The sequence below is a fragment of the Streptomyces sp. FXJ1.172 genome (assembly GCF_001636945.3).
Lineage (GTDB): Bacteria > Actinomycetota > Actinomycetes > Streptomycetales > Streptomycetaceae > Streptomyces.
Genome location: NZ_CP119134.1, coordinates 287,661 through 345,331, shown reverse-complemented (window position 1 = coordinate 345,331; position 57,671 = coordinate 287,661). Strand labels below are relative to the sequence as shown.

At 68.5% G+C, this 57,671-nt stretch carries 43 protein-coding genes and 1 pseudogene (2 of these 44 cut by a window edge); 25 read left to right on the top strand and 19 right to left on the bottom strand.

Going from position 1 to position 57,671, the window contains the following annotated elements:
* The 3 genes from A6P39_RS43305 to A6P39_RS43295 form a co-directional block, all read left to right on the top strand.
* Positions 1-378, top strand: the end of a protein-coding gene (locus tag A6P39_RS43305; protein WP_275884040.1) for a cytochrome P450 family protein. The gene continues 882 nt to the left of window position 1, outside the view; 378 of the gene's 1,260 nt are visible here — the last part of the coding sequence; its start codon lies beyond the left edge, outside the window; the stop codon is at positions 376-378.
* 206 nt (positions 379-584) lie between these two features.
* Complete coding sequence (locus A6P39_RS43300; protein WP_275884039.1) at positions 585-1,175, top strand: TetR/AcrR family transcriptional regulator; 591 nt, start codon at positions 585-587, stop codon at positions 1,173-1,175.
* A gap of 207 nt (positions 1,176-1,382) precedes the next feature.
* Positions 1,383-1,511 (top strand): hypothetical protein, encoded by a 129-nt coding sequence (locus A6P39_RS43295; protein ID WP_275884038.1) that lies wholly within the window; start codon positions 1,383-1,385, stop codon positions 1,509-1,511.
* Between the two features lie 31 nt (positions 1,512-1,542).
* On the opposite strand, the gene A6P39_RS43290 is transcribed toward A6P39_RS43295, so the two are convergent.
* From A6P39_RS43290 to A6P39_RS43280, 3 genes and pseudogenes are all read right to left on the bottom strand, one after another.
* The gene (locus tag A6P39_RS43290) at positions 1,543-2,154 is read right to left on the bottom strand and encodes a Bax inhibitor-1/YccA family membrane protein (RefSeq protein ID WP_275884408.1); all 612 of its coding nucleotides are present in this window, start codon (positions 2,152-2,154) and stop codon (positions 1,543-1,545) included.
* 288 nt (positions 2,155-2,442) lie between these two features.
* Positions 2,443-2,758 (bottom strand): annotated as a pseudogene (locus A6P39_RS43285) (peptide deformylase); the annotation flags it as partial.
* A gap of 15 nt (positions 2,759-2,773) precedes the next feature.
* Complete coding sequence (locus tag A6P39_RS43280; protein ID WP_275884037.1) at positions 2,774-3,574, bottom strand: GNAT family N-acetyltransferase; 801 nt, start codon at positions 3,572-3,574, stop codon at positions 2,774-2,776.
* A gap of 384 nt (positions 3,575-3,958) precedes the next feature.
* On the opposite strand from A6P39_RS43280, the gene A6P39_RS43275 reads away from it, so the two are divergent.
* Positions 3,959-4,162, top strand: a complete 204-nt coding sequence (locus A6P39_RS43275; RefSeq protein ID WP_275884036.1) for an EF-hand domain-containing protein — start codon at positions 3,959-3,961, stop codon at positions 4,160-4,162.
* A 109-nt stretch (positions 4,163-4,271) separates the two neighbouring features.
* Here the strand turns inward: A6P39_RS43275 and A6P39_RS43270 are convergent, their stop codons facing one another.
* Complete coding sequence (locus A6P39_RS43270) at positions 4,272-5,675, bottom strand: FAD-binding oxidoreductase (protein ID WP_331454216.1); 1,404 nt, start codon at positions 5,673-5,675, stop codon at positions 4,272-4,274.
* Between the two features lie 311 nt (positions 5,676-5,986).
* Here A6P39_RS43270 and A6P39_RS43265 point away from each other — a divergent pair, with 311 nt between their 5' ends.
* Entirely contained in the window at positions 5,987-7,495 is a 1,509-nt protein-coding gene (locus tag A6P39_RS43265; RefSeq protein ID WP_275884035.1) for a GMC family oxidoreductase, read from the top strand.
* Between the two features lie 319 nt (positions 7,496-7,814).
* Complete coding sequence (locus tag A6P39_RS43260; protein ID WP_275884034.1) at positions 7,815-10,607, top strand: ATP-binding protein; 2,793 nt, start codon at positions 7,815-7,817, stop codon at positions 10,605-10,607.
* Between the two features lie 498 nt (positions 10,608-11,105).
* On the opposite strand, the gene A6P39_RS43255 is transcribed toward A6P39_RS43260, so the two are convergent.
* The 4 genes from A6P39_RS43255 to A6P39_RS43240 all read right to left on the bottom strand — a co-directional run bounded on the left by A6P39_RS43255 (position 11,106) and on the right by A6P39_RS43240 (position 13,999).
* The gene (locus tag A6P39_RS43255; protein WP_275884033.1) at positions 11,106-11,579 is read right to left on the bottom strand and encodes a nuclear transport factor 2 family protein; all 474 of its coding nucleotides are present in this window, start codon (positions 11,577-11,579) and stop codon (positions 11,106-11,108) included.
* A gap of 235 nt (positions 11,580-11,814) precedes the next feature.
* Positions 11,815-12,948, bottom strand: coding sequence for a glycosyltransferase (locus A6P39_RS43250; RefSeq protein WP_275884032.1), 1,134 nt, complete (start codon positions 12,946-12,948; stop codon positions 11,815-11,817).
* A 33-nt stretch (positions 12,949-12,981) separates the two neighbouring features.
* Positions 12,982-13,611 (bottom strand): TetR/AcrR family transcriptional regulator, encoded by a 630-nt coding sequence (locus A6P39_RS43245; RefSeq protein ID WP_275884031.1) that lies wholly within the window; start codon positions 13,609-13,611, stop codon positions 12,982-12,984.
* Between the two features lie 118 nt (positions 13,612-13,729).
* The gene (locus A6P39_RS43240; protein WP_275884030.1) at positions 13,730-13,999 is read right to left on the bottom strand and encodes a hypothetical protein; all 270 of its coding nucleotides are present in this window, start codon (positions 13,997-13,999) and stop codon (positions 13,730-13,732) included.
* Positions 14,000-14,640: 641 nt separating this feature from the next.
* On the opposite strand from A6P39_RS43240, the gene A6P39_RS43235 reads away from it, so the two are divergent.
* Positions 14,641-15,012: a peptidase inhibitor family I36 protein gene (locus A6P39_RS43235; protein ID WP_275884029.1), complete on the top strand. Its 372-nt coding sequence runs from the start codon at positions 14,641-14,643 to the stop codon at positions 15,010-15,012.
* Positions 15,013-15,526: 514 nt separating this feature from the next.
* On the opposite strand, the gene A6P39_RS43230 is transcribed toward A6P39_RS43235, so the two are convergent.
* A complete protein-coding gene (locus A6P39_RS43230) occupies positions 15,527-16,120 on the bottom strand; it encodes a YdeI/OmpD-associated family protein (RefSeq protein ID WP_275884028.1) in 594 nt (197 codons plus the stop codon).
* 71 nt (positions 16,121-16,191) lie between these two features.
* Here A6P39_RS43230 and A6P39_RS43225 point away from each other — a divergent pair, with 71 nt between their 5' ends.
* Positions 16,192-16,425, top strand: coding sequence for a transposase (locus tag A6P39_RS43225; RefSeq protein WP_331454237.1), 234 nt, complete (start codon positions 16,192-16,194; stop codon positions 16,423-16,425).
* Between the two features lie 9 nt (positions 16,426-16,434).
* A complete protein-coding gene (locus tag A6P39_RS43220; RefSeq protein WP_275884027.1) occupies positions 16,435-16,695 on the top strand; it encodes a hypothetical protein in 261 nt (86 codons plus the stop codon).
* A 134-nt stretch (positions 16,696-16,829) separates the two neighbouring features.
* Here A6P39_RS43220 and A6P39_RS43215 read toward each other — a convergent pair whose 3' ends face one another.
* The 3 genes from A6P39_RS43215 to A6P39_RS43205 form a co-directional block, all read right to left on the bottom strand.
* Positions 16,830-18,665, bottom strand: coding sequence for an acyl-CoA dehydrogenase (locus tag A6P39_RS43215; protein WP_275884026.1), 1,836 nt, complete (start codon positions 18,663-18,665; stop codon positions 16,830-16,832).
* Between the two features lie 67 nt (positions 18,666-18,732).
* Positions 18,733-19,887 (bottom strand): beta-ketoacyl-[acyl-carrier-protein] synthase family protein, encoded by a 1,155-nt coding sequence (locus tag A6P39_RS43210; RefSeq protein WP_275884025.1) that lies wholly within the window; start codon positions 19,885-19,887, stop codon positions 18,733-18,735.
* 50 nt (positions 19,888-19,937) lie between these two features.
* Positions 19,938-20,177, bottom strand: coding sequence for an acyl carrier protein (locus tag A6P39_RS43205; protein ID WP_275884024.1), 240 nt, complete (start codon positions 20,175-20,177; stop codon positions 19,938-19,940).
* Between the two features lie 42 nt (positions 20,178-20,219).
* On the opposite strand from A6P39_RS43205, the gene A6P39_RS43200 reads away from it, so the two are divergent.
* Both A6P39_RS43200 and A6P39_RS43195 read left to right on the top strand, forming a co-directional pair.
* The gene (locus tag A6P39_RS43200; protein ID WP_275884023.1) at positions 20,220-20,612 is read left to right on the top strand and encodes a hypothetical protein; all 393 of its coding nucleotides are present in this window, start codon (positions 20,220-20,222) and stop codon (positions 20,610-20,612) included.
* Positions 20,609-20,809, top strand: a complete 201-nt coding sequence (locus A6P39_RS43195) for a hypothetical protein (protein WP_275884022.1) — start codon at positions 20,609-20,611, stop codon at positions 20,807-20,809. The genes A6P39_RS43200 and A6P39_RS43195 overlap by 4 nt, the downstream gene beginning before the upstream one ends.
* Before the next feature lie 435 nt (positions 20,810-21,244).
* Here A6P39_RS43195 and A6P39_RS43190 read toward each other — a convergent pair whose 3' ends face one another.
* From A6P39_RS43190 to A6P39_RS43175, 4 genes are all read right to left on the bottom strand, one after another.
* The gene (locus A6P39_RS43190; protein WP_275884021.1) at positions 21,245-22,198 is read right to left on the bottom strand and encodes a sigma-70 family RNA polymerase sigma factor; all 954 of its coding nucleotides are present in this window, start codon (positions 22,196-22,198) and stop codon (positions 21,245-21,247) included.
* A gap of 29 nt (positions 22,199-22,227) precedes the next feature.
* Positions 22,228-23,427 (bottom strand): NAD(P)/FAD-dependent oxidoreductase, encoded by a 1,200-nt coding sequence (locus A6P39_RS43185; RefSeq protein WP_275884020.1) that lies wholly within the window; start codon positions 23,425-23,427, stop codon positions 22,228-22,230.
* Positions 23,428-23,989: 562 nt separating this feature from the next.
* Complete coding sequence (locus A6P39_RS43180; RefSeq protein ID WP_275884019.1) at positions 23,990-24,349, bottom strand: nuclear transport factor 2 family protein; 360 nt, start codon at positions 24,347-24,349, stop codon at positions 23,990-23,992.
* A gap of 118 nt (positions 24,350-24,467) precedes the next feature.
* Complete coding sequence (locus A6P39_RS43175; protein WP_275884018.1) at positions 24,468-25,304, bottom strand: alpha/beta fold hydrolase; 837 nt, start codon at positions 25,302-25,304, stop codon at positions 24,468-24,470.
* A gap of 497 nt (positions 25,305-25,801) precedes the next feature.
* On the opposite strand from A6P39_RS43175, the gene A6P39_RS43170 reads away from it, so the two are divergent.
* From A6P39_RS43170 to A6P39_RS43150, 5 genes are all read left to right on the top strand, one after another.
* A complete protein-coding gene (locus A6P39_RS43170) occupies positions 25,802-26,704 on the top strand; it encodes a TIGR03619 family F420-dependent LLM class oxidoreductase (protein WP_275884017.1) in 903 nt (300 codons plus the stop codon).
* Positions 26,705-27,163: 459 nt separating this feature from the next.
* Entirely contained in the window at positions 27,164-27,376 is a 213-nt protein-coding gene (locus A6P39_RS43165; protein WP_275884405.1) for an MbtH family protein, read from the top strand.
* A gap of 314 nt (positions 27,377-27,690) precedes the next feature.
* A complete protein-coding gene (locus tag A6P39_RS43160) occupies positions 27,691-41,334 on the top strand; it encodes a non-ribosomal peptide synthetase (protein ID WP_275884016.1) in 13,644 nt (4,547 codons plus the stop codon).
* Positions 41,335-41,674: 340 nt separating this feature from the next.
* Positions 41,675-42,577 (top strand): menaquinone biosynthesis prenyltransferase MqnP, encoded by a 903-nt coding sequence (gene mqnP, locus A6P39_RS43155; protein WP_275884015.1) that lies wholly within the window; start codon positions 41,675-41,677, stop codon positions 42,575-42,577.
* A gap of 842 nt (positions 42,578-43,419) precedes the next feature.
* On the top strand, positions 43,420-43,674 hold the full coding sequence (locus tag A6P39_RS43150; RefSeq protein WP_275884014.1) for a hypothetical protein: 255 nt from the start codon (positions 43,420-43,422) through the stop codon (positions 43,672-43,674).
* A gap of 260 nt (positions 43,675-43,934) precedes the next feature.
* Here A6P39_RS43150 and A6P39_RS43145 read toward each other — a convergent pair whose 3' ends face one another.
* A complete protein-coding gene (locus tag A6P39_RS43145) occupies positions 43,935-46,937 on the bottom strand; it encodes a lantibiotic dehydratase (RefSeq protein ID WP_275884013.1) in 3,003 nt (1,000 codons plus the stop codon).
* A gap of 817 nt (positions 46,938-47,754) precedes the next feature.
* Here A6P39_RS43145 and A6P39_RS43140 point away from each other — a divergent pair.
* From A6P39_RS43140 to A6P39_RS43110, 7 genes are all read left to right on the top strand, one after another.
* Positions 47,755-49,005 (top strand): MFS transporter, encoded by a 1,251-nt coding sequence (locus A6P39_RS43140; RefSeq protein WP_275884012.1) that lies wholly within the window; start codon positions 47,755-47,757, stop codon positions 49,003-49,005.
* Positions 49,006-49,146: 141 nt separating this feature from the next.
* Entirely contained in the window at positions 49,147-49,923 is a 777-nt protein-coding gene (locus A6P39_RS43135) for a GNAT family N-acetyltransferase (protein ID WP_275884011.1), read from the top strand.
* An 800-nt stretch (positions 49,924-50,723) separates the two neighbouring features.
* The gene (locus A6P39_RS43130; RefSeq protein WP_443053094.1) at positions 50,724-52,268 is read left to right on the top strand and encodes an anthranilate synthase component I family protein; all 1,545 of its coding nucleotides are present in this window, start codon (positions 50,724-50,726) and stop codon (positions 52,266-52,268) included.
* Positions 52,265-52,876 carry an anthranilate synthase component II gene (locus A6P39_RS43125; RefSeq protein ID WP_275884009.1) on the top strand — a complete coding sequence of 204 codons (612 nt, stop codon included), beginning with the start codon at positions 52,265-52,267 and terminating at the stop codon, positions 52,874-52,876. Before A6P39_RS43130 ends, A6P39_RS43125 begins: the two co-directional genes overlap by 4 nt.
* Before the next feature lie 51 nt (positions 52,877-52,927).
* The gene (locus A6P39_RS43120) at positions 52,928-53,599 is read left to right on the top strand and encodes a flavodoxin family protein (protein WP_275884008.1); all 672 of its coding nucleotides are present in this window, start codon (positions 52,928-52,930) and stop codon (positions 53,597-53,599) included.
* A 76-nt stretch (positions 53,600-53,675) separates the two neighbouring features.
* On the top strand, positions 53,676-54,044 hold the full coding sequence (locus tag A6P39_RS43115) for a cupin domain-containing protein (protein WP_275884007.1): 369 nt from the start codon (positions 53,676-53,678) through the stop codon (positions 54,042-54,044).
* Entirely contained in the window at positions 54,041-54,382 is a 342-nt protein-coding gene (locus tag A6P39_RS43110) for a chorismate mutase (RefSeq protein ID WP_275884006.1), read from the top strand. The genes A6P39_RS43115 and A6P39_RS43110 overlap by 4 nt, the downstream gene beginning before the upstream one ends.
* Positions 54,383-54,467: 85 nt before the next feature.
* Here A6P39_RS43110 and A6P39_RS43105 read toward each other — a convergent pair whose 3' ends face one another.
* A complete protein-coding gene (locus tag A6P39_RS43105) occupies positions 54,468-54,854 on the bottom strand; it encodes an ankyrin repeat domain-containing protein (protein WP_275884005.1) in 387 nt (128 codons plus the stop codon).
* A 24-nt stretch (positions 54,855-54,878) separates the two neighbouring features.
* The gene (locus A6P39_RS43100) at positions 54,879-56,342 is read right to left on the bottom strand and encodes a catalase (RefSeq protein WP_275884004.1); all 1,464 of its coding nucleotides are present in this window, start codon (positions 56,340-56,342) and stop codon (positions 54,879-54,881) included.
* A gap of 523 nt (positions 56,343-56,865) precedes the next feature.
* Between A6P39_RS43100 and A6P39_RS43095 the strand changes: the two genes are divergently transcribed.
* A complete protein-coding gene (locus tag A6P39_RS43095) occupies positions 56,866-57,324 on the top strand; it encodes a MarR family winged helix-turn-helix transcriptional regulator (protein WP_275884003.1) in 459 nt (152 codons plus the stop codon).
* Positions 57,325-57,368: 44 nt separating this feature from the next.
* On the top strand, positions 57,369-57,671 hold the 5' portion of the coding sequence (locus tag A6P39_RS43090; RefSeq protein WP_275884002.1) for an isochorismatase family cysteine hydrolase. The gene runs 258 nt beyond the window's last position; the window shows 303 of its 561 coding nt (coding positions 1-303); the start codon lies at positions 57,369-57,371; the stop codon falls past the right edge of the window.

The following is a 57,671-nucleotide window of genomic DNA, read 5'->3' as shown; positions in this document are numbered from 1 at the left end:
GCTCCGCTGCGCAGCGTCTACATGCGCTACGCCCTGCGCGACACTGTGCTCCACGGGGTGACCGTGCGGCGCGGCGAACCCATCCTCGTCGCTCTGGCGGCGGCCAACCGGGAACGGCCGGGCGAGCCGGCCCCGGAGCGTTTCGACATCCTTGCCGGCCGCGGGCGCCAGCTCGCTTTCGGAGCGGGCCCGCACTACTGTCTCGGCGCGGCGCTGGCCCGTCTGGAGAACACCGTCGCACTGGAGGAGTTGTTCACCCGGTTCCCGGACCTGGACCTCGCCGTGCCCGAGTCGGAACTCGTGCCCCTGGTCTCACCCGCGATCAACGGGCTCGGCGCCCTGCCGGTCGTACTGAACGGTGGCGCTGGCGCCGTCTGAGTTCTTCGTCCTCCTCGGACACCCCACGTAGGTTTCATTCAGAATATGTGTCTCACTGGCGCCTACCGCACGGGCTTGCCGGACATCCGGGAAGTCCGTTCCCAGGTGTCGGTGGAGGCACAGAAACGTGTTCGGTACGTCAGCCCCTGCCCGGAACGGCGGGGCGGCGGCCCAGTGGAATCACCACCGGAGAGACCGGAGCATCGATGAGATCGGACGCGCGCTCCAACCGGCTGCGCATCCTCGAAGCAGCGGCGGAAGTGCTCGCTCTTCCCGGCGACACCTCGCTGAAGTCGATAGCCCGCAGGGCGGGCGTGGGCCAGGGGACGCTCTATCGACACTTCCCCACCCGGGAGTCCCTGGTGCTTGAGGTGTACGGGGAGGAGGTCGAGGGCCTGGTGAACGCCGTTCCCGTCCTGCTGGGCGCCCTGCGCCCGCCGCTCGCCCTGCGCGCATGGCTGGGACGCCTCCTGCGCATCGGCTGGTGCACACCGCAGTTCGCGGACGCGATGCCCGGGGCCACGGGCACGCCGCCGGAGCTCTGCCGGCAGGCCTACCAGCCACTGCTCGACGCCCTCTCGGCGCTGGTGGAGGCCAACAGGGCGACCGGGACCATCGAGCCCGGGACGACCGCCGACGACGTGCTCCTGCTGATCGGCCCGCTGTGGCGGGTCAGCACGGACGAGGAAGAACAGGACCGGGCGGCACGGCTCTTCGACATGCTCCTGCGGGGGCTGTGCCCTTCGGATGCCGCGCGCGACACCCCCGCTGTCGAGGGCGCGAGGTCCGCGGGCTGAACCTCGCCATCCTCTCCTGCGGCAGGTGCCCGACACCGCGCCGCGGGCCGTGCCGGGGCGTCTCGCGCACGGCAGGCTGCATCTCCTCTTCCCCACCGACCGGGCTCGACGACCGGGTACACCGTGGTGATCGCCGTGAACGCACCGTTCATCGGTGCGGGCATCACGCCCGACCTGACTTAGGAGAAGGCGGAGTTCGCCCCGTTCGTGACCGGTGCGACGGCCGTGCTCGCCCTGATCCTGCTGAAGCTGTCGCCAAGGCAGCCGATGTTCCGCTACTACACCGTCGCGTGCACCGCCCGGCTCGTGGCCACGGTCCTGGTTGAAGCCGTGTGACCGCGTCCTCGCTCCGGCCGGCCACCGGCCGTCAGTAGACGACCTCTTCGCCCGGCACGAGAGTGAGCAGCCGCACGGTCTCCACGTACAACCATGCCAGGATGAGGGTAACCCCGAACGCGGCCAGCCAGGCCTGGTCACGGGAGGCCCCGAAGGTGATGCCGTCCTCGACCTTCCTGAAGTGCAGGGACGAAAAAACTGCCGCAAGGACGACACCCACGAGACCCATGAGGACACCGAGGCCCACGGGACGCAGGCCCAGGCCGTCCGCGCCCAAGACGGGGAACAGGACCCAGTCCGCGAGGGCGAGGCAGCACAGGCCGAGCAGCGCGGCGCCGACGAACGGCAGGAAGCGGCGGTTCGTGCGTATCCAGTGCAGCTTGTAGGCGACGAGAGAGCCTGCGAAGGCGCCCATCGTCCCCAGCACGGTCTGGACGAGCAGCCCCGGGGAGACATGGCGCGAGACGGTGCTGGAGAGCACGCTCAGGAACATGCCCTGGAAGGCGGCGAACGTGAGGGTCAACCTCGGTGAGGGCTGGTTCCCACGGCACTGGACCACCACCAGCGCGGCGGCGTCCAGTCCGGCGCCGACGGCGATGCCGTAGGCCGCGGCCGTTGCGAGGGGGAGGACAGCGACGTCCACGACAGTGTCGCCGCCATCACCGTCACCGCGAGGCCCGCCGTCGCGCGGGAGAGGAGGTCGTCCATCGTCATCAGGTCGGCGTCCTGGTCGGAGCCGGAGCGGCCGCGGAGGACGACGACGCCCGCCCGTGGGTCCCTGACCGCCGTCTTCTGTCCGCCCTGCCGCCTGAACTACCGGGTTGCTGCTCGTCAGCGAACGCTGCTGCTCGACCGGTGCCACGTCAGATCCTCTTCTCCGTGTCGGACGTGTCGCCGCCTGGGACCCTGCCGGGCGGCACAGCGGCGCCTTGTCGGTCTCGTGCCGCACGATGCGCGCAGGCCAGTCGGTGAACATCGCGTCGACGGCACGGCCGTGTTCGTCCTGGACCCGCAGCCGTACCCGGGCGTGCCAGGCCACCACCACCTGCCGGCCCGGCACACTCAGGCAGCCCTCGAGGCAGTGGGACGCGCCCCTTCGCCACCAGCGCCTCCCGGGGCCCGCGGGCCCGGTCCTCCACCTCGGCGATCCGCAGGGCCACGCCGACCCGCGGCGCGGCCAGTCCGACGCCCGGGGCCGCGAGCATCGCCGATGCTGCCATGCGCCGGGTCCGGCACACGACCGCGGGCGGTTCTCCGGCTGCTCAGCCCTTGAGAGCGTAGAAATGGATCGGGGAGTTCGGCTCGAAACCGATGCGCGGGTACACGGGCGCCCCGGCAGCCGTGGCGTGCAGGGTGGCGCGGGTCAGTCCGGTGGCGCGGGCGCCCTCGTACAGCGCCTTGCGCGTCACCGCCTCGCCGTATCCCCGGCGCTGGTGGTCGGGGTCGGTGGCGACGAGCACGACGAAGAGCCGGCCCTGCGCCTCGACCGTGGCGGCGCAGGCGACCGGGACGCCGTCCCGCAGCGCCAGGTAGGCGTACGCCTCCCGTTTCCACAGCGTGGAGCCGGCGAGGCCGTCGCGGCCCTCCTCCAGGGGAAAGCCGTAGGCACGCGAGTTGATGTCCGCGTAGGCGCGCAGTTGTTCGTCGGTGGTCACCCGCTCGAAGATCAGCTCCGGGTGGCCGGGTTCGGGGATGGGCAGCAGGTCGCCGGCCATGCCTGTGCCGGGAAAGGCGTAAGCCAGGCCCGCCCGGTCCACGGTTTCCGCCAGTGCCGCGCGCGCGTCGTCGTCGAGGAGGTCCTCGAACAGCCACAGGAAGCCCGGCCGGCTCTTGGACCGCATGATGTCCGCCGCCTGCCCCAGGCGCTCAGCCAGGAGTTCCGCGCCGACGCCGGTCTCGGTCAGGGTGATCGCGTTCCAGAAGGCGAAGTCGCAGTCGGCCCAGCGGACGGCGACGCCCTCCAGGTCCCGTACGTCCGCCTTCTCGTCCCGGTCGAGCACCATGGCGCGCCAGACCGTGGACAGCTGTGTCACGGATTCGACCGCGGCCGCGAGATCCGTCATGGCAACCATCACCTCATCGTGTGTGCGATATGCCGTACGCCCGGTACAACGACGTTCGCCACGCCGGGAGTTCACATGTCATTCTTCCGGGATCCGACGCGTTCCCGCCGGTTCTCGAAGGCGCCCCTGCCGCGCCGGCGGCGCCTTTCGCCTTGCGTATGGCCAACCCCACTGATGTGACCGGGGAAATGACGGTCGAGCAGCGTGTTTTCGGCGCGTCCGACCGGACAATGCCTCACATACGCCGCCGCGCGCCGAGGAATCTGCCGGATGCGTGAACCCGGCCGTGACGTGCCTCCGTTCAGCCGATGAGTGAGCGTGCGGCGCGGCCTCGCGGATCGCGCCCTCCTCGCCGGCAACACACCCCACGTACCGGAGGACGTCATGAGCGACATCGAATCGAAGCGGCGGGATTTCGACGAGATCGACGCCGACCATGACGGCTTCTTCACCGCGGCGGAACTCGCCGCTTCGCTCCAGGTCAATCCCAGGGTGAGCGACGAGGACGTCGCCGCGGTCGTCAGGATCGCCGACGACGACGGTGACCGTCGGATCGACTTCGAGGAGTACGCGAAGCTCGTCCGGTAGTCGTTGCCGCCAGTGTTCCCGCACCCCTTCGGGTGGCCGCTCCGTCACCGGCCGCCGGTTCTCACCGGACGGTTCGGGGACGGGGCGGCAGCGTCTGCCGGGTGCGGGATCAGGCGGGCGTGACGTTGTGGTTGAACCGGAAGACGTTGGCCGGGTCGTAGCGCTTCTTCACCGCGGTGAGCCGGTCGTAGCGCTCCGCCCCGAACACGGCGCGCATCCCTTCGGCGTCGGTCGCCTCGTCGGGCGAGAGGAAGTTCACCACGTTCCGGTCGGCCGCCCAGGGAGTCAGCCCGTCCACGACCCGTTCCAGCTCGGCCCTGAGCTGCTCGGCGTCTTCCGGGGCGCCCGGCGCGAGCGCGAAGACGACATACGGAAGCCCCCGGCTGGCGACGGAGTTGGGGAACTCCGGTTCGCGGTCGAAGGCGCCGCCGAGCGCCCGGATCTCGACGTTCGCCAGGGTGCAGCCCGAGTCCGCGCCGGCCAGCTCCACCACCGCCTGCGCGGTCTTCTCGGAGAACTCCCCCAGGCAGAGGCTGCGGTCGAAGTAGGGCATCGGGTCCACCGGGTCCATGTGGATCTCCCCGATCGCGGTGAAGGGCTTCTCCCCCACCAGGTCGATCAGCACCGGCGCGGCCGCACGCAGCGGGGCGACGAGTTCGGCGCCGTCGGCCGCCGAACCGAGGTAGCCGATGCGCAGGTGGACGACGAAGGCACCGCGCAGCGGCTCGGGCAGCACCGGCAGATCAGGCAGACGCTGGATGCTTATGGAGGAAGTCATCTCCTCCCCCACCGTCGGCAGCCAGGCACGCCAGGCCTCCAGCACCTGCGCCAGGTGCTCACCGGGGAAGTAGATGCCGCCGCCGTAGAAGCGCGTGACCGGGAACACCTCGAACTCGATCTCGGTCACCACACCGAAGTTGCCCTTGCAGCCCAGCAGCGCCCAGAACAGGTCCGGTTCGCTCAGCGGCGTCACCCGCCGCAGCTCTCCGTCCGCCGTGACCACGTCCAGCCACCGCACATGGTCGGCGGCATAGCCCAGCGTCCGACCGAGCAGCGGGCTCTGCCCGCCGCCCAGCGTGTACCCGACGACGCCGACGTCCGGGGCCGACCCGACGAGCGGGGCCAGGCCGAACTCGGCCGCGCGCGGCAGCACATCACGCCAGCGCACACCCGCCTCCACCCGCACGATACGGTTGTGGACGTCGACGGATAGGCCCTTCATCCGCTGCGTCGTGATCAGCAGGCCGCCCTCGGCCGAGGAGACCACCTGATGGGCCGCGGACTTCACCGCCACCGGTAGCCCGTGGGCCGCGGCGAACCGGACCGCCTCCCGGACGTCCGCCGCGCCGGCCGCGCCGACCACGAGCACCGGCCGCAGGCCACAGGCCAGGTTGAACGTGGCGCACTCCGCGTCGTACCCCTCCGCGCCCGGCTCCAGAACCGGTCCCCGCACGGATCGCCGCAGGGCCATCACATCTTCCGGCCGCAGGTTCGGACCCTTCACGTTGGACACGTCCGCACTCATTCCGATCACAACCTCACTCGCACATACGGCACGCCCGCCGGCCGTACGGGACGTTCCGGGCGGCCGGCGGGCACCGAACTCTGACGCCACTGACACGAGACGGGAACCCTCCACCGTTCACATCGACATGCCAAAAGTCACATGTTGTCGGAACCGACCGTTCCACCGTTACGGAAGATAGGTGTCACAAAATACGTGTGCTCCCAGGGATACCTGATCGGAGAAACATTTGCGTGAATCGCTGGTACGGTTGCCAGTGAACCGATGATTCACGCGGAAACATGCAGAACGGATCAACCATGTCTTCTCTGGAACCTGACGTCATCATCGTCGGCGGCGGCACAGCCGGCTGCGTACTCGCCGCGCGTCTGACCGAGGACGCCGGCACCCGCGTACTGCTGCTGGAGGCCGGATCCGCCACACTGCCGGACGCCGTGGCCTACCCGCCGGCCTGGCCCTCGCTCGCAGCCTCGGAAGCCGGCTGGGGCGACACCACCGTGGTCCAGCAGGCCTCGGGCGCCCCGGTGGCGCTCCCCCGCGGCAAGGGTCTGGGCGGTTCGTCCGCCATCAACGCCATGGTCTTCGCCCGCGGCCACCGCACCAGCTACGACAGCTGGAGCGCCCACGGCGCCAAGGGCTGGACCTACGACGACCTGCTCCCCTACTTCCAGCGCACCGAGACCGCCACGAGCGGCGCGCCCGGCCGCGGCACCACGGGACCGCTCACCGTCGGACCCGCCAAGCAGCCCAACGAGATCCTGCTCGCCTGCCTCGAGGGCGCGGTCGAGACCGGACACCGCCGTGCCTTCGACATCAGCGGCGGCCTGGAGGAGGGCTTCGCCCCCGTCGACCTCAACATCGTCGCCGGCCGCCGTCAGAGCGCGGCCGACGCCTACCTCGCCCCGGCCCTGGACCGCCCCAACCTCGACGTGGTCACCGGGGCGACCGCACACCGGCTTCTCTTCGAGGGCACGCGCTGCGTCGGGGTGGAGTACGGCGTGGACGGCCGGACCCACACCGCGAGGGCAGCCGGCGAGGTGGTGCTGACGGCGGGGGCCATCGGGTCCGCGCTGCTCCTCCAACGCTCCGGTGTCGGCTCCGAGGACGATCTACGGCAGGCCGGGGTCGACGTCTTCCACCAACTGCCCGGCGTGGGCCGCAATCTGCACGACCACCCGCGCGCCAACCTCGTCTACCAGGCCCAGCGACCTGTGCCCACACCGCGCAACAACCACGGCGAGATCCTGGGCCTCCTGCGCAGCACCCCGGACGCCGACGGCCCGGACGTACAGATCATCTTCATCGACATCCCGCTGCCCAACGCGGTCGCCCCGGTGCAGAACGGCTTCACCATCGGTATCTCGCCGATGCGGCCGGCCAGCCGCGGCTCGCTCAGGATCAGCTCGGCCGACCCCTACGCGCCGCCGGTCATCGACCCCCGTTACTTCACCGCCGAGGAGGACGTCAGGGCCGTGGTGTCCGGCATCACCGCGGCCCGCCGGATCGCCTGGTCGGGCGCGCTGGCCGGGTGGGGTATCGAAGAAGTCAGCCCGGGGCTCGCCGCGGTGGACGAGGAATCGCTCGCCCACCACGCCCGCAGGTACTTCGGCTCCTACTGCCACCCCGTCGGCACCTGCGTCATGGGCGAGGACGAGATGTCCGTCGTCGACTCCGAGCTGCGGGTGCGCGGGCTCGACGGCTTGCGGATCGCCGACGGCTCCGTCATTCCTTCCATCCCCTCCAACAACACCAACGCCACCGTGTACGCGATCGCCGAACGGGCCGTCGACCTGCTGCGCCGTTCCTGATCCGCTCGCCGTGGCGCCGCCGGGGCCGCACGGGACGGCCCGCACCCGTCCCGGTTCGCGGAACGCCACGTATATGGCCAGAATTATCCCCTACCCGACAAAACATTCGAATACTGCCTGGCAAGAGGTACGGAACTCCGGGGCCGGCCCCTTCGGCGCGGGCTTCGCCGAGGGTCGAACAGGGAGCGCAACAAGGGCGAAATCCGGACGTCCTTTAGACTCCAGTCATTGCAGGGGGCCGCAAGGAGCCTGGTGCCGGCACGGCCAGGTCGGAGCACAGTGCCGGGCCTCCATGAAGTCGCCCCTTGGAGGCAGCCCGATGAGTGACCTGGACCGGACCGTCTGCCCGGCTTCCACACGGCTGGTCGGCCGGGACGGGGACCTTGCGTTCATCCAGTCCTTCTTCGGTAATTCGGAGGTTCAGGGGGCGGCTCTGCTGCTGTCGGGTGAGGCGGGGGTGGGGAAGTCCGCGGTGCTCGACGCGGTGGCCAGGGGTGCCGTGCGCGGCGGTGTGCGGGTGCTGCGGGCGGCGGGTGTGCAGTTCGAGGCGGACATCAGTTACGCCGGTCTCAACCAGCTGCTCGTGCCGCTCTTCGAGGATTTCGACATCCTGGACGAGGTGCACCGTGACGCGCTGCGGGTCGCGGTCGGCATCGGCGGCGGGCCGCCGCCGGACCGCCTGCTGACCTCCACCGCGGTCCTGCTGCTGCTGCGGCTGACATCCGTGCGCACCCCGCTGCTGATCGTCATCGACGACCTGCCCTGGCTGGACCGGGCGACCAACGCCGTCCTGGGCTTCGTGGCCCGCCGCCTGGTCGGCAGCCGGATCGGTTTCCTGGCCGCCTCCCGCACCGGCTCCGACAGCTTCTTCGAGACCAGCGGCCTGACCGAGCGCCGGCTGGAACCGCTGGACGACACTTCGTCGGCCGAGCTGCTCGCCCTGGCGCACCCCGATGTCTCCCCCGCCGTGCGGCGCCGCATCGTGGCCGAGGCCCGCGGCAACCCGCTCGCGCTGGTGGAACTGCCGGCGGCGCTGTCCACCGAGCAGCGCGCGACTTTGGCGGCGGTGCCCGCGGTGCTGCCCCTGAGCGAGCGGCTGCAGGCCCTGTTCGCCTCGCGGGTGGCCGACCTACCCGAACCCAGCCGGGAGCTGCTGCTGATCGCCGCCCTGGACGGCACCGGTGCCCTGGCCTCGATCGAGGCCGCCGCGGCCGGCCGGGCCTGCGTGGACGACCTCGCCCCCGCCGAGCACAAGCGGCTGGTGTCGGTCTCCGCGGACAACCGGCGCCTGTCCTTCCGGCATCCGCTGATCGGCTCGGCGGTGGTGGAACTGGCGACCGCCTCGGATCGCAGAAGAGCCCACCAGGCCCTCGCCGACGTCCTCACCGACCAGCCCGAACGCCGCGCCTGGCACCTGGGCGAGGCCGCCGTGGGCCCCGACGAGACCGTCGCCGCCCTGCTGGAGGAGGCCGCACGCCGCCGGCTGCGGCGCGGCGACGCGCTCGGCGCGGTGACGGCAATGACCCGTGCCGCCGGGCTCAGCCCCGCACCCGCCGACGAGAGCCGCCGCCTGGCCGAAGCGGCCTACGTCGGAGCGGACTCCGGCGGCGAACTCGAGGACGCCTCACGGCTGCTCGCCGGGGCCCGCCTGGTACATCCCACCACCGGACGCGAATCACTGCACGCGGCAGCCGCCTCCGCGTTCCTGCTGATCAACAAGGACGGCGACATCGCCACCGCCTACCAGCTGCTGGTCGGCGCGATCGAGGCCGGACAGCACGGCTACGACGCCTGCGACCCCGCCCTCATCGAGGCCCTGCACCTGCTGGTACTGCTGTGCTGGTACGGCGGCGATGCGAAGATGTGGCAGCCACTGACCACGTTCGTCAACCGCCTCACACCCCAGCCGCCCGAGCTGCTCTGGGTAATCACCCAGACCTTCGGCGACCCCGCACGCACCGGCCCCAAAGCCCTGCCCCGCCTGGCCGAACTGATCGCCACCGTCGGCGATGACCCCACCCGGGTCGTCCGCATCGGCACCGCCTCGGTCTTCCCCGACCGGCTCGCGGACTTCCGCTGGGCCACCCACCGCCTGGTCGAACAGGGCCGCACCGGCACCGCACCCGTGCGCCGGCACCTCGGCGCGCTGATGCACCTGGGCCTGGACTACTTCCACCTCGGCCGCTGGAACGACGCCGCACAACTGGCCGCCGAGGGACTGACCCTGTGCAGGGACCACGACTACCGCTTCTACGCCTGGTACTTCCAGTACATACAAGCAGCCGTGGCCGGCGTCCAGGGCGACAGCCACACCAGCGCCGCGCTCAGCGAGGAGATCATCCGCTGGGCCCTGCCCCGCGGCGCCCACGGCGCCCGCTACTTCGCCTGCCACGCCCGCGCACTGGCCGCCCTGGGCAGCAACGACTACGAGACCGCCTACCAGCACGCCAGCACCCTCAGCGAGCCGGGAACCATCGCCCCCTACGTGCCCATCGCCATGTGGGGCACCATGGACCTCGTCGAAGCAGCCATCCGCACCGGCCGGGACGAACAAGCCACCGCCCACACCGCAGCCATGCGCGCCACCAACATGGCCGAACTCTCACCCCGCCTGGAACTGCTCGTCACCGCCAGCGAAGCACTCACCACACCCGGCCAGGCAGCCGTCCCCCTCTTCGAACACGCACTGTCCCTGCCCGGAGCGGAACACCGGCCCTTCGACACCGCCCGCGTACGCCTCTACTACGGCGAACGCCTGCGACGCTCCCGCGCCACCACCGAAGCCCGCGAACAACTCACCCAGGCCCTCGAAATCTTCCAGCGCCTGGGAGCCAAACCCTGGACAACACGCACCGCAGCCGAACTACGGGCCAGCGGCCACACCACCCCCGCCGCCGCCCGCCCCGGACCCATAGCACTCACCGCCCAGGAACTCCAGATCGCCACCCTGGCAGCCACCGGACTCACCAACAAACAAATCGGCGAACGCCTCTTCCTCTCCCACCGCACCATCGGCACACACCTCTACCAGATCTACCCCAAACTAGGCATCGCCTCGCGGGCCGCGCTACGGGACGCGCTCTCCCGGCTCGAGGCCGGCGACGGCGGCTGACGGACTTCGCCGTCGAGTCCGCCCGTCACGGCTTTCTCCCTGCTCACCGGTGTGACACGGTGGCCGGAATGAGTACCGGGAGCACCGAGGTACCCGCCGGGGCACTCACCGGGACCATCGAGGTGTGGTTCCACGGGCACCGGTGCGAGACCTACCTGGGAGAACACGTGCCGTACAGCCGGCTCGGCTGGTCGGGCGTCGGCGCCGGTGTGCAGCAGAGGATGCTTACCTTGGCCCGGCCCGGTGGGCCGCGGCGATCACCGAGTGCTGGGGCGCAGGTCGGCGGAGCCACGGCCCATCAGAGCGGGGCCTCGGGTGCCGCCGTGGAGGCGGTTCCGCCCCGACACCGACGGAGCGGGCGGCACCGCGCATCACCCCGGCGGGCGCGGTCGGTCCTGGGGGCCGGATGCACGGTCAGTCCTTCAGACGGTGCGGATGCGCCGCGTACACACCCAGGATGCGTACTTCGGAGGAGAAGAAACGCAGCAAGCCCTCGTCCTACTGCTGCGCGGCGGCCTGGCGCAGATGCCGACTCACATCGCCGACCAGGTTGATGCGAACCCGTCGCTCCACGAAGTGCCACTGGCCGTCCCGGCGCTCGAAGCGGTCGTGGTACCGGCCGCCGGCGATGGGCTGGAGCGGCAGTTCGGGCAGCGCCTGGAGCACGGTGACGTAGGAACGCGCCACCGCCGTGCCCGCCTGTTCGTCGACCTCCACGGCGACATTGGTGGTGACGTGCTGGGTCCGCGGCGTGCCGTCGGCGTAGACGATCACGGTGTCGTGGAACATCTTCTCGATCGCGTCGCCTCCGCTCACCGGCTCGCCGCTGCCCGTGAAGGTAGCGTCGGCAAGGAGGACACCGAGTCCGGCGAAGTCCCCGTCGTCCACGAGTTCGGCGTAGCGGGCGATCAGGTTCTCAACGACGCGGTGGCTCGGCACCGGATCACCGGGCGTGCGGGGGAACGTGGACATGATCTCCTCCAAACGGGACGGGCCCGGTGTCGGCGCGCTGCCTCCAAGACCGCAGGCTGCGCGTCGGCCGGTTGTGACACCTAGCTTGCCATGCCGGAGACACCTGGCGGAGTGATGGACGACACCCCGGGCCGGTGCGACACCGGCCCGGGGCGGAGGAAGAGACATGCTCCCGGCAGGCCGGGCGCGCACACATGTGTGTATGCCGGGCGGGGTACGCCGTCGGCAGCGGGTGTCAGGCCAGAGCGGCCGCCAGCCGGTCCGCGACCTCGCGCGCGGAGGGCATCGCGGTGATCTGCTCGGCGGCGCGGCGGGCGTTCTCCCGGTACTCGGCGTTGCCGAGCACATCGGTCACGGCCTGCGCCACGGCCTCCGGCCCGGCGGGCGGCAGCACGGCGGCCCCGAGACGTGCCCCCGACACGGCTCCGGCCTGGATGAACTGGTCGGCACCCTGCGGGACGACGACCATGGGCAGGCCGTGGGAGAGCGTGCCCAGCGTCGTGCCCGCACCGCCGTGGGTGACGACGAGGTCGACACCGTCGAGCAGTTCGGCGAGCGGGATGAACCCGACGAACTCGACATGGTCGAACCCGTCGCTGTAGTCGGCGGCGGTGGCGGTCAGACCGAGGCCCACCACGAGGTCGGCCAGCGGCGCGAGGGCCTCGATGATCGGGCGCAGCAGCGCCGGCGTCCCGAAGTGCGTACCGAAGGAGAGCAGCACCTTGGGCCTGGTGCGGACGGCGAGGGTGGCCGGCGTGGCCGGCCCGTCCGTCGCGGCGGGACCACGATGGGCCTCGGCCCGCAGCGGGAGGTGGCCCTGCGGCGGCTGCCAGCCGGACCCTTGGAGGACCTCGGGGCACGGGTCCACGTACCAGGCGGGGGTGGGCATGGCCATACCGCGGTCCTTGTAGGCGCGCTCGGCGACCGCGTCGAAGACATCGGTGAACTCGGCGGGGATCAGGGGCCCGAGCGCGTGCTTGGCGTACGGGACTTCCAGGGCGGCGGCGACGAACGGGCCCACGTAGTCGGTGGCCTCGGCGACGATCACATCGGGCCGGAACTCGCGCGCCGCGGCGATCGCCGCGTCCGCGCTGAGATCGATCCGCGCCCCGGCGAACACCTCAGCGGCGACGGCGGGGCTGGGCGCGGTCGGATCGTCCACGCCGGCCCGGCGCGCGCCCTCCGCGAGCAGGTCGGGCATCTCGGGGCCGATGGCCAGCAGCGGGAGGCGCTCCGCGTCGAGCATCGGCCCGAAGGCGGCTGAGGCGAGTACGGCCACGTCGTCCCCGCGGTCGCGGAACGCGCGGGCGAGCGGGAGCAGCGGCATCAGATGGCCGTGCGCCGGGGTGCTGGAGAAGATGATACGCATACCGGTAGTCTAGGACTTCACTGAAGTAACACTTCATCGAATTCTGTCACACTTGCTCAACAGGGCGGAACACACGGCGTCCGTGAGAAAGACACATGCGTCGTCCCAGTCCCAGCCGATCTCCAGCATCCTGAACCAGGACGGCGGCGTCACGAAGTACTCCAGAACCCGGACGGCGTCGCTCGCGGTGACACCCGGGCGGAGTGAGCCGAGTTGTTCCAGCCGACCGGTCACCAGCGCGAAGCGCTCCCGCTCCAGTTGCCGGATCCGGTCGAGCAGGGCGGCCACCCCCTGGTCCACCGTCGCCGCGTCGAAGAGCGCGGTCATGGTGTGCCGGTGGTGGCGCACCAGGTCGTGGATGCTCCGCACCAGCAGCCGCACCACCTCGTCGCCGGTGGTGGCGTTCTCGACGGCCACCAGGACCTCGCCGATGCCGACGTCACCGGCGGCGCGCTCGGTCAACGCTGTGACCAGGGCCGACTTGCTGCCGAAGGCCGCGTAGACCGTGCCCTGGGCGACCTCGGCCTCCTCGGCGATGCGCTTGATGGTGACACGGGCGTACCCGTGCTCCGCGAACAGCGCCTCGGCCGTGTCCAGAATGGCCGTTCGTGTCGCCGCGGCTGCGCGTTCACGCACGGTCGAACGGTAAGTGCGGGACGTCATGAGCCCAGTGTAGGAAAACGCTCCGCACCGGTGATCGCCCCTGAGCGGGATGTGAGGTGTCCGCCGAGTCCCCGGCACGACTGGTGAGGCACGTCCGTTGCCGCGAAGCGTGCGACGACTACGAGCCGGCCTCACCCGGAACCGTCAGCAGAGATCGATGGACGCTGTCCGGTCGTCGGCCCTCGGGCAGCGCGACCACCTGGCCGACCGAGAGCGTCCCGGCCTGTTGTTGGCTCGTGTCACACTGCCGGCGCTTCAGCGCGTCGAGGAGGGACGACGTCAGGACGGTCCCGGGAGCCTGGGCCATGCCGGTGGACGACTGTGTGGTGCTCTGCTCGGTACCGATGCCGTCCCCGAGAACCTTCAGGTTGTCCGCAAGGACGCTCACGTCGGCGCCGGTAGATGCCCCTGTGCCGAACGTGGTTCGCGCGCGGTTGGCGGTCTCTTCGACCACAGCCGGTCTTCACGTCCCTGGTCGGAGCCGGGACGAGACCCGCACCCCCAAGATCGTCCAGGTCTGCAGCCCCCGCCTGCCCCTCCCCCATGCCCGGCAGGCGCTGCGCATCCGCCGCTGGCTGCGCGACCGAAAGACCGGAAAGACGGGCATCGAAGTCGTCTACGCCGTCACCAGCCTGGATATCCACCAGGCCACAGCCGCCGACCTGGCCGGATGGGGACGCCGACACTGGGCCATCGAAAACCGAGCCCACTACGTGCACGACACCGCCTTCGCCGAAAACGCCTCGAAAGGTCTGCACCGACAGCGCCCCACGTACCATGGCCTCGCTGCGGAACCTGGCGATCGGCATGCTGCGGCTGTCGGGGTTCGACAACATTGCCGCCGCGCCGCGACACCACGCCAAAGGCCTCTCGGACGGCCGAGCCGGAGGCCTGCGGCGTCTATGCAGCCGTGCTGTGAACCCGGCAGTCGGGACGCTTCGTTGTTGTACTTGGAAGGCCTGCGCTGCTGTGACGGACGGCGGAAAGCCTTTACAACCGCGACGGTACGGAAAGCTCGGAAAGGTATTCATGCGGATATCGAAGAAGCATCTCGGTGCGTTCGGAGCAGTGATGGGGACGGCCCTGGCTGCAACTGTGCTGCTCTCTACTCCCGCGAGCGCCAGGGCCAGCGACAACTCTCACGTCGCCCTTTGCATGGACTACAATCTCGGCCGATGCGAGACGTTTCCCGACTCTTACTGGAACATGGGGGGCACCACGCCGGGTATCCCCACCAACATGAACGACAAGGTTTCGTCCGTTAACAATGTGACAGACCACTGGGAATGCTTCTACAAGGACTATGGCTTCAGCAACGGCCCCTGGGCGGTTCCGCCGCACACGTGGACGAACGTGCCGAGCGGCTGGAACGACGTCATCAGCTCACTCAATCCATGCTGAGCGCGGTTCGTTGATGGAGCGAGCGGCGAAAAGCCAGGTGTAGAAGTGCCCGTCAGCTTGCTGACGGGCACTTCTGATCAGGGCTGTCTCAACTGTCCTCGCATCGGCGTCGCGGGAGTTGAGGGGCGCGAACTACCACTGGCTTCACTCACGCGCGCACTTCAGAACGAGGACACCGCATAATCCGGGGGCGCTCGGCCCGTGCCGCGCGCTCGCCGTGTCAGCTATGAAAGTCGCTTTACCGGTTGCCGGAGCATAGAGACAGGCATCCGGAGTGCAAAGCACGCTGGAATTCCCCGACTTGCTGCGACTGATCGACGAAACTGCCGTCGATTCCCACACCACTGAGGGCCGCTCCTGGCGCAACTTGCACTCCGACGACGGCGCACGGCCGCCCGTCTGCCCGCACCCGGCACAATGCCGGGTCTTCGATCTTGAGCGGTGCGCCCGCTCAGGGCCTCTGACGTTTCGTTACGCTCAGTGAGGGAACGGTGGCTGCGGTCCCTCTCCGGGACTACGGGTACAGCTTCTCGCCCTTCGCCAGCATCGCTACGTACTTCTCGATCCGGCGCGCCCGGGTCTCGGCCTTCTTGGCGTCCTGGATCCGGTACAGGATCGCGTAGCGGTTCTGCCGGTCCAGCGTCTCGAAGAACGCCGCCGCGGCCGGGTCGGCGGTCAGGGCCGCCGCGAGATCGTCCGGCACCGTGGCGGTCCTCGCGCCGTCGTAGGCCGCCTCCCAGCGGCCGTCCGCCTTGGCGCGGTCGACCTCGGCCTGCCCCTGGGGATGCATCCGGCCCTCCTCGATCAGGGCGGCCATCTTGTCCCGGTTGACCTTGGACCACTTGCTGCGCGGCTTGCGCGGGGTGAACCGCTGGAGCCACCACTGGTCGTCGAACTTGGCCTTCTGGCCGTCGATCCAGCCGTAGCAGAGTGCCACGTCGAGCGCCTGGGCGTAGTCCAGCGCGACGATTCCGGGGCCCTTCTTGCGAAGCTTGAGCCAGATGCCGGACGAGACGGCGTGGTTCTCGCCGAGCCATGCCTGGAATGCCTCGGCGGATTCAAATGCGACGATCTCCAAGTCCTGAGTCACCCCAGCAGCGAACCACACCCGGCCGATTGTCGTGACGCATTCGGGCCCGGTCCCGGATGCAGGATGCCCGTGGACCTGCGTGATCATCCCTGTTCATCCCTGAAGTCCGCCAGCTCGCCACCATCGTCGACCGCTGGTGGCCCGAGGTCGCCGCGTTCATCGACACCGGGCACAGCAACGCCGAGAGCGAAGGGATCAACCGCGTGATCAAGCTCGTCGCCCGCAACGCGTTCGGCTTCCGCAACAACGACCACCAGCAGCTACGGACACGCTGCGTCACCACCCGCCGAGCCCGCGGACACCTCCGCATTGCTCAACTTTGAAGACCCACAATGCCCGCCACCGCCGCCGACGAGGACCCGGACGTGGCCGACGCCACCGCCCGAGGCACGGCCAATGCGCTGGTCCTCGCCTTCTACGGCCGTATTCCATCTCCGGCCAGGCCCCTGCATGCCTCGGGCCGGGCCAGCTCACTGCTCCAGGGCAGTGTGGTGGCACCCAGGTTGCAGGCCGAGGTCGACGCCCTGACCGTGCTCGCCGAGCCGTGGGCCGGTCCACCTCCGCCTGTGCCGGCCCGGCCGCATGCTCTCTGAAACCGCATGGACCGGCGATCGTCTCAGAGAATGAAGCGCTCAGGCAGCGGAGGCAGATGAAACCGCGGGCGAGTTCGAGCAGGCGCTGGTGGAGGTTGGTGCGTCATCACGCACCAACTCGTGAAGAGCCTCGGTCAGGCGGATGAGTGGTTTGAGGTGGCTTCCTTCCATACTCGTGCCACGTCTTCGGACCGTTCAGCCCACGCGGCGGGGCGGTCGGGGGCGGTGAGAGGTGCGGCGAGGATGTCCTCGTCAATGGCAAAGGCATCGACGAGGAGAGAGAGGTGCGGGGAAAGTCGCTCGCATGTCTCGGCCTGCTCCTCGTCCAAACGGGCGTACATACTTTCCGTGAGCCGGCCCTCGCTGAGGAACAGAGCCGCGTGCGTGGAGATGTATTCGAGAGCGAAGAGCCGGGCGATCAGGCGTAGCGCTTCCCGAGGATCGCCCGCCGGTGCCGCGTTCACAGCGGCGAGCAACGACTCGTATGCCAGGCGATGCGCGTACGCGTCGGTCAGCCGCATAGCGAAAGGCACGCACCGGTTCCAGCGGTCGAAGGTCGTCCCGGAGCCGAGTGGGCTTCGCATGACGGCCGAAGCACGCTCGTAGTAGTCCGCTTCTCTGGCTTCGAAGAACGCCAGATAGGCATCACCATCGTCACCTGGCTCCGTTTCGGGCACAGCGGGACGAGAGGGGAAGTAGTCCTTGCTGCCGAGCAATTGACGGCCTGCGGACAGCTGCATGACCTGAATGTCGCCCTCGGCTGTGAGGCTGCCCTCGCACAACCCCAGGTAGTCCGCGATGCGGTTGGCGGAGAACATGGCGTGTGCCCCACAGCGCGCACGCGCCTCGCGCAGCACTCGATGCGCTGCGGGAACCAGGTAGCTCTTGGCAACAATTCCTGCGAGCTGCGTCTCCGGGGCGCTGAGGTCCGCCTTGTGGACGAGGGTGCTCTTGAATGTGTTGGTGAAGAAACTGCATGCGTAGGTAGTGGCCAACGCCCCGAAAAGGGAACGCTGCAGGTTCCGGAACTCCAGCATCGGTCTGCGATGGCCGTGAAACGCCTGAATTTCCCGGGACTGCGCATAGCGAGCGAACAGGAGGACGGCCGCGCGTGCACTGGCAACAGCGGCGGAGGACAGGGCAACCCGGCCGAACGTGAACTGTGAAGCCGTCTTGCGAAAAGCATCTCGTGGACCGTGTCCATGGAGGTAACGGAACACGCCCGCTTCGTCAATTTCCGCTATACCAGCCGCAAGCCACCCGGAGAATGGAACGGAGACTCCGCAGAAATCAGTGACCGCATTGTCCATGGGGAAGAAAGGCTTGTCCGGCATGGGCATGATGGTCACGCCTTCGGCGGGTTTCCCGTCACGATCACGCAGGCGCGTGACAAAGGGAAATACGCCGTGCTGCACACCGTCTACCATGAGGCGCGCCGCGACAACCGTCACACGCGGGATGGGAGCACCGACATTCGGCATGAACTTCCGGGCTTCAGGGCGCGGGGTGTCGAGCCGGAAGGAACGAGTCGTGTGCTCATAGGTGGCTGTGGTCTCCAAGAAAGCCACATTTGAGCCGCACCCGAATTCGTTGATCAGCAGTACCCCAACGGCCTGGGCTGTGTCCAAGTCCTCCAACAGCGAGTGGAGTTCCGGAGATCGCTGGCCGAGATCCAGCAGCAAGCCCGTGGTGAGGTTGTAGTGACCGCTGATGAGCGGAAGCAGGTCGGGGGCGTGGGTGCTGGCCCACTCATAGAAAGCTAGCAGGAGGCCAGGATCACGGACCACGTCACTGGACTTACCCAGCCGGAACGCGGCATGCTTCAGCATCCCGTAGGCATTTATCGCTCTCGCGGGCAAAGACAGGCCATCCGCCATCTTGAACTCCGGATCGGCGAAAATCAGCTGAACCGGCATGTAATGGCGTTCAAAGCGACCATCGTAGATGATGTCGGTCAAATCGTTGACCATCGGATTACATCCTCCTTCTGTGTGGGCCGGCCTCGCATGCGCCCATGAGCGCACGAATTTTTGCCTGTCACCGGCCCATCAGCAGAACCGCGTTGTGCCCGCCAAAACCGAAGGAGTTACTCATGGCAAGGTCGATGGCTGCCGGTCTGGTTTCGGCCGCGATGTCGATCTCAATGGCGGGGTCCTGCGGATCCAAGTTCGCCGTGGCGGGAATGAGTTGGTGACGTAGGCTCATAGCGGTATAGGCCGCCTCGATGGCGCCGGCTGCCCCAAGCGGGTGCCCTATGAGGCTCTTGGTGGAGGTCGTAATCGCCTTTGGGAAATAATCCGCGATATATCGGGACTCCACCGCATCGCTGAGCTTCGTGCCACTACCGTGCGCATTGACATGCTGCACCTCGCTCGGCGATATGCCCGCCTGGGTGCACGCCTGTTCGGCCGCCGCGCGGGCACCAAGAGCTTCTGGATGCGGGGAGGTGACGTGGTAGCCGTCAGCCGAATTGCCGTACCCGAGGACACGGGCCCAGACGGGCGCCCGCCGGGCTTCGGCATCCTCGACACGCTCCAGCACCAAGATGCCTGCACCCTCCGCCATGACGAAACCGTCCCGTTCAGCGCTGAAAGGACGCGAGGCGCCGGTGGGGTCATCGTTGCGTCGGGACAGTGTTCCCATACGCGCGAATCCCGAGACGTACAGCGGGGTGATGGCCGCTTCGGCACCCCCGGCAATCACAATGTCACACTGGTCGCGAAGTAGTAGCTCGCAAGCCACCCCGATCGCCGTGCTCCCCGACGCACACGCGGTCGAGACCAACAAATTCGGGCCGGTGGCGTTGCAATGGATGGAGAGAACGCCTGCGACCATGTTCACCAGGCTCATCGGGAGGAACATCGCAGAAACCGCATCGGGGCCGCTGTCATGGAACTTGTCGTTCTGTACAGCGGACGTCTGCGCTCCCCCGACGCAACTCCCGATCACGACCCCGACGCGCGGCGCGTCCCAGCCTTCCACGTCGTGGCCCGCATCGGCAATCGCCTCACGGGCCGCGATGAGAGCGAACTGTGAGACAGGATCCAGCTGCCAGGACAAGCGGCTTCCGAGGAGCTTGTCCGCGTCGAAGTCCGGGACACGGCAGGAGAACTGCACAGGGACATCGTGCAACCGCGGGTCAGGGGCCGCTGTTGAAACGCCCTTGATGAGCCGGGCCCAGTTGGTCTCCACTCCAACACCAGCAGGAGTGACCAGGCCGATACCCGTGACCGCTACCGGTCTCACTCCGCCCGCCCCATCTGCCGGTCGAGACCCTGAGCAATCTCGCTCAGAGTGCCCTCACGAAAGCTGCTGTCATCGCCGGCGAACCCACAAACTTCCTTGAGTACATCAGCGACTTCGAGTGCCGCGAGCGAATCGAGTTGCAGATCCTTCAGAGTGACGTCGGGGGACACATCCGCCTCGTCGACGCCGAACTTCTCAATCAGGACCTTGGCGATTACGTCGTACGTGGTTTCCACAGTCAATCCCGTCCCTATCGGAGTCCGCAAGGCAGCTCAGTTGTGAGTGCCTCCCCCGCCCCGACAACGAGGGGAGACACCAACGGAGTTCACGAACGGCTCGTACCCGGCTGCCGTGCCGCAGTCCTGGCGCTGCAATCCAGCCACCCGCGCGCCTACGTCTGGCCGCACTTCAGGTGCGGGGCGTCGATCGACCCCGATCTGACCGGCTACCGGGACGGCGCGTACCACGTCATGGACGACGACACGCTGAATCTCGGGTGCAACGGGCGCCTCAAGAAAGTGGCCACCGGCTGGGGTCAGTTCAACGTCGTCTTCTCCCCCGGCACCCTGGGCGGCGCAGCACCCCCCGACCTGCCGGCCCGCGACAAGCAGGGCGTCCTGTGGCTGTACAAGGGCACGGGCGATCTGCGGGCACCCTTCGGTCCCGCGTGAGGGTGAGTCCGGGCTGGAACCAGTTGAACAAGCTGGTTGCCACGGGTGACGGCGACAGCGACGGCCACAGCGACCTGCTCGCCCGCGACCCCAAGGGCAACCTCTGGCTGCACAAGGGGACGGGCAAAGCGGCCGCGCCCTTCAAGCCCCGAGTCAAGATCGGCACCGGCTTCAATCAGTACCGCGACCTCTTCTAACACCCCCTACAGGGTCCTGACACAGGCCCCTGCATGGGCGCAGCACACCAGCCTTGTCCCGGCGCCCTCGACGGCCACCCGGCACGGAAGGCCACGCTGGAAGCGGTCGATGAGCACGGGAACCCAACTGGCTTCCGCGTCGGGGCCCTCCCGGCACTCGACCGGGCCGGTTGGTGCAGCAATTGCATGACGGTGGCCGGTGAAGGTGGTGTGGGCCCCTCTTCTTGCCGGTGGTGGTGACGAGCTTGGCGGCGATGTCGCGCAAGCTCAGTCCCTGGTCCCGGTAGTGCGGAGCCATCGGCCGCATGTCGGCGACGCTGGCGCCGCCGATGGTCTTGCCGCGTTTGCGGGCGGATTCGTGGCCTTCGAGGATTCGGTGGCGGAGGTACTTGCGTTCCGTGCGGGACAGCGCGGCGAGCACGGTGAACACGACGGTCACCACTGGGTGATGAGCGGCGTGTCCGGTTCGTGCTGCCGCCAGGCTTCGGTGAGGCGGACAAGGCGGGTGGGGGCGGCGATGCCGCGCACGGTTGCGATCCTACCGTTGGTGACGTCGAACGTCACGGCGCCGATGACCTGGTCTCCGACCAAGAAGAGGATGGCAGGGGCGCCGTTGACGAGCGCGTAGTGGACGGCGGGCGTGCCGCCGGCAAGTCGCCGTTTCGCGGGTGCGGGTTTGAAGCCGGCTCGTGCGACGGCGGCGATGCGCTGCGCAGTGTCGAACTGCAGCAGCCTCTTGGTCAGGCCGGCGCCGTCGGAGATCGCGGTCGCGTCGTCGGTGAGCAGCGCCACCAGCCGTTCGGTGCGGCCCGAGGAGGCAGCGGCGAGGAATTCCTCGACGATCCTGCGGGCGAATACCCGGTCGACTTCGCCGCCGCGGCGGCGCGCGGCGGTGATGCGTCCCCTGGCCCGGTGGAGGTGCTGCTGGCTTGCGGATTCGGTGATGTCGAGGATCTCGGCGATCTCGGCGTGGCCGTGGGAGAACGCTTCGCGCAGGACGTACACGGCCCGCTCGATGGGTGACAGGCGCTCCATGAGGGTCAGCACGGCCAGGGAGACCGATTCACGCTGCACGAACGTGTCGGCCGGGCCGAGCATCGGGTCGCCGTCGAGGAGCGGTTCGGGCAGCCAGGCGCCGACGGTGCGTTCGCGGCGGGCCTGTGCCGAGCGGAGACGGTCGAGGCACAGGTTGGTGACGACCTTGGTCAGCCACGCTTCCGGCACCTTGATCCGCTGCCGGTCGGCGGCCTGCCAGTGCAGGAACGCGTCCTGCACGGCGTCCTCGGCGTCGGTGGCGGAGCCCAGCAGCCGGTACGCCAGCGAGGCGAGCCGGTTCCGGCTGGCCTCGAACCGACTGGTGTCGAAGCGATCAATGGCGGTGCTGTCCACGCGGGTCACCCTAGGTAGACTCCGGTTGGCTACGCGAACGCCTTCTCGGCGGACGCATCCGACGGGACGGCCAGGCGGCGCTTGCGCTTGGGCAGGCCGAAGGTCGGGTGCGAGGTGGTCCACAGCGACATCTTGAGGATGCCCGACTTGATCCGCGCGGCCTTCCGGCCGCCCACATGCTTCGGCTTCGCCTGCCCTTCGTCGTCGACCATCTGCAGGATCCCGTCCCGCCGCCCGAGGCTGATGTGGTTGCCCAGGTACTCCAGTTTGGTGTTCGGGATTTTACGGCCGGTTAGGTGTCCCACCATCGCGGCCGTGGCCTGCATGCCGGTGTAGCCGGCCGAAGCGCAGGACATCGGCAGCGGCCCGCCGTTGTCGCCGATGGCGTAGGCGCTGTCGCCGACGGCGTAGACGTTCGGGTGCGAGACCGACCGCATGGTGCGATCGACGACGATCCGACCGTTCTCGGTGACCTTCAGCCCGCCGGCGGTGGCGATGGGGCTGACCGCGAACCCGGCCGTCCACACGGTCGCGTCGGACGCCAGGGCGATTCCGTCGGTGCACAGTACTCGCGCCGCTTCGACGGCTTCGACCTCGGTGTGCTCCAGGACTGTGATGCCCAGCCGGTCGCAGGCCTGGCGCAGGTGGCTGCGGGCACCGGCGGAGAGCCGGGCGCCCAGCTTGCCGCGGGCGATCAGCGCCACCGACAGGCGGGGCCGGGATTCGGCGATCTCGGTGGCGGTCTCGATGCCGGTCAACCCGTCGCCGACGACCAGCACACTCCCGCCTTCGCCCCGCTTGCCCAGGCCGTCCAGACGCTCGCGCAGGCGCAGCGCCGAGGGCCTGGCGGCGACGTCGAAGGCGTGCTCAGCCGCGCCGGTGACGGCGCCGCAGTCGCCGTGGCTGCCGAGCGCGTAGAGAAGCGTGTCGTATCCGAGTTCGCCGCCGCCGTCGGCGTCGGCCACGTGGACGACCTGGCGCTCGGGGTCGACAGCGGTAACAAGGCCCAGGCGCAGCCGTATCCCCGTGCCCCCGAAGACGCCGGCGAGCTGTGGAGCCTCGATGTCCTGGCCGGCCGCGAGCTGGTGCAGCCGCAGCCGCTGGACGAAGTCCGGCTCGGCGTTGACCACGATGATCTCGGTATCCGCCGGGGACAGCCGGCGGGCCAGCATCCCGGCCACGTAAGCCCCGGCATAGCCGGCGCCGAGGACGACGATGCGATGCCTCATGTGATGCTCCTGTCGGTTCGTTTGCTCCTGGTGACTTGAGCGGAACAGCGCCCCGACTCCTGACAGCAACCGCATGTGGCATGGGTCACAGAGGGGCAGGAGCGTCGCCCAACGATGCTCGCGACGCCGAGGCGGCACAGAAGCAGACCGAGCTGAACGAGGTTGATCTGATGCCGATCACCGTCGAGCCGCGGTGGCTACTTTGCACGGTGGGGCATGGACAGGAGTCCGGGGCACAGACGCCCACGAGTTCGTGGAAACTGAAGGTTCTTCAGCGCGAACCCGAGGGTGCGGTGCCCGGATTCCGGGGGATGGCCCCGTCGGTTCGGGGTCAACTCGCGGGGTGATGGAGACCTTTGAATCTCCTCACCCTGTGCTGAGGATGGCCCCGGAGTTGCTCGCCTTGATTCCTCAGGCGTGCAAGTGCTGATCTGCGGGTGGATGCCGAACTTGAGGGTTGGCTCTTGGTCAGGTGGCTGGATGGGTACGAGGGCTGGGACGGGGCGGTCTGGAGTGGGTGGGGCCTCTCCCCTGGCCGGGAATAGGTGGTGTGGGAGCGGGCTCAGGGTTCGATGGCGAGGTGTTCGATGAGGTCGTCGCGCAGCGTGAACCGATAGCGGAGATCGATGGTGCCGCCGGGGAAGTTGCCTTCGAGGTGGTGTGTGGCGATGTAGTGGGCCGTGTCGGTCTGCTGGGCGTTCGTGAGGTGGATGGTGTAGGTGAATTCGGTGGCGGATCGGTCCAGCCACTGCTCGATCGCGGCGCTGCCCTGGTAGGTGTTGCCGTCGTCGATCACTGTGGCGTCGTCGGTGAACGTCGTGACCGCGGTGGCGGTGTCGTGGGCGCGGTGCGCTGTGAGGTAGCGGGTGATCACCTCGGGCAGGTCGTCCGGGGTGATGGTCCGGGGCTGGTTGTCGTGCATGAGTCGAGGGGCGGCCCGGGCAAGCGAACACGGGCTGGCAATCAGCCCACCACACTCACCCAAACCACCCCTGAACAGGTAAAACGTCAAAGTCCTGCTGGAGTGAGCAGGCCGGCCGTCACTTGGCCAGGAACTCGAGCAGTGCCTTGTTCACGTCGTGCGCATGGGTCCACAGCAGCCCGTGCGGCGCACCGTCGATCTCCACGTAGTCGGCCGAAGGAAGAGCCTTGTGGAAGAGTCGTGCCGTGGCTTCGACCGGCAGGATCCGGTCGCCCGTGCCGTGCAGGATGAGCGCCGGCACGTCGATCTTGGGAATGTCCTGGCGGAAGTCGGTGCCCCAGGTGAGCGGTGCGGCCGCGGCAGCGTGGGCGCCACCGCCGGCCGCGACGTTCCAGCTGTTGCGGACCGCCTCCTCGCTGATACGTGTGCCCAGGTTTTCGTCCAGGTTGTAGAAGTCCTGGTAGAAGGAGGTGTAGTAGGCGTACCGGTCGGCCTTCACCGCTTCGGAGACACCCTGGAAGAACTCCGCCGGCGCCGCCCCCTGCGGGTTGTCCTCACTCTTGATCAGGCAGGGCTCCAGGGAACCGAGGAAGGCGACCTTGGCGATGCGCGAGGAGCCGTACGTGCCCAGGTAACGCGCGGCCTCGCCGGTCCCCATGGAGAAGCCGACGAGGACGGCGTCGCGCAGGTCCAGCGTCTCCAGCACGGTGTTGAGGTCGGCGGCGAAAGTGTCGTAGTCGTACCCGGTGGTGGGCTGGCTCGACTGGCCGAAGCCGCGGCGGTCGTAGGTGATCACCCGGTAACCAGCCCCCAGCAATGCGGCCGACTGCTTCTCCCACGAGTGCCCGTCGAGCGGGAAGCCATGGATGAGGACCACCGGCTGCCCGGTCCCGTGGTCCTCGTAGTACAGCTCGATGTCGGCGGTGTTCTCCTGGCCCACGGTGATGAACGGCATGCTGACCTCATTTCGGACGTGGCGAACTGAACTTGAGTTACGCAAGCCCGTACCGCCATCGGTGTCGCGCCGTCGGCCCGGGGCAAGTCGGGGAAACAGCTTCGTCGCCGTGACGCTCGGCCTTACGCGTACAGACTGACAAGAAGACGCTGACCCCCGCATCTGTACAATGACTCAACTTCGGCGCTTCCCATACGATCTGCTACATCGCCGTCTCTCCGACCAAATGTGCTTCCCCTTGGGAAACGTTGGTTCGCGTGGCGGCCTTCCGGTGATGCTTGCGGTCAAATGACTGAGCAGCTGACATCAGGACTGGACTCCGGTTGCCGGGAATGCGAGCCTGGCTCAACGACCCGATGCTTCGGACCGCATGAGACTCCGTCTGTGAGTTACCGAGGCGAGTGGTTGCTGACCATGGTCTTCGCACCACCAGCTGCCAGATACGTGTGAAACACTCAGGCGAGGTTCTCACGTTTTGGCTCCGTAGGAAGGACACCATGCAGATAGGTTTCGCGCTTCCACAGTTCCACCGTCAGGCCTTCGACATCGCCCGGACAGCGGAGTTCGCCACCGCCGTCGAGGAAGCCGGAGCCGCCAGCCTGTGGGTGGGCGACCGCAACCTCGCGGCGGTGAACCCCCTCGTCGGCTACGGCGGCCAGGGCACCACCATCCCGGAGGAACTCAATCCCGCCGCGGACCCGTTCGTGCTGCTGGGCGTCGCAGCGGCCGCGACCCGGCGCGTGCTGCTCGGCAGCCATGTCCTCATCGCCCCGCTCTATCCGCCGGTGCAGCTGGCGCGATCGCTGACGACCATCGATCTGATCAGCGGCGGCCGACTGCTGCCCGGTTTCGGCATCGGCTGGTCCCCCGAGGAATACCAGGCGGCCGGGCTTGACTTCAGCCGCCGCGGCGCCCGCATGGACGAGCTGCTCGACGCTCTCGAAGTGCTGTGGACCAGGGACCCTGCACAGTACGAGGGAAACCAACTGTCCGTCCCGCTGCACCACTCACCGCTGAAGCCGGCCAGGAGACCACGGCCTCCGTTCTACCTGGGCGCGCTGTCCGAGCGTGCGCTCGGCCGGGTGGCCCGGCGCGGTGACGGCTGGCTTCCGCTGTGCGTCGTGCCCAGCTATGCCGACATCGAAGGCCTTCTCGCCCAGCGTTCCCTGATCGACCGGATGGCCCGGGAAGCCGGCCGCGATCCGGAGGCGATCGACACGGTACTCCGCGTGAACATCGACGCGGGCACCGCGACCGCCCAGGTCGCCGACACCATCAAGCGGGTGCACGAGCGCACGGGCATCGACCACTTCATGGTCGACTCGATGTACGACGTGGAGACCGTCGACGGATCGATCACCCATGCCCGCGACGTACTCGGCCTCGTGGCCAAGGGGTGAGCACCTCCCGCACTGCGTCCGTACTCCGTCGACGACGCGCACTCCACGCGTGCAGCCCCTGAGCAGACGGTAAATGTCATCGGCGTCCGAGGGCGCGGCGTCATGGATGGAGGGCCGTCCGCGTCGGCTGCGCACCGGCGGGACGGCCTGGCTGTCGTCCGCGTCGAGGCGGCACGGCTCCCTGTCGTTCGCCGCGACCCGCATCGAGGCCGCTGCTCCAAGCCCAGGCGCATCCACATCGACACCCGCGTACGACTCGGCCGCCGACGGTGAACCGTCGGCATCGCCGCGGCTGTTCACATGTTGGACTGCGACCTGTAAGAACAGCGGCCTCGTGCCGGGCACTGCGGACATATACCGTGACAGTGACACATGTATGCTGAATTGAAGAAGCACGATTACGTATCTCAGCAATACGTAGCATGACCAGAACAGCACCAGAGCGAGCAGGGGCGCATGATGACGAATCCGTTCGAGGACCGGGACGCCGAGTACGTCGTACTGGTCAATGCGGAGCAGCAGTACTCGCTGTGGCCGGTCTTTGTCGATGTTCCAGCTGGGTGGGAGATCGCTTTCGGGAAGGCCTCCCGTCACGAGTGTCTGGAATACGTCGAACGCACGTGGACCGATATGCGGCCCAGGAGCCTGGCTGAAGCCATGGACACCATCTGATTGGTGGCCTGAGCCTCCCCTGACATCGGCGGACGGAGACGAGGCGCGGTATCCGCGGGTGGCATTCGTGCCACCCGAATGGTCGCGTACCGCCGACGACGTGGTCGGCGCCGCCGGACACGTGTGGGCGCTGCGGACGACTTTCGCGACTCACGCCCTTGCCCACGGGTGGCCGTCCGTCAACTCGGATACCGCCATTGCGTGCTCCACGATCCGCAGCTTTCGTCCGCGGCGGCCTCGGGATCCATCACGTGCCCTCGGTCGGTTCGCACGCGATATCGGCCTCCCCCAGCGAAAAGACCCAGGTGAAGTCAATGGCCGAGTACGCAGGCGATGAATGGCAGCTGATGGCCGGTCAGCTCGGGGTGTGGAACGCCCAACGCCTCGATCCGCGCAGCGCCGCATACAACATCGCGGAGTATGTGGAGCTCCGGGGCAGGCTGGACGTCGGCCTGTTCGTGTCCGCGCTGTGCAGGCTGATCGATGAGGCCGATCTGGCGCGCGTACGGTTCGAGATCGCCGAGGACGGTTCGGTCCGTCAGCGGTTCACCCGGAATCCGGGGTGGCGTCCTGACGTCGTGGACGTGAGCGGGGAGGCTGATCCGCGTGCGGCCGCGGAGGCGTGGATGCGCAAGGACCTGGGCCGTCCTGTCGATCTTCTGGAAGGACCGCTCTTCACGCAGGCGCTCTTCAAGGCAGCCGAGAACCGGTACTTCTGGTATCAGCGTGTGCACCATGTGATCGGGGACGGTTACAGCGGGTCGCTGATGGTGGCGCGTTGTGCGCAGATATACACGGCTCTGGTGCGAGGGGCTTCTGTCGAGGAAGGTGCCTTCCAGTCATCGGTGCTGCTGATGAAAAGCGACGCGGCGTACCGCGCATCGCGGGAGTTCGAAGCGGACCGGGAGTTCTGGCGTGGTGTGTTCGCGGATCTTCCCGAGATCCCGGCCCGTGCCGCTGACGCGGGGCCCGGCTCGACACGTGGTTCGGTCCGGGTGTCGGATGTGATCGAGCCCGCGGTCGCGGGGGCTCTCAGGACTTCGGCGCGGCGTATGCGGACCGGCTTCTCCGCTGTGCTCGTCGCTGCCGCGGCGGTGAGCGTCGCCAGCCTCACGGGCACGGAGGAGGTGGTTCTGGGCATTCCGGTTCTCGGCCGCAGAGGGAGTCTGGAGCTGGGCATTCCGGGCATGATGTCCAACATCCTGCCCGTCCGGATCCGTGTACGGCCAGGACAGTCGGTGACGGAATTCGTTCGCCATGTCGCGCAGACACTGCGCGCTGCTCTCCGGCATGACCGTTACCGCTACGAGGACATCCTCCGAGATCTCCGTCTCGTCGGGCAAGGGCTGTTCTCCGCTGTGGTCAACGTGATGCTCTTCGACTACGACGTCCGTTTCGACGACGTCACGGTCGAGATGCACGGCCTGTCGGCAGGTGGCTTCCACGATCTGTCGATAACCGTTCAGCAGAGCCGGCCGGACCATCCGGTCACCGTCGCGGTGGACACCCGTGCCACCGCGTCCGGTGAGGACAGGGGAGGGCGTCTGGCCGGACACTTCCGGCACGCGCTGGCGTGGCTGGCCGAGGCGGAACCCGATGACATCGTCGGGAAGTGGGAGGTGGTCGGTGCGGCCGAGCGGCAGCGGCTGCTGGTGCAGGGGGAAGGCACTGCCGTCGACCTGGCCGACGCCACCCTGCCGGAGCTGTTCGAGCGTCGCGCCGCGAAGCAGCCCGACGCCTGTGCGTTGATCTTCGACGGGGAACAGCTGACGTATGCCCAGTTGAACGGGCGGGCGAATCGGCTGGCTCAGCTTCTGGCTGCCCAGGGTGCGGGTCCGGAGGACCGTGTCGCCATAGTGATGGAACGGTCGGTGGAGCTGGTCGTCGCTCTGCTCGCCGTTCTGAAGACCGGTGCGGCCTACGTGCCCATCGACCCGGGGTACCCGGCTGACCGCGTGGGACAGCTCGTGGAGGATGCGGCGCCCGCTCTGGCGGTGGCGTCGAGCGGGACAGCCGGGGTCGTGCCGGACGACCTCGCCTGTGTGGTGGTCGATGATCCGGTCACCGTGGCAGGCGCGGAGTGTTTCGGCGACGGTGATCTGACGGATGATGACCGCAGTGCGCGCTTGATGCCGGCGCATCCGGCCTACGTGATGTACACGTCGGGATCGACGGGCAGGCCGAAGGGTGTGGCGATAGCGCATGCCGGTGTGGTGAACCGTCTCGCGTGGATGCAGCACGAGTACGGGCTTGGTGCGAGTGACCGGGTTCTGCAGAAGACGCCGTTCGGTTTCGACGTGTCGGTGTGGGAGTTCTTCTGGCCACTGGTCGAAGGGGCCGCTTTGGTGGTGGCGGCGCCCGGCGGACACCGTGATCCGGACTACCTCGCTGATCTGATGGGGCGTGAGCGGGTCACCGTCGCGCACTTCGTGCCGTCGATGCTGAGCGCTTTCATCACCGCGGCTGAGACCTCGGGGTGTTCCGTGCCGTCGTTGCGGGCCGTCGTCAGCAGCGGTGAGGCGCTGTCGGCGGAGCTTCGGGACCGTTTCCTGTCTCGCTTCGGTGTCCCTCTGCACAATCTGTACGGTCCGACGGAGGCGTCCATCGATGTGACGGCCTGGACCTGTCAGCCGGACGACGCCGGTGCCGTGGGTGTGGTTCCGATCGGTCGTCCGGTGTGGAACACGTGGGTCTATGTACTGGACCGACGGCTGCAGCCGGTACCCGAGGGAGCGGCCGGGGAGCTGTACCTGGCGGGTGTTCAGCTGGCACGTGGTTATCACGGGAGGCCGGGGCTGACCGCGGAGCGGTTCGTGGCCGACCCGTACGGCGCTCCGGGTGAGCGGATGTACCGCACCGGAGACGTGGTGCGGTGGAACAGCGACGGCCAGCTGGAGTATCTGGGACGCACGGACGACCAGGTGAAGATCCGCGGCTTCCGGATCGAACCCGGCGAGATCGAGGCGGCACTGCTCACGCACCCGGACGTGGCCCAGGCGGCAGCCGTCGTCCGCGAGGACGGGCCCGGCGGCAAGCGCCTCGTCGCCTACTTCGTGCCGACGCGTGAGGCCGGCACCCCGGATGCCGGCAGGGTCCGTGCTGACCTGACCGCGATGCTGCCCGCGTACATGGTTCCGTCCGCGGTCGTGGTACTCGACGCCATGCCGGTGACGGTCAACGGCAAGCTCGACCGCAAGGCCCTGCCCGCGCCGCAACTCCCCCTCACCGGCTCAGGTCGTGAACCGGCCGACGAACGGGAGGCGCGCCTGTGCGCCCTGTTCGCCGAAGTCCTCGAAGTCCCCGCGGTCGCCCCCGACGACAACTTCTTCGAACTCGGCGGACACTCCCTCCTCGCGGTGGCACTGGTCGAGCGTGCACGTGAACACGGGATCGCCATCGATGTGCGGACCCTTTTCACCGCTGCGACGGTGGCAGATGTGGCCACCTCCGCGCTGGAGAGAGACGGGCTGCGCGAGGTGCCCGCGGGGCCGGGTGTTCCCACGGGGACGACGCGGATCACGCCCGAGATGGTGCCCCTGGCCGGTCTGACCCGCGAGGAGATCGAGCGGGTCTGTGCCGCGGTACCGGGTGGTGCCGCGAACATCGCTGACATCTACCCTCTGGCCCCCTTGCAACAGGGCGTCTTCTTCCATTCCGTACTCAAGGGCGCGGAGGGGCCTGACCCGTATGTCCTGCCCGCGCTGCTGATCGCGGACGACCGGGCTCGGCTCGATGCGTTTCTGGCCGCGGTGCAGCGGATCATCGACCGTCATGACGTCCTGCGGACCGCCTTTGTCCGGGAGGGGATCCAAGAGCCGGTCCAGGTCGTGACGCGGGCCGCCGTGCTGCCGGTCGAGGAGGTGATCGTGCCGGACACGGTGGTGCGGGAAGCGGCCGTGGTGGAGTGGCTGCAGCAGGCGTGTCCAGCACGCATGGATCTGTCCGAGGCTCCGCTGGTGCGTGCTCACGTGGCGCGGCAGCCGGGGCAGGAGCGCTGGTGGCTGCTGCTGCAGGTCCACCACCTGATCCAGGATCACACCGCGCTGGAAGTTCTCCTCGGTGAGATCGCCGCTGTCCTGGAGGGGCGCGAGGAGGTGTTGCCCCAGCCGCTGCCGTTCCGCGACTTCGTGGCGCGGGCGCGACTGGGAGTGCCGCTCACGGAGCATGAGCGCTTCTTCGCCGCGTTGGTGGGTGACGTGTCGGAGCCGACGGCGCCGTTCGGTGTGCTGGATGTGCACGGTGACGGGCGGCGTGTGTCGGAGGCCCGTATGCCGCTGGACGATGGAGTGGCGCGACGGGTGCGGGAGCAGGCCAGGCGCCTTGGGACGAGCCCCGCGGTGTTGTTCCATGTGGCGTGGGCCCGTGTGGTCGCGGCGACGTCGGGGCGGGACGACGTGGTGTTCGGTACGGTCCTGTTCGGCCGTATGGACGCCGGTGCCGGAGCCGATCGAGTACCAGGGCTGTTCATCAACACGCTTCCGGCGCGCGCCGACATCGCCGGGGTGAGTGTGCTGGAAGCGGTGGAGGGCATGCGGCGGCAGCTGGCGGACCTGCTGCCGCACGAGCATGCCCCGCTGGCCCTCGCACAGCAGGCCAGTGGTGTTCCGGCGCAGACGCCCCTGTTCACTTCGCTGCTCAACTACCGGCACACCAGCGGCGAAGGCACGGCGGTCTCCCTGCGCGGGGTCGAGTTCCGCCATGCGCAGGAGCGCACGAACTATCCGGTGAGTGTCAACGTGGACGACACCGGGAGCGGCTTCACGCTGGTGAGCCAGACCACCGTGCCGGTCGGCCCCAGGGCTGTGGCCGCGCTGCTGGCCAATGCGGTGGACGGCCTGACCGCGGCGCTTCAGACCGCGCCGGCCACCCCGCTCCGCGATGTCAGCACACTCGACGCGGCTCAGCGTGAGCACATCCTGCACACACTCAACGACAACCGGCAGGACGTCCCCGCGGCGACCCTTGCCGAGTTGATCGAGGCTCAGGCGGCCAGAACGCCGACCGCACCCGCTGTGGTGTCCGGGGACCTCCGCCTGACGTACGCGGAGCTGAACGCGCGGGCCAATCGGCTGGCCCGGCTTCTGGTCGGTGCGGGTGTGGGCCCGCAAGACCGCGTCGCCGTGCTGCTGGACCGGTCGGTGGAGCTGGTCGTCGCCCTGCTCGCCGTCTTGAAGACCGGTGCCGCCTACGTTCCCGTCGATCCGGCATACCCCGCCGACCGTCTGAGCTACGTCCTCGAGGATTGCGCACCCGCTCTGGTGCTCGCCTCCACCGGTACGGCCGCGGCCCTGCCCGGTGACGCCGCCCGGGTCCTGGTCGACGACCAGGCGATCGCCGCTCCTCTGGCGTCCTGCGGCGATGGTGACCTGACCACCCGTGACCGGGGTGGCCGGCTGCTGCCCGCCCATCCGGCGTATGTGATCTACACATCGGGGTCGACCGGACGTCCCAAGGGCGTGGTGGTCAGTCATGGGGCTGTGACCCGTTACCTCGCTTGGGCGCAGCACGCCTATCCGGGTCTGACGGGTTCGACGGTGCTGCATTCCTCGCCGGCGTTCGATCTGACCGTGACCGCCTTGTTCGGGACGCTGACCAGTGGAGGCTCGCTGCACGTCGGGGACGTCCAGGAGGAACCTCCTGCCGGACGGACACTGAGCTTCCTGAAGGCGACACCAAGTCATCTGGCCTCGATGTCCGGTGGCAGCGACGCCTGCCTTCCGGTGGGTGAACTGGTGCTCGGCGGTGAAGGGCTGACGGGCGGGCATCTGCAGTGGTTGCGTGCGACGCGTCCGGATGTGACGGTCGTCAACGAGTACGGTCCGACCGAAGCCGCTGTCGGCTGCGTGGCCTACAGGGTCCGTGCGGGCGATGTGGACGGTGCGGGAGCGGTGCCGATCGGTCGACCCGTCTGGGACATGCGGGTGTACGTGCTGGATCACGGCCTGTCACCGGTACCGCTGGGGGCGGCGGGCGAGCTGTATCTCGCCGGCGCGCAACTGGCGCAGGGCTACCTGAACCGGCCGGGGCTGACCGCGGAGCGGTTCGTGGCCTGCCCGTACGGCGCTCCGGGCGAGCGGATGTACTGCACCGGAGACGTGGTGCGGTGGAACAGCGACGGCCAGCTGGAGTATCTGGGACGCACGGACGACCAGGTGAAGATCCGCGGCTTCCGGATCGAGCCCGGCGAGGTCGAGGCGGCACTGCTCACGCACCCGGACGTGGCCCAGGCGGCAGCCGTCGTCCGCGAGGACCACAGCGGTGAACGACGGATCATCGGCTACGTCACAGCGGCGGACGGCTCGGACGGTCTCCGTCATGCCGACGTGCGGGCCCATGTCGCCCGGAGACTGCCCGGGTACATGGTGCCCGCCGCCGTGGTGGTCCTGGACGCGATGCCCATGACGGCCAACGGAAAGCTCGACCGACGGGCCTTGCCCGAGCCCGACTTCGACGCACTGACATCACAGGACGAGCCCCGCAGCGCACAGGAGGAGTTCCTGTGCGCGGCCTTCGCCGACCTGTTGGGCCTGGCCCGGGTCGGCATCCACGATTCCTTCTTCGACCTGGGAGGCCACTCCCTGCTGGCGACCCGCCTTGCCAGCCGTATCCGGGCCGTGACAGGGACGGAGCTGCCCCTGGCTGACATCTTCGCGCACCCCACCGCGGCGGCCCTGGCCGGCCGTCTGACCGGCCTTCTCACCCGGCAGCGCGCCCCGCTGTCGCGCCGCCCGCGCCCCGTACGTGCGCCCCTGTCACCAGCCCAGCGCAGGCTCTGGTTCCTCGGGCAGCTGGAAGGGCCCAGCGCCACGTACAACGTTTCGGCGGCGATACGGCTCGAGGGGCCCCTGGACGTACCGGCTCTCCGGGCCGCACTCCACGACGTGGTGGAACGTCACGAGATCTTGCGGACCGTCATCGAGGCGACCGGTGGTGAACCCCGGCAGCGTCTGCTGCCGGCAGGCGCCGGCGGCTCCGTACTGACGGTGGAGGCCGGGCCCTTCGGCGACGCGGAAGTGACCGCACGGATCGAGAAGGCGACGCACCACCGGTTCGACCTGTCGGCCGAGGGCCCGTTGCGCGTCACCCTCCTCGGCGTGCGGGACGACGTCTGGGTCCTCGTCCTGAACGTGCACCACATGGCCAGTGACGGCTGGTCGATGGCGGTCCTGGCGCAGGATGTCTCGGTGGCCTACACCGCCCGCGTTCATGGCGGGGAGCCGGCCTGGGAGGATCTGCCGGTGCAGTACACGGACTACGCCTTGTGGCAGCCCGAACTGCTCGGTGAGCCCGACGATCCTGCCAGCCTGCGGTCGCGGCAACTGGTCTATTGGCGCGAGGTGCTGAAGAACAGTCCACGAGAGACGACGCTGCCGTCGCGGCGTTCACGCCGCGCCACCGCCAGCCACCGGGGCGGCAACGTCGACATTCGCGTTCCCGCCGCGGTGCACCGGCGCGTGGCACAGCTCGCCCGGTCCCGGGACGTCACCCCCTTCATGATCCTCCAAGCGGCACTGGCCGTTCTGCTGTCACGCCTGGGCGCCGGCAGCGACGTCCCCATCGGCACCGCGGTGGCCGGACGCATGGACGAACAGCTCGACTCCCTCATCGGCCCCTTCATCAACACCCTGGTGCTCAGGCACGATCTGAGTGGGCAGCCCTCGTTCCTCGATCTGCTCGAACGCACGCGAGGCGTGGTGCTGGGCGCTCTCGCCAACCAGGACCTGCCGTTCGAGGACCTTGTGGAGGACCTGGCCCCCGAGCGCTCCACCGCCGTACATCCCCTGTTCCAGGTGATGCTTCTGCTACAGAACCACGGCGAAGCCGTCGTCGACCTTCCCGCGGTCACGGCTCGCCTCCTGCCGACCGGACACACCCCGGCCAAGCTCGATCTGACATTCGAGCTGCGTGAAGCGGCCGCCGGCAACGGGGATCCCGGAGACCTCGTCGGTACCCTGACCTATGCCACGGACCTCTTCACGGAAGCCTCCGCGCGGACCGTCGTCAGACGATTCGTACGCGTCCTCGATCAGCTGACCGCCGAGCCCCGCTCGCCTATCGGCGAGACCGACCTGCTGGAGGCGGCGGAGCGGCCACGGATTCCAAGCCCACGTCCCGACGACGCACCCGAGCCCGGCACCACGCTGGCCGGGCTGATCGAGCGGCAGGCGGCCAGGACCCCCGACGCGGTCGCCGTGGTGCACGACGGACAGGAACTGACCTACGGTGAACTCAACGACCGGGCCAATCGCCTGGCGCGGCTGGTGATCGACCAGGGTGCCGGTCCCGGAGATCTCGTAGGCATCGCTCTCGAGCGGTCCGAGCATCTGGTCACCGCGGCCCTCGCGGTGATGAAGGCCGGCGCGGCCTACCTTCCCCTGGACCCCGGCTATCCGGCCGACCGCATCGCGTACACGCTGAACGACGCGCACGCCACCCTCGTGATCACCCACTCCGCCACGGCCGTCTCGCTGCCCCGTTCCGGCGGCCTGCGCCGCATCGACCTGGACGACGCGACGACGACGGAGTTCTGCGGCAAGGCCGAGGCGAGCGACGTCACCGACGCCGAGCGTACGGCCGCACTCACTCCCGGACACCCCGCCTACGCGATCTACACGTCCGGCTCCACGGGCAGGCCGAAGGGAGTGCTTGTCACCCACACGAACGTGACCGGCCTGCTGCGCTCCACACGGACCCTCTTCCGGTTCACCAGCGACGACGTGTGGGCCTGGTTCCACTCCTTCGCTTTCGACTTCTCGGTGTGGGAGATCTGGGGGGCCCTGGTCCATGGCGGCCGACTCGTCGTCGTTCCGTTCGACACCTCCCGCTCCCCCCGGGACTTCCTGCGCCTCCTCGCCCGCGAACGAGTCACCGTCCTCAACCAGACACCCAGCGCGTTCTACCAGCTGGATCTGGCAGACGCCCAGGAACCGCGGACCAGCGGCGAACTCGCTCTGCGTCTGCTGATCTTCGGAGGAGAGGCACTCGACACGTCACGGCTCGGACAGTGGTACGGCCGCCACGCCGAGGATGCCCCGCGACTGGTGAACATGTACGGCATCACCGAGACAACGGTGCACGTCAGTCACCTCTCCCTCAGCGCGTTCACCGCCGGCCAGGCCAGCCACGGCAGCCCGATCGGACGCCCCGTTCCCGGTATGCGCGCCTATGTTCTGGACGCCGGGATGCGGCCGTGTCCAGCCGGTGTCGCGGGTGAGCTGTATGTGGGAGGTCGTGGTGTGGCGCTGGGATATGTGGGCCGGCCCGGGCTCACGGCCGAGCGCTTCGTGGCGGACCCGTTCGGGCGTCCGGGTGATCGGATGTACCGGACAGGCGATCTCGCGCGGTGGAACGACGAGGGCGAGCTGGAGTATCTGGGGCGGACCGACGACCAGGTCAAGATCCGCGGTTTTCGGATAGAACTCGGTGAACTCGAGGCAGCGTTGGCCTCACACCCCGGCGTGGCGCAGTCGGCGGCCGTGGTGTGGGAGGAACCCTCGAAGGACCGCAGGCTCGTGGCCTACGCGGTGGTGGACCCCGCCGCCGGTGTGGACGGCGAGAGTCTGCGCAGGCATCTCGCGCACCTGCTGCCCTCGTACATGGTGCCGCTGGTGATGGTGGTCGAGGCGCTGCCGCTGACGGTGAACGGCAAGCTCGACCGCAAGGCCCTCCCTGCCCCGGATCTCGCCGACCTCGGCGCAGGGCACCAACCGCGCGACGCGAGGGAGGAGTTGCTGTGCGAGGTGTTCGCCGACGTGCTCGGCCTTCCGCACATCGGCATCCACGACTCCTTCTTCGAAGTGGGCGGGCACTCGCTGGCCGCGGTCACTTTGATCGAGAGACTTCGGGAACGAGGCATCGCCGTCGACGTCCGAAGCCTGTTCGTGTCCCCGACTGTGGCGGGCCTCGCCGCGGCGAGCACCGTACTGGCCGAGACGGAGGATCTTGCTTCTGCGCGTGCCGTGGGCACGGCTGAGCCGGGCACGTTCGTGCTGGCGGACCTGACGGCGGCCGAGTCCACGACGGTGGCGCGGCAGGTTCCCGGTGGTGCGGAGAACGTCGCGGACGCGTATCCGCTGGCACCCCTGCAGGAGGGAATGTTCTTCCACTCTCTGATGGCCGCGGACGACGGCAGAGACGTGTATGTGCTGCCGACCGTGCTGGCCTTCGCCACACGTGAACAGCGGTCGGGCTTCATCGCCGCGTTGCAGCGCGTGGTGGACCGGCATGACGTGCTGCGCACGGCGATGGTGTGGGAAGGCCTGCGAGAGCCCCTGCAGGTGGTACTCCGCGAGGCCGCGGTGCCGGTACGTGAGGTGACCCTGCCCGGCGGCTGTGCGGACGTCGTCGACGGGCTTCTGGCCGCCGCGGGATCCCGTCTGGATCTCGGCCAGGCGCCACTGCTGCGTGTGACGGTGACCCGTGAGCCGGTGGAAGGCCGCTGGCCGGCCCTGGTACAGGTGCACCACCTGATCCAGGATCACACGGGTCTCGAGGTACTGATGGGCGAGATCGCGGCGTTCATGGACGGCAGGGAAGACCGGCTTCTGGCTCCTGTCCCGTTCCGCGAGTTCGTGACACGGGCGCGGCTGCAGACGTCCCGCGAGGAGCACGAGAGGTTCTTCCGTGGGCTTCTGGCCGATGTCACCGAGCCGACAGCTCCGTTCGGCCTGGTCGATGTCCGAGGTGACGGTTCCACCGTCCGGGAGGCGTCACAGGCCCTGGATCCGGCCCTGGCCGGGCGGGTGCGGGAGACCGCACGCACGCTGGGTGTCAGCCCGGCCGTCCTGTTCCATGTGGCCTGGGCCCGGGTAGTCGCGGCGACATCGGCCCGGGACGACGTCGTGTTCGGCACGCTGCTGTTCGGGCGGACGCAGGGAGGGATAGGAGCGGATCGGGTCCCCGGCCTGTTCATCAACACACTGCCGGTCAGGATGGACACCGGCACGGACAGCGTGACCGGGGCCCTTACGACCATGCGGCGCCGTCTGGCCGACATCGTCGTGCACGAGCACGCCCCGCTGGCGGTGGCCCAGCAGGCCAGCGGTCTGCCACCGCAGAGCCCGCTCTTCACCTCGCTGTTCAACTACCGGTACACCGGTCAGTCCGTCGGGCACGCGGCGCTGGACGGTGTGGAGGTGCTGTTCTCACAGGAGCGGAACAACTACCCACTCACCGTGTCCGTCGACGACCTCACCACCGGATTCTCCGTCACCGTCCACGTGGTGGAGCCTGTCGACGCCGACATGGTCGCCACCCTGCTCGTGGACGCCGTCGGCGGACTGATCACCGCCCTGAAGAACACCCCCGATCTGCCGCTGCACCGGCTGCCGGTGCTCGGCGACGCCGACCGCCGGCGGATCCTCGCCGCCGGCACGGGCCCGGACCACACCGCCTCGCCCTCCAACTCGGCGGCCACCATGGCCGAGCTGTTCGAGCAGCGAACGGCTCTCACGCCCGACGCACCGGCCGTGGTCCACCAGGGCACGCAGTGGACCTACCGGGACCTGAACGCGCGCGCCAACCGGCTGGCCCGGCTGCTCGTCCGGCACGGGGTCGGGCCGGAGAGTCCGGTCGCGATCGCCCTGGACGGCTCGCCGCTGCTGGTCGCCGCTTTGCTGGCCGTCGTGAAAGCCGGGGGAGCCTACCTGCCGCTCGACCCGTCCTACCCCGCCCACCGCATCACGCACATGGCCGAGGACGCCCGCCCCGTTCTTCTGCTGACCACCCGAGCCCTGCGCACCGGCCTGCCGGAACTGGACGTTCCCATGCTCGACCTCGACGATCCGGATCTGCTGCGCCACGAACCCGACACCGAGCTGACCGACCACGACCGCACCGCACCGCTCCGGCCCGATCATCCCGCCTGCATCTTCTACACCTCCGGCTCCACCGGCCGGCCCAAGGGCACCGTCATCCCCCACAGGGCGGTGGTGAGGCTGGTGAGGGACGCCGACCGCGTCGCGGTCGAACCGGGTGACACGGTCGCTCAACTCGCCTCCGTCTCCTTTGACGCCGCGACGTTCGAGATCTGGGGAGCGCTGCTCAACGGAGCCCGGCTGGCCCTGCCCTCGACCTCGCAGATGGGATCGGTGGAACTCAAGCACTTCCTCTCTCGTCATCACGTCACCGTCTGCTGGCTCACGGCAGGTCTCTTCCACGAAATGGTGGACGCCGACCCGGAGATCTTCCTCGGCGTACGCCACCTGCTGGCCGGGGGCGATGTCCTCTCGCCCTCCCACTGCCACGCCCTTCTGAGGCGCCTGCCTGCCCTGAAGCTCACCAACGGCTACGGGCCCACGGAGAACACCACGTTCTCGACGACGCACGCGGTGCGCGTCGAGGACACGGAGCACACCGCGGGCATCCCCGTCGGCAGGCCTGTCCCGGGCACCCGGACCTACGTGCTCGACCGGCATCTGAACCTGTGCCCGCCGGGTGTGAAGGGCGAACTGTACGTGGCGGGTTCAGGGCTGGCGCGCGCCTACCTGAACCGTCCCGGGCTGACGGCGGAAAAGTTCATCGCCGACCCCTACAGCCGGGACGGCGGCAGAATGTACCGCACGGGCGATGTGGTGCGCTGGGGTCACCACGGACAACTGGAGTTCCTGGGACGCACGGACCGGCAGGTCAAAATTCGCGGGTTCCGGGTGGAACCCGAAGAGGTGGAGAGTTCCCTGGCCTCCCTGGCCCCTGTGCAACAGGCCGTCGTCGCCGTACAGGAGGACAGCGCCGGAAGCCGTGTCCTCATCGCGTACGTGGTCCCCGTGCCGGGACCGGATATCCGCGAGGAGGTCATACGCAAGGAGCTGGCCGGCGTTCTCCCGGCCTACATGCTGCCCGCCCGAATCCTCATCCTCGATGAGATGCCGCTCACGGCCAACGGAAAGGTCGACCGGAACGCGCTCCCGTCCGCCGACTTCAAGGACTTGACGCCGTCGGGTGAGCCGCGGAACCCGCGTGAGGAAATCCTCTGTCAGTTGTTCGCCGAGGTACTCGACATCCCCCGGCCAGGTATTCACGACTCCTTCTTCGAACTGGGTGGTCATTCGCTGCTCGTGGCCCGGCTTCTCACGGTGATCCGGGACAGGATGCATGTCGACGTGCCCTTCCGTGCCCTCTTCGCCGCCCCGACCGTCGCGGAACTCGCCCCCCGGCTGGGGCCGTCGACGCAATGGGAAGCCTTCCGTACGGTCTTCCCCATCCGCACCACGGGCACGGACAACCCACTGTTCTGCGTGCACCCCCTCGCCGGACTCAGCTGGGCCTACGCGCCTCTCGCACGCCATGTCCCCGCCTCGGTCCCGATCTACGGGCTGCAGGCCCGCGGCTTCTACGACTCCAGCCCTCTTCCCGGCTCTCTACGGGACATGGCGACCCAGTACGTACAGGAGATGCGGGCCATCCAGCCGTCCGGGCCTTATCGCCTTCTGGGCTGGTCCCTCGGAGGGGTCATAGCCCAGGAGATCGCGGTCCAGCTCCAGGAAGCGGGTGAGCGTATCGACTTCCTTGTTCTGCTGGATTCGTTTCCCTCCCTTGAAGTGGAACGGCGGAACCAGAGAGCGGAACGGGACGGGTCGATGGACACCGTCGAACCTGGGCCGGGAGAGAATCCGGCAGGAAACGGATTCAGACTCGAAAACCTGGACGCCTACATCCGGGCCAATCCAGTGCAATTGACCGACGAAGAGTTCGCCATCGCGAGAAAAATCATCCTGAACAACGGTCAACTGTATCTGACGCACGTTCCCCGACGGTACGAGGGAGACGCCTTCCTCGTACTGGCCACCGCTGACAAACCCTCACATGTCGACCCTGCGGAGGAGTGGGCGTCGGCCATCACCGGGCGCATCGAAGAACTCAGGGTGGCATGTGGGCATCACGACGTCGTACTTCCAGAACACCTGGAAAAGATCTGGGAGGCCGTCGACAGGTGGGCTCGCGCCGGCAAGCCGCGATGACGGGCAGGAGCTGCCGGCGTTCGTGATACCGGCCGCCGCAGGAGTAGGAGCCCGCGTTGTTTACGAGGATGTCGACGGCGCCGTCCACGGTGGCCGCGCGGGCGACCTCGGCGGCCCCCCGGTCGGTGCCCAGGTCCCAGCACCGTGGTCGAGGGTCGCCACAGAAAGATACGTATGTTCTGCACGACCGCACACCTCCGTGCAGAGGCCTTGCGATAATGGCCTGCATGGCTTACGACGATCTCCGCCCACCGCTCAGCGTGCTGGTGTGCGCGAACAAACTCACACATGTCAAGATTCGAGTCCGCACGACTGTGGCCGACCGGAAGGGGAGCGCCCTGTGAGTTCCGTATCGTCGGCGGTCCCCCGGCCGGGGCACACGAAGGCCTTCCTGCGCCTGGTGATGATCGAGCACTCGGTCTTCGCGCTGCCCTTCGCCTACATCGCGTCTTTGACGGCGATGTACCAGTGGGACAAGAACATCCACTGGGGCCGGCTGCTGCTGGTCACGATCTGCATGGTCGGCCTGCGCACGTTCGCGATGGCGGTCAACCGGATCATCGACCGCGAGATCGACGCCCGTAACCCGCGCACCGCGCACCGCGAGCTGGTGACCGGCGCGATGTCGGTGCGCCATGCCTGGACGGGCGCCCTGATCGCCCTGGTGGTCTTCCTGGCCGCGGCGGCCCTGCTGAACCCCCTGTGCCTGGCCCTCGCCCCCGTCGCGGTGATCCCGATGGTGGTCTACCCCTACGGGAAGCGGTTCACGAACTTCCCGCAGGCCATCCTCGGCCTCGCCCAGTCCATGGGCCCGATCGGCGGCTGGCTCGCCATTTCCGGTTCCTGGAACTGGGACGCGGTGATCCTCGGCCTCGCCGTCGGCGTCTGGATCGGCGGCTTCGACCTGATCTACGCCTGCCAGGACGTCGACACCGACCGCGAGATCGGCGTCATGTCGGTCCCGGCCCGCTTCGGCATCCCGGCCGCGATCTGGGGCGCGCGGGTGTGCCACACCATCACGACGGCCCTGTTCGTCTGGTACGCCCTGGCCACCCACGCCGGCGCCTTCTTCTGGCTCGGCCTGCTGATCGTCGCGGGCGCCTTTGGCTACGAGCACCGCATCGTCCGCCCTCATGACCTGTCCCGCCTGAACAGGGCGTTCTTCTCGGTCAACGGCTTCATCGGCATTGCCCTGTTCGTGTGCGCCCTGCTGGACCTGCTGACGCGTAGCCTCGCGGTGTAAAACGCCGCCGCGCGCGCACGGTCACGCGTCGCAACAGTCTGCTTGTCCCGGCCCAGGGCTGAGCAGGGTCGGTGCCAGAAGGAGGACTCAGCCTCCGCCGCAGCCGGCCCCGGACAGCCGGCGTCGGAGTCGCGATGGCGTCCAAGCACGGCTGAGTGAACACGTTCGCCAACGTCCGCAGGCGCAGCGCGGCGGCTTCATCCCGGTCGACGAGGACCAGGCTTTGGACGCCTCCGCGCTGGGCGACAGCCTGCGCAACACCACCGGCGCAAAATGGCCGCGCTCCGGGACCTGTTCCAGGTCCGACGCCTCGACGCACCCCTGACCGAGGCCCCGAAGGCACTCGCGGACGCCTCCCGCGCCGGCAACGACTTCCTGCCGGCCGGCGACGGCGCCTTCCGCCTCCGCACAAGTACGCCGCCGCCGCGATCTCGTCCAAGGGAGGCGAGACCGCCGCCGATCGTGATCAGCGGCTCTTGTCCCGTCCCCGGCGAGCCCGTCACCCCCTCCGCCTCACTGCTGCCAGCAGGCGCGGTCGCAGGCACCCTACGGAATCAGCCATTCCTTCTCGACAGGGGGCGTTGCGTGAACCTTCGACCAGCCGAAATCCGTTTTCACAGCGGGTGGTATTTCCTATTCGCTTAGGTTAACAGGAATATACTTTCCCGCAGTCGCGGCCGATCACGATTCACGCATCATGACGTCCCACGTTCACCTTTTCATCATTGACCGGGAACGCACGCAGAACCCACACTGAATGCGGACAGAAACCGCAATTCTGTTCCGATGAGCCAGGAACTGAAATCGCCGGCCATCAGGTCAACCAATGATTTGGAGTAAACATGCTCAAGATGCGGATCGCCTCGGTGGCAATTCTCGCCGGAGCCGCACTCGCGGCGGTGACGACGGGCGCGCAGGCCTCAACCGCCACTGACACCAACTCTCTTATCAAGGAGCACATCAGCTGGTCCAGCTGCCAGTTCTGGGCCTCTGCGTACAATGGCGCGAGCGGCGAGCAGCAGGGGGTTACGAGCACGTACTTCTACTGCGCCAACGGCGGAAACGGCACGGCGAACCTGTGGCACAAGAACTACTGATCCCACATAAGACATCTTTTCCTCCGTGAAGCGGAAATAATTCTCCGTCTCACATCCGCGACCGAAAGTGCATTTTCGGCCGATAGCACACTCCAGCAGCAAGGAAGGCGACTGCCTGTTCGAGCGAACAGGCAGTCGGCACCCGCTCCGGAGCGCCATTGGCAGCCCCCATCGGCACACTCTCCCGGGTTGCGCGCCCGTCACCCGCCCGCGTCAACTACGGCAGGGGTACCGCACACTCGGCTCACCGTCACTCACGCTCACTCCCGGCGGCTGCTGCTGCGGCGGCGCCGGTTCAGTTCGTCCTCCGCTGTCCCCCGGGCAAACGCGTAGATTCGGCGTTCCTCTTCCAATGAGGGGGCGAGGCGGCGGTTGCAGTGCATATGGAGAAGTGCGCGCAGGACGGCTGAGGGGTCGAGCCACGGCTCCGCGGCCGCTGCCTTGCGCAGACCCGAGCCGAAGCGGACGAGCCGCTCCGCCCAGTCCTCCAACGCCTCGCTCGTGGCGCCGGGCGCCTGGTTCCCGGCCGCCGTCAGGGCGCGAGCCTCCGGACGGCGAGCCACGTACCCGCGGTGGAGCGCCGGGTGCTTGGGGTAGTTCCGGGTGAGCCACTCGGCCGGATCCTCACCCGAGTCCCGCAAGAAGTGGTGGACCAGGGCCGTAAGGTCGGTTGCCACCACCAGGGCGTCCGACGTCCCCTCGAGCCGATCCAGCACCAGGCGACTGTCCGCGTGGAAGAAGCCCTCCGCCTCCGCGATGAACCCGGTGCCCCCGTAGCGCTCGGCCTCCGGCGCGTACGTGCGCAGCGCGACGTCGTTGAACACGCCCTCGGCCAGCAGGTCCCGCGTCCACGTGCCGAGGCGCGGCAGAACATCCGCGCTCAGCGTGCCCGGCTCCCCGTGCAACCGCAGTCGCAGGTGCGGTCGTCCGGTGGCCTCGTCGGCGTACCGGATGAAGAACCACCGGTCGATCCGCTCGCCCAGGCCGGCCACCCAAGGACGCACAATGGTGTGCAGGATGTCCTGTTGTGCCCCGGCGGATCCGTACAGGTGGGCGGAGATCCACTCCCCGCCGGGCGGATGCCGTAGTTCAGCCGTCCTGCGCGGTGCGGGTGTGGAGGGCCGGGAGCGGCGAGTGGACGCAATGGGCTGCTTCGCATGCAGAGGTATGACGATCTCCGCCTCGTGCGCTCCGTCCGGCCCTTCCAGCCAGCCCTCGTCGCGTTCCAGTGTGAGGTCCTCGTGCAGGAGGCACTCGGTCTTGCGCGCTTCCTCGCACAGCAGGGCTCGGTGACCAGCCAGGCGGAGATCGAGCGCGACGAACTGGTCGCCCTCCACCAGCCGTACCCGGTCCGGCACGTTCCAGCGGCGGCGCCACGTCTCCAGGGCCTCCGCCTCGTCACCCCCCGGGCTGGAGAAGGCGCCCTCCTCCAGCCGCCAGGAGGTCGGGTACAACACCGTACGGCCGTACCGCACGCCGGGGAGGAAGGGGGAGGCGGCGAGGGAACCCCACTGCCAGCCGGCCACGGGCCTCGTTGTCATGGCGGGTGCTTCCCGGAGGAAACGTGCGACGTCGGGGGTCTGGGAAGGATTGAGCACGTGCGCGGTGAACGGAGCGATCTCACGTCCCGAGGCGTCGTCCCACAGGTGGAAGCCGTCCTGATCGGCGCTGACCATGACATCACCGAGCCACACGGTCCCGGGTACGTCCGGGTCCTCGTACAGGCCCACGCAGAGGTGAGCGTCGGCCACCTGTGGGATACCGGTCACGTTGGACTGACGTGTGGCAGGGGTCGCGTGAAAGAGCTGTACGGGCAGCACCTGGGACGTGCCGAGCGGCGCCGAGCGGCGCAGTTCGGTCAGTGTTTCGCCGGCGTCGAGGAGATGGGCGAAGCGTCCCCACACCGCACCCGCCTCCCTGCCGCCGCCCACCGGAGAGAGCACGAGTACGAACGCGCCGCGTTCCATCGCCTCGGCGGAGTCCGCCACGACCGAGGCGAAGAGGTCGACGGATGCGGGCAGCTCGCCCTGCTCGTACGCGAGTGCCGCGACGTCCTCCTCGCCGAGATCGATGTGACGCCGGCCGGCGGTGAGCGCTTGCGTGAACAGCCGGTGCAGCACTCGCTCCCGCCCGGTCTCCGGCTCGGGTGCGGGCGGAACCGTGCGGTGGCCGCCGGGCAGCGTGTAGCCGGCGGGGGCGCCCAGCCCCGCGTCCGGGTCGAGCAGACGTGTGACGGGAACACGCTCGCCCGCGCTGTACCGTTCGCAGAACTCGGCGTGATATGCGCGCATGGCACGGGTGGCGGGGCCGTCTCCTGACGAGAGCCGCCAGAGCACGGTCGCGGCGCGCTCGGCCTCCCGGGCCACCGCCGGTGGCAGCCGCACCTCCGCGTCCACGGCGAGATCGACCTGGACGCCCGGCTCCGGTCCGCTCGCCTCATGGAGGGCTTTCAGTTCCTCGTACCCCTCGCCGACGGGACGGATCCGGTACGCCTCGGCAAGACGCGCCCACTGACGTCCGCGCTCCCAGCCGGGGTCCCGATCCAACGCGTACGCGAGCGGGTTCTCGTGCCAAGGCGGGGGAAAGGCGTCGCCCAGGAGTATCTCCAGGTCGAGAAGCGACTTCAGGAAGCTCCAGACCTTCTCGGCTCCCGCCTGGGGGAACGCCTCGACCAGCGCACGGTGCAGTTCCGTGGCGGTGACCGGCCGGGCGGCGAGCCGCAGCACCGCCTCCACGACCGGTGAGCAGCGAACGCTCGATCGAACGGTCTTCTCGCCGTTCACGGTCACGGGAGCGAGCAGCCTGCCCGCCCGTACCGAGCATGAGTTGTTGACGACCACGCGCAGGTCACGACGGCCCAGTTCGTCGGACCGGAGCCTTTCCTTGAGCTGTCTGTGCAGCCAGCCGCCGTCGGGCTTCACACGTTTGCGGTGTTCTCGCCCGAGCGTCGCGTACGCGCCCTCGCTGAAACGTCCCACCGCCACACCCGCCATCAGCCCATAGGGTGTGGACCGGGTAGCCATACGTATCTGGTAGCGGAGTGCCGAGGAGAGCGCTTTTCCCCGGATGCGTGGGGACGCAGGCTCCCCTGAGGCGATGGACTGCAGTCGATGGGCCAGCGAGGGGCTGGACACGGCGATCGCCTCCCGCAGGAGCGCGTCCTCCACCAGCTCGGACGGCGGCAGGCCCAGTGCCCTCGTCTTGCCAACGAGAGGCGTCCGCAACAGGAACGTCACCGCAGAAGTGAACAGGGGTTCATTCATCGGCGTGCTCACCATTCCGCCGTCTCTCCTCCTGTCGGACATCGGGGCGGGCGCAATTCGCCGGGGTGATCTCCGTACGTCTTCCCCGACTCACAATGTCCGACCGAACTGAGTGAGTCCTGAGTCGAAGAGAGCCCGAAGGGTGGCCCGCTTGGCACCGCGGGCCACCCGGTAGCCGCATTTCGCTGGCCGATTCCTCAACCGGTCAGAGAGCGACGTGAGGTCGTCTGTCAGTAGTCGCGGGTGGCGCTGGCGGCAGCCCGGACGACGTGCGCGACTTCCTCGTCCTGGATGTCGAGGTTCAGCATCTCGTTGTTGGCTTCCATGTGTCCTCCTTGGTCGTATCTGGCATGGCTCGGGAAATTTCCGGACACCGGTCCGGAATAACCCTTTCCGCTGCAGCGACAATAACCACAGCTCAGGGGGATGCGGAAGGAGGAACTTTTTTACGTTCCCGTAAAAGCTCTGGATGGCTGGATGTGATCGGTAGGCCGCTTCGATTGGGCGCATTCTTGCCGGGATATACGGGATGAAATCGGACTATTTGCCCCTCCTCGGCCGCACTCGGAGATGTAGAGCGAAGCATTCCAGCCATATCGCGGTATATGACGTCAGGCGCGAACCAGAGGTGCCCAGAATTCGTTGCACACCTTCGCCGTTGACAGTTCCGGCGCCAACGACGAACATGTCATTTTGAATTTCTGTCGCGGAATCTCGCCGCCCGTCACAGGGTCGGAGTTCATGTGGAAACCCCGGCGGGTGAACCCGTTGATTTGGTGGCCAATGGGTGTTCGCTGCGCCGAGCAATAGGGAGATCATGAAGACAGCCACCGACTCACCGACCAGCAGCAGCCCCCTGTGGAAATACCCGCGCTTCCGGCGGTTCGCATCGGCCAGTCTCATCTCGGCCACCGGGTCGGCGATGGCCCCCCTGGCACTTGCCTATTCCGTCATCGGTCAGGGCGGAGAAGCGGGAGATCTCGGTCTGGTGCTTGCCGCGAACACTGTCCCGACGATTGTTTTTCTTCTCGTGGGGGGCGTCTTCGCGGACCGCCTCTCGCGAAGCCTGCTGCTCTTCTCCGGTAATCTGCTGGCGGCAGCCGCTCAGGGTGTGCTGGCGGTCACGGTGGCCGGCGGCCATGCGACGACGGTGTCGATCGCCGCGTGCGGCTTCCTCTCAGGAATCGCAACGTCGATCATCGCTCCTGCCTCGCAGGGCGCCGTCGCTCAGATCGTTCCCGCGGAGCAACTGCAGCAGGCCAACGCGATGCTCCGGCTGCCGGGGAACGCCGTCAGAGCCCTGGCGCCCGTCATCGGCGGAGTCATCGTCGCCGCCAGCGGCGCGGCGTGGGCCCTGGCCTGGGACGCGGTCACATTCGCCGCCGCGGCCGTGCTGCTTCGCGGCCTGCGCCTTGACGCGCCGGTCACCACCAATAGTCTCCTGGCGGATCTGCGGGCAGGATGGACGGGCTTCTGGTCGCGTACCTGGCTGTGGACCTATACGGCTGCCGGGACCGTGCTCGTCGCGGCCTGGCTGGCAGGCTTCCAGCTTCTCGGCCCCCTGATCGCCGCTCAGCACTACGCCGGTGCGCGCGACTGGGGCCTGATCCAGGCTGCCTACGCCTCCGGTCTGCTGGCCGGGACGCTCGTCTGCCTGCGCTGGAAGCCGTATCGCCTGCTCGCCGTCGCGGTCGCGACGAGTGGTGCTCTCGCGCTCCCCCTGGCCGCCATGGGAAGTGGCCTGCCGCTGTCACTCGTCCTGCTGGCCGCCCTCTTCGCGGGTATCGGACTCGACATCCAGGTCGTCACACTCACCACCGCGTTCCAACAGCACATCCCCCACGCCGAACAGGGCCGCATGAGCGCGCTCGGTGGGCTCGGGGAGCGCCTCGCCATCCCTCTCGGCTACCTCATCACCGCTCTCGCGGCCCGCTCATGGGACAGCCAGAGCATTCTGCTGGGATGCGCCGGCCTGATCGCCGGGGCTACCGTCCTCAATCTCTGCGTCCCGGATGTGTACGGCCTCAACCGTCTGGCGGAAGGCACACAGCTCCGGAGCACGAAGTGACCATCAACAGGTGAAGCCGGCTGTACCCTCCGCATGCGGAGTCGGTCCGGCAGACACTCACGACGGTGGCCGACCAACACGTATCTCCGCGTCGCAATAACGGCCAAAGCACACGTGTGTGTGCAATGTATGCTCATTTGTATGACTGACCCCAATGAGGTTTCCAGGGCCGCCCACGCCTTTCAGTCGGCGGTGGACGAACTCGCCGGCGTGCTCCCGAACGGGTTTCGGAAGCGTAGTCCCGGTGGCGCTCTGCTGGCGACCACCGGCTCGCTGATCCCCGCGCTCAATGGGATCACGAGCGCGGAACCCACCGCGGACAAGGCGGAGATCGCCCTGCTCTGCGACGCGGCCGAGCCACACGTCAAGGGACTTCCCTGGAGCATCCGGCTTCGTGGCGAGCCGGATGAGGGGATCGTCGCCGTCGCCGCCGACCACGGGCTCACCACGCTCACGCGGCAGCCCTTCATGCTGCTGCAGCTGACGGACGACCGGACCGCGCAGGAGCCCGACCATGGACCGGCCTCCGTACGTCCGTTGCGTGACGATGAGTACGAGGTCTTCGCCGAAGTCCTCGGCGCCGCGTTCGGGGCTCCGCCCGCGATCATCACCAGCCTCTACACGCCTCTTGTCCTCGGTCAGCCCTTCGTCCGCGCCTACGTCGCCGAGGTGGACGGTGTGCCCGCCGCGGCGGGACTGGCGATCCTCACCGGCGAATACGTCGCGCTCGCCAACATCGGGACCGTTTCCGAGTACCGCCGCCAGGGTCTCGGCCGGGCCGTCACCGAGACGATCCTGCGGGACGCACACGCCGCCGGCGCCCGCACGGCGTACCTGCACTCCAGCGACGAAGCGATACCCCTGTTCGAGCAGGCCGGCTTCCGCACCGAGGAGTTCTGGACCTTTATCACCGCGTAAGGCCCGGCACGGCGGCGCTCCCTCCGGTTGGAGCAAGGCCTGCGTGTTCTGCTGACCACGGTTCGACGGCGTAGACATCGAGCCCACGGAGGGGTTCGTCGGCGAAGCGGCGAACCCCTCCACTCTTCACACATCCTCATCATCGACGGCACTCTCGTGGCCGCCTTCGCTCGCAGCGTCCGCGGTTCCTCCACGAACTACCGCTACTCGGCCAACCTGCGGGCCCCTTGTGCGCCGACACCCGCCTCGTGCGTGCGTCCGGGCAACCGCGACGGCCGCTCCGCCCTCACCGAGTCCGGCATCGACAGCGCCTGCGGCACAAGGCGGCCGTCGCAACGACGGCGGCTGCCGGTGCACCGCGCCCGCATCCGGTTCGTGCGCCCGTGCTGCCCGGCAGGGCCCGGCCGTAGGCCTCCCGGCTCACGTCAGGTGAGGATCCGGACGCTTGCCTGAAGCTGGATGGTCCTCACCGTAACCGCCGTCCAGCATCCTCGTTCGGGCGGATGGCCTGAGTGTTCGAAGTACCACGCCACAACCGCCGCATCCACGTCATGCGACGACTTGGCCGAATCAGACCAGGCTCGGGTGTGCCGGGTGAACCCTGCCCAGGTGTGTCTCGTGATCCTCGCAGGTGCCTGGACGGGAGGAAGGCGCTGGACAACGGAGTCCGTGCCTGCAGCGGCCATAGGTGTGAGGACCGTACCCGACCATGAGCCACGGCTGCGTCTGGATCGAGCGTCGGCCTTGTACGGCGCTCTCGGAGAACCATCGTTGAAGGAGGGATCGCGCTGTCTACGGCCATGAGGAACGCGACGCCTTTAGTGGAAAGCGGAACCGCCGCGGACCACTCACCCATTCACGTCCAGGTGATCTCGCGGGAGGTTGCGCACGTACCCGCGCTGCAGGTCTACGAGACCCTGGCCGGTGATCGGGCCCCGGACGACGTCTACCTCTTCGAGAGTGCGGGCGGGCCGCCCACCGACCGGCAGGTGACCGTGGTCGGCTGGGGGCGCCTGGCGGAACTGCAGATGTACGCGGACCGCGTCGAACTCGTCGCTCCCCCGCCGCTCGCAGCCGCGATCTCTGGCGCGGTCTCGGCCACGGCCGCGGGGCCCGCCACGGAGCGAAGTGGCACCCTGGTGTGGCCGGCGAGGGACCCATGGGAGGTGGTGCGCGCGGTCCAGGGCGTGTTCCGCGTCGCGACGGACGTGCCCACGTCCTCCTTCGCCTTCGGGTTCCTGACGACGCTGGCCTACGAGGCGGCTTGGGAGATCGAGAACCTTCCGCCCGTGAAGGCCGGACACCGTCCGCCGCACTGCACGCTCACACTCTTTCGGGATGTCCTCTGGTACGACCTGGACGGCGGCACGGTGCAGCACCTGTCGGCGCGTGGCGAACTCCTGGGCGTGCCGGCCGACCGGCCGCCGGCCGAGGTGCTGGCCGAGGTGCTGGCCGAGGCAGCGGTCCTCGCGAGCGGTCCAAAGCCCGCGCTGCCCGCCGCCCCCGAGCCCCGGTCGGTGCGGGACACCGTACCCAGAGACGTCTTCCTGGAGCGGGTCGAGCGGTGCCTGTGTCACATCGGGGCGGGTGACAGCTACCAGATCCAGATCGGCCACCGTATCGACGTCGAGTCCGACCTCACGCCGTACGAGGTGTACCGGCGGCTGCGGCATCGTTCCCCCTCCCCGTACATGTACCTGGTTCCATGGGCCGGCCGGACCGTCATCGGCGCCAGTCCGGAGCTGTTCTTCCGGCTCCGGGAGGGCCGGATCACCATGCGTCCGATCGCTGGTACCGCGCCACGCTCGGCGGACGCGGCGACCGATGCCCGGCTCGCGGCGGAGCTGACCACGAGCGCGAAGGAGCAGGCGGAGCACGTCATGCTCGTCGACCTGTGCCGCAACGACATCGGCCGCGTCTGCATACCGGGCACGCTCATGGTCGAGACGATGATGGAGGCCGAGCCCTTCGCATCCGTGCACCACCTGGTCTCGACCGTCTCGGGGCAGTGCCGGCCGGACGTGGACGTCTGGGACACGGTACGAGCCACGTTCCCGGCCGGTACCATGACGGGCGCGCCGAAGGTGCGCGCCATGGAGATCATCCACGACATCGAGGACGAGCCGCGGGGCGTCTACGCGGGAGCCCTCGGCCTGGTGGACACGCGCGGGTATGCCGTGTTCGCCCTGTGCATCCGCACCGCCGTCCACGACGGGCAGCGCTACAGCACGCAGGCGTCGGCCGGCGTCGTCGCCGACTCGGTGCCGCACGCCGAGTGGCGCGAGACACTCGCCAAGATGAGCGCGGCGTACTGGGCCCTGACCGACCAGGAGCTGCTGCCGTGAACGACGCCGCACCGAACCGGCCGCCACGCGTGCTGCTCGTCGACGCCTACGACAGCTTCAGCCACATCATCGACCAGTACCTGCTCACACTGGGTGCCGAGACCACAGTGGTGCGCTCCCACACCCGAACGCCCGCCGAGTTGCTGGCCACCGAGCCCGACGCGGTCGTGCTGGGTCCCGGCCCGGGGCACCCGGCCGGCTCCGGACACGTCGAGCTGGTGCACGCGTTCGCCGGCCGGGTGCCGGTCCTGGGCGTCTGCCTGGGGCATCAGGCGATCGGACTGGCCTACGGAGGAGGCGTCGCCGTGGCACGCACGCTGATGCACGGCAAGACCAGCACCGTCCTCCACGACGGACAAGGGGTGTTCGAGGGTGCCGCACCGGAGCTGGTGGTCACCCGCTACCACTCCCTCGTCGTCACCGATCCGCTGCCCGGCGATCTCAAAGTCACCGCCACTTCCCTGGACGACCGGCACGTCATGGGGCTGCGACACCGCACGCTGGCGGTGGAGGGCGTCCAGTTCCACCCGGAGAGCGTGACCACTCACGACGGACTCAGGCTCTTCGGCAATTTCCTGTCCGCCGTCCGCACCCCGGTGCGGCGGTGAGCCGGAGCCGGCCCGACCTTTGGAACAGCCGACTCGCACTGGAGGGAGCCCATGGCCCCGCACCGACCTGTCATCCTCGGAATCTCCGGATCCGAACGCCCCGCCGGAAACACCCGACTCGCCCTCGAACGAGCCGGCGAACTCGTACACGCACGCGACGCCGAATTCCGCGTCATCGCCTTACGGGACCACCTGATCACCCCGTGCGGCCCGTGCGGCGACTGCAACAGCCGGCCGACTCCCTGCACGATCCAGGATGACGTACCCGCGATCGTCGAACAGATGAAAGCCGCGGACGGCATCATCTACGCCGTACCCGTGCACGGCTTCGGCATGGCACACCCCATGCAGATCTTCATCGAACGCGCCGGGGTCGGCCACCTGCGGTTCGAGCGGCCACTCGCCAACAAGGTGGGCGGGGTCATCGTGATCGGGCGCCGCTACAGCGACACCGCCGTCCACAGCCAGTTGGTGGACAACATCCTGCTCAACCGCATGATTCTGGTGGGCAGCGGGTTCCCCGTGCTGCTGCGCAACGCCTCGGACCAACCCGGCCTGACCGACACCGAGGGGCTGGACGCGATGGAACGCATGATCAGCCGAATGATCGACATGGTGGAACTGCTCAAGCGGCACGAAGACGCCGGCCCCGGGCCGGTCCTGCCCCCCGACGATGTCAACGAACGGGCCCAGCGCCGCCCCCGCATGGCCCCCACCCCATAACCGCCCCCAGGACACCGGCTCATTTCAGCCCACGCGTACGAACGCGCTGGGCACGACGCAAAGGAGACCACTGCTCATGACGACCGAGTCCCCGAACACCACGCCCACCCGCCAGCCCGAACTGGTGGGAATCGACTTCGAGAACATCCCATGGGAGAAGTGGGAGAAGCCCGGAGCCGACGGCCGCGTGAAGATCGCCCACGCCGACGGTCGGCGCGTTCGCCTCCTTGAACTCCCCGCGGGCTTCGACGAGGAGACCTGGTGCGAACGCGACCACCTGGGATACGTACTCCAGGGCGAATTCACCATACATTTCGACGACGAGTCGGTCGCCTGCCGACCCGGCATGGGCTTCGTCATTCCCGGTCACCGGCGCCACCGGTCCCAGGGGGCCCAGGGCGAGCAGACCGTCGTCTACGTCATCGACCACACCCCCGGGTCATGACTGACCACGTCATGTCCCCGGACGAACGCGCCCAGGAGATAGAGAAGCGACGGCAGGTAATCGACCGCTTGGACCGGAGGATCGTCGCCCTGGTCGCCGAACGCACCCGTGTCGTACGCGAGCTGACGGAGTTCAAGCAGGACGAGGAGACCGTCCGCTCGCCCGGCCGGGTGGAGCAGGTGATCGCGAAGATCCGCGGCATCGCCGAGGAGGAGGACATGCCCCCGGCCATCGCGGAAGCGGTGTACCGCACACTGATCGCGGAGCTGACCCGGATGCAGCTGGACCGGCTTACCGAACGCCGCGAGATCGCCGCCCGGACCGGACAGCCCTGCTGAGTCTCCCGGTCAGCCGGGACGTGTCCGCCGAGCATGCGGGTACGTCCCGGCCCCGGCGCACCGGTGCGGCCGACACGTGTGCGGTTCAGTCCGCGAGCAGATGGCCGCGGCCGAACATGGCCGCGGCGGTCCGTGCGGTCGGCGTACCGGAGTCCGGATCGGCGCCGGCCCGCCGCAGGACCAGCACCACGTCGTCCGCACCCTTGAACAGGGCACCGGCCAGGGGGCTCTGGTCCCGGGCGTTGCGCAGATCCGGGTCGGCGCCGAGCCCGATCAGGGCCTGCACGGTGCCGGCGTGGCCGTGATAAGCGGCGAGCATCACAAGGGTGTTGCCGGCCGCGTCGCTCGCGTCCACCGGGAGCCCATGCTCCACGAAGGCCACCAACTGTCCGGTGTCGCCCTCCCGGGCCAGGTCCATGGCGATGGCCAGGACCCGTCGCGTCTGCTCAGGAGTCAGTCCACCGCTGGTCATGTGTACCTTCTCCTGATCGTGCGATCACAGATCCCCGGCGGCCAGGGACTCGATCGCCTTGCGGACGCCTTCGCCGTAGGCCGGGTCGGCCTGGGTGCAGTTGGCAATGTGCCGTTCGACGGTCCGCTGGGACGCGCCGTTGATCGCGCGTGCCGTGTTCTCGAAGAGAGCCTGCTGCTGCTCGGGGCTCATCAGGCGGAACAGGTCGCCGGGCTGCTCGAAGTAGTTGTCGTCCTCGGCGCGGAAGTCGAACCGGTCGGCGACGGCACCCACGGCCTGGCTCGGCTCGCGGAAGGCGGGCTGATCCCGCCAGCGTCCGTAGGAGTTGGGCTCGATGCCGGGGGTGGCTCCCTGGTTGACGTCGACGCGCATGCCACCGTCGCGGTGGTAGGAGTTCACCGGATTCGTCGGGGCGTTGACGGGGATCTGGTGGTGGTTCACGCCGAGGCGGTAGCGCTGGGCGTCGCCGTAAGAGAAGAGGCGGCCCTGCAGCATCCTGTCGGGGGAGAAGCCGATGCCCGGAACCACGTTCGCCGGGGTGAAGGCGGCCTGCTCGACGTCCGCGAAGTAGTTGTCGGGGTTGCGGTGGAGTTCCCATTCGCCGACCTCGATCAGCGGATAATCCTTCTTCGACCAGACCTTGGTCAGGTCGAAGGGGTGGAAGCGGTAGTTCTCCGCGTCCGCCTCCGGCATGACCTGGATGCACAGCTTCCACTTCGGGAAGTCGCCGTTCTCGATGGCCTCGAAGAGGTCGCGCTGGTGCGACTCGCGGTCCTTGCCGATGAGGTCGCGGGCCTCGGCGTCGGTGAGGTTCCTGACGCCCTGCTGGGTGCGGTGGTGGAACTTGACCCAGAACCGTTCGCCCTCGGCGTTGACCAGGCTGTAGGTGTGGGAGCCGAAGCCGTGCATGTGCCGGTACGAGGCGGGGATGCCGCGGTCGGACATCACGATGGTGACCTGGTGCAGGGCTTCGGGGAGGTTGGTCCAGAAGTCCCAGTTGTTCTCGGGGTCGCGGAGGTTGGTGCGCGGGTCGCGCTTCACCGCGTGGTTGAGGTCGGGAAACTTCAGCGGGTCGCGGAAGAAGAACACCGGGGTGTTGTTCCCGACCAGGTCCCAGTTGCCCTCGTCCGTGTAGAACTTCAGGGCGAAGCCGCGGATGTCGCGCTCGGCGTCGGCCGCGCCGCGCTCACCCGCGACGGTGGAGAAGCGGGCGAACATCGCGGTTCGCTTGCCGACTTCGGAGAAGATCTTCGCGCTCGTGTACCGCGTGATGTCGTGGGTCACCGTGAAGGTCCCGAACGCCCCCGAGCCCTTGGCGTGCATCCGGCGCTCCGGGATGACCTCGCGGTCGAAGTGGGCGAGCTTCTCCAAGAACCACACGTCCTGCAGGAGCATCGGGCCGCGCGGACCGGCCGTCAGGGAGTTCTGGTTGTCGGGAACCGGTGCGCCGGCAGCCGTTGTCAACGGTTTCTGGTGGTTCTCGGGCACAGCTCGCTCCTCGCTGAGTGCTTCTTCGCAGGTGTTCAAGGCATGGCGATCCTGGCGGCCGAGTGTCCGTGCAAGCTGCCCTGAGGCTTGCGGCGGCACGCATGCCATTGGAACATATCTATGTCGGCGTGCGCACTAAAAACACATATGTACCCGGGCAGCCGGCGACGCGGAGACCGAACTGTGCGGCATCGGGGCCGTGTTCACCCGCCGGCCGGTCCGGCGGCGGGACGTCATGGTTGAGCCGGAGCAGGTCTACGGCGCTCAGCGGGTGTGTTCCGTGACTTCCCCGACGCTGCTCCACGCCGTGACGGCGGTCGGCGTGATCACCGCCGCGTGTGTCTCGGCGATCTCCGCGCGGATACCGATCGGTGTGTCGACATCGCCGATCGGAACGCGCGCCCTGAACCGACCTCGTGGTCACATGGGCGTGTGTTTCCGGAGGCCCGGCTTACGTGTGCTGATTGCCCCCAAGGTATTCAGCCAACTGGACAGTTCTCTTCATACGTGTTACATACTAGCCATGAGTCAGAGGCCGGTGCCGGCCGAACGGCACGAAAATCCCGCACTGCTCGCGACGAATCTGCGGATCGTGCTCGGTCAGCTCGTGCGCAGGCTGCGGGAGCAGAGCACGGTCGGCGACCTCACCAAATCGCAGGAGGCCGTGCTGCTGCGGCTGCAACGCGACGGGTCTGCCACCGCGACCGAGCTGGCCAGGGCCGAGGGGATGCGTCCGCAGTCGATGGCGAAGATCGTCCAGGCGCTGGTGGAAGCGGGACTGCTGATCGGAGCGGCCGATCCCTCCGACGGCCGCCGCACTCTGCTCACGCTCACCGAGACCGCCCGGGACCACTTCCGCACCGGACAGCTCGCCAAGGACGACTGGCTCACGCGGGCGATCCTGAACAGCCTCACGCCCGAGGAGGTCGACCTCCTCGCCGCGAGCGTGCCGTCGCTGCGCCGCCTGTCCCAGTACCCCTGACCCCCCGCGCGGCTCACGGGCCGCGCTCCGCACCAAGGAGAGACATGTCTGTCACCGCCGTAGACCGCAAGACCGCACTGATCGTCGTCGACCTCCAGAAGGGCATCATCGGCCTGCCCCTCGCGCACCCGGCCGCCGACGTGCTCGCCCGGAACGCCGAACTGCTCGCGGCGTTCCGGCGCCGCCGCCTGCCCGTCGTCCTCGTGAACGTCGCCGGCGGCCCCGCCGGACGCAATGACCTAGGCGCGAGCTTCCCCACCCCGGCCGCCGGGTGGACCGAGCTGGTCGCCGAGCTGAACGCCGGCGACGGCGATCACCTCGTGACCAAGTACTCGCGCAGTGCCTTC

What these genes read in the sequence shown, in the direction of transcription:
- A6P39_RS43300 (WP_275884039.1), top strand. Translation starts at nt 585, where the DNA reads ATGAGATCGGACGCGCGCTCCAACCGGCTGCGCATCCTCGAAGCAGCG.
- A6P39_RS43280 (WP_275884037.1), bottom strand. Translation starts at nt 3,574, where the DNA reads ATGACGGATCTCGCGGCCGCGGTCGAATCCGTGACACAGCTGTCCACG.
- A6P39_RS43275 (WP_275884036.1), top strand. Translation starts at nt 3,959, where the DNA reads ATGAGCGACATCGAATCGAAGCGGCGGGATTTCGACGAGATCGACGCC.
- A6P39_RS43265 (WP_275884035.1), top strand. Translation starts at nt 5,987, where the DNA reads ATGTCTTCTCTGGAACCTGACGTCATCATCGTCGGCGGCGGCACAGCC.
- A6P39_RS43260 (WP_275884034.1), top strand. Translation starts at nt 7,815, where the DNA reads ATGAGTGACCTGGACCGGACCGTCTGCCCGGCTTCCACACGGCTGGTC.
- A6P39_RS43255 (WP_275884033.1), bottom strand. Translation starts at nt 11,579, where the DNA reads ATGTCCACGTTCCCCCGCACGCCCGGTGATCCGGTGCCGAGCCACCGC.
- A6P39_RS43250 (WP_275884032.1), bottom strand. Translation starts at nt 12,948, where the DNA reads ATGCGTATCATCTTCTCCAGCACCCCGGCGCACGGCCATCTGATGCCG.
- A6P39_RS43245 (WP_275884031.1), bottom strand. Translation starts at nt 13,611, where the DNA reads ATGACGTCCCGCACTTACCGTTCGACCGTGCGTGAACGCGCAGCCGCG.
- A6P39_RS43235 (WP_275884029.1), top strand. Translation starts at nt 14,641, where the DNA reads ATGCGGATATCGAAGAAGCATCTCGGTGCGTTCGGAGCAGTGATGGGG.
- A6P39_RS43220 (WP_275884027.1), top strand. Translation starts at nt 16,435, where the DNA reads ATGCCCGCCACCGCCGCCGACGAGGACCCGGACGTGGCCGACGCCACC.
- A6P39_RS43215 (WP_275884026.1), bottom strand. Translation starts at nt 18,665, where the DNA reads ATGGTCAACGATTTGACCGACATCATCTACGATGGTCGCTTTGAACGC.
- A6P39_RS43185 (WP_275884020.1), bottom strand. Translation starts at nt 23,427, where the DNA reads ATGAGGCATCGCATCGTCGTCCTCGGCGCCGGCTATGCCGGGGCTTAC.
- A6P39_RS43180 (WP_275884019.1), bottom strand. Translation starts at nt 24,349, where the DNA reads ATGCACGACAACCAGCCCCGGACCATCACCCCGGACGACCTGCCCGAG.
- A6P39_RS43175 (WP_275884018.1), bottom strand. Translation starts at nt 25,304, where the DNA reads ATGCCGTTCATCACCGTGGGCCAGGAGAACACCGCCGACATCGAGCTG.
- A6P39_RS43170 (WP_275884017.1), top strand. Translation starts at nt 25,802, where the DNA reads ATGCAGATAGGTTTCGCGCTTCCACAGTTCCACCGTCAGGCCTTCGAC.
- A6P39_RS43165 (WP_275884405.1), top strand. Translation starts at nt 27,164, where the DNA reads ATGACGAATCCGTTCGAGGACCGGGACGCCGAGTACGTCGTACTGGTC.
- A6P39_RS43160 (WP_275884016.1), top strand. Translation starts at nt 27,691, where the DNA reads ATGGCCGAGTACGCAGGCGATGAATGGCAGCTGATGGCCGGTCAGCTC.
- A6P39_RS43150 (WP_275884014.1), top strand. Translation starts at nt 43,420, where the DNA reads ATGCTCAAGATGCGGATCGCCTCGGTGGCAATTCTCGCCGGAGCCGCA.
- A6P39_RS43145 (WP_275884013.1), bottom strand. Translation starts at nt 46,937, where the DNA reads ATGAATGAACCCCTGTTCACTTCTGCGGTGACGTTCCTGTTGCGGACG.
- A6P39_RS43140 (WP_275884012.1), top strand. Translation starts at nt 47,755, where the DNA reads ATGAAGACAGCCACCGACTCACCGACCAGCAGCAGCCCCCTGTGGAAA.
- A6P39_RS43135 (WP_275884011.1), top strand. Translation starts at nt 49,147, where the DNA reads ATGACTGACCCCAATGAGGTTTCCAGGGCCGCCCACGCCTTTCAGTCG.
- A6P39_RS43130 (WP_443053094.1), top strand. Translation starts at nt 50,724, where the DNA reads ATGAGGAACGCGACGCCTTTAGTGGAAAGCGGAACCGCCGCGGACCAC.
- A6P39_RS43120 (WP_275884008.1), top strand. Translation starts at nt 52,928, where the DNA reads ATGGCCCCGCACCGACCTGTCATCCTCGGAATCTCCGGATCCGAACGC.
- A6P39_RS43115 (WP_275884007.1), top strand. Translation starts at nt 53,676, where the DNA reads ATGACGACCGAGTCCCCGAACACCACGCCCACCCGCCAGCCCGAACTG.
- A6P39_RS43110 (WP_275884006.1), top strand. Translation starts at nt 54,041, where the DNA reads ATGACTGACCACGTCATGTCCCCGGACGAACGCGCCCAGGAGATAGAG.
- A6P39_RS43105 (WP_275884005.1), bottom strand. Translation starts at nt 54,854, where the DNA reads ATGACCAGCGGTGGACTGACTCCTGAGCAGACGCGACGGGTCCTGGCC.
- A6P39_RS43095 (WP_275884003.1), top strand. Translation starts at nt 56,866, where the DNA reads ATGAGTCAGAGGCCGGTGCCGGCCGAACGGCACGAAAATCCCGCACTG.